We start from the raw sequence: 57,318 nt of genomic DNA on the forward strand, positions 1-57,318 counted from the left end.
GTTGCCGCCGTTCGCCGCGGCCAGCGCGACGACGAGCAGGAGGACGAGCACGGTGGTGAAAGACATGGCGGTGTCTCCATCGCAGACGAGGACGGACCACTGAGCAGCGGGGCCGCGGGAAGCGGGGCGCTCACCGGCACGGCCCCGGGCGTGCTGTACGGGTCAGCAGCAGGAGCGGCCTCCCGTGCCCGGCAGGGGGAGGTCCGTCCGACTGCCGGCCGGCTTGCGGGCGCGGATGATGGCTGCGTGCAGTCCGTCCGCGGCCTCCTGGGTGAAGTCCACTTCGGCGTCCTCCAGCCCGACGGCGCTCAGCAGCTCCACGTACTCCGAGACGGAGAGGGCACCGGCGATGCACTCGCTGTGGCTGCCCCGTTCGGCGCGCTCTTCGGGGCTGAGCCGGTCCTCGGCGACGACGTCGCTGATGCCGAGGCGTCCGCCGGGTGCCAGCACCCTGGCCATCTCGGCGAAGACGGCGGGCTTGTCGACCGACAGATTGATGACGCAGTTCGAGATGATCACGTCGACGGTTCCGGCCGGCAGGGGGACGGCCTCGATGGTGCCCTTGAGGAGCACCACGTTGTCCGCCTCGGCGTCCGCGATGTTGGCGGCGGCCAGGGCGAGCATCTCCTCGAGGAAGTCCAGGCCGAAGACCCGCCCGTCGGGGCCCACGCGGCGGGAGCTGAGGATGACGTCCAGTCCCGCCCCGGACCCCAGGTCCAGTACGGTCTCGCCTTCGCGCAGTTCGGCGACGGCGGTGGGGTTGCCGCAGCCGAGGCTGGCCAGGAGGGCCGCGTCGGATGCGGCGCCCGGGCCGACGTCCTGGTAGGCGGCGGGTCCGAAGGTCTCCGGGTCGGGCGAGCAGCAGGCACCGGTGGTGCCGGCCTCGTCCGCCTTGGAGCGGTAGTAGGCGCGTACCTCTTCCTGGAGCTTCGCTGCGGTGCCGGTGGTGGTGTCGGTCATGGGGGTCCTTCGGTCAGGCGCCGGCCGGGGTGAGGCGGTGCACCGGGCGGGGGTACGAGGGCTTGAACGACACCGGTGAGGTGGCTGAGGAGCGCGTACCGGTGACCTGGTCGGCCGCCGAGACGGCGTCGGCGACGGCGCGGTCCAGTTCTTGCGGTTCACAGGCGACGCGGGCGTTGATCACGGCTCGCGCGCCGGCCGACGCCGCAGTGAGGACACGGTCCTCGGTCGCCGGTGCACCGGCCTCGGTGAGGCTCAGCTTGGCGAACTCGCCCTCGCCGGCGTCCACGGTGAGTTTCGCGTGGCCGATCACCGCTCCGTTCTCGGCGGCCCAGGCGGAGAGGCGGTCGAGGACGGTACGCCCCCAGGCCGTCGCGTCGAACTCCTGGCCGACAGCGGTCAGTTCGATCTCCTGGTTCATCCAGGCCAGCTGGGCCTCGGCCGCCGCGTACCGGTCGTAGTCGACGTCCAGGTCCACCGCGTGGTTTCCGGCGGGTGCCTCCCACGCGTCGAGGAGGAGGTCCACCCCGTCGCCGGTGGCCGCCGAGTAGCCGACGACGGTGGCGTCGCCGTACTGCTCGCGCAGACCCTGGAGCAGCTCATCGGTGTGGCCGGCGGGGATCGTGTCGAGCTTGTTCACCGCGATCACGTCGGCCTCGGTGAGCTGCTGCCGGAAGAGGTAGGACAGGTCCGACTCCGGCTCTCCGCGTCGTGCCGCTCGCTCGAAGGCCTTGTGGCGCAACGGGTCGACGACCGTCGTCAGCGGTGCGACGACCATGTCCTCGCCGTAGTACCGGCGCAACGGGCGCACGACTGTGGCCTGGAGGTCGGTGCAGCTGCCGACCGCCTCGGCGATGACGGTGTCGACGCCGTCGGAGTCCGTGAGTGCGACCACGGCCTGCACGAGGTCTTCGAACTTGCAGCAGAAGCAGCCGCCGGTGACCTCGGCGACGCTGTCGAGTTTGCTGCGTACGAGGTGGGTGTCCACGAGTTCCACACCCTGGTCGTTGGTGATGACAGCGACCCTGTGCCCCTTCTCCTGCAGCGCCAGTGCGGTGGTGGTCATGGTCGTGGTCTTGCCCGCGCCCAGAAAACCGGTCAGAGGAATGAACGTGATCATGTCGTCCCCGTTTCGTCGGTCGGAGGTCGGCTCAGCTGGTGGAGCAGCAGTCACCGCCGGACGGTTCGCTCAGCAGCGGCAGTTGTCCAGGGGCGGCGGGTCGGGTCGGCACGGTGTCGCCGAACGCGCTGCGTCTGCCGAGGCCGAAGGCGTCGAGCCAGGCGGCGGCCTGGGGACGCAGCGCAGGATCGGAGAGCAGCAGCGAGGTGGTCATGGCGCGGGGTGTGCAGCCGCGCAGCACTTTCGCCTGGTGGGCGCCGGCGCCGAACTCGACTGTCCGCAAGCCTTCCGCGTAGGCGTCGCGGACGGGGGCGTCGAGGACCAGGGCGAAGTAGATGCCGCTGCGCTCACCGATGGCCGCGTAGTCGAAGCCCGCCCACTTGGGGAAGAGCCGGTGGTGCTTGCGAACGGTGACGCAGGTGGCCACCAGCTCACCGTTCTTGCGTCCGAGGTAGGCCCGTACGTCCGCTCCCTCGTCGATGAGCGCGGAGAGGATGCCGGCGATGTGTGCGGGCTCCTCGCCTGCGCCGTTCTTCTCCCGGTTGAGGCAGGTGAGGTCCGCGATCCGCTCCACGTAGGGGCGGATGCCGGTGCCGTCGGTCCGTTCGATCGTGACGCCGGCGGCTGCGGCCTTGCGGACGTCCGCCTTGATGCGCTGACGCTTCTTCAGGGGGAGGGCGGCCAGGTGGCCTTCCCAGTCCGGAGCGTCCAGCCGCAGGAAGTCCTCGTAGCCCCAGAAGGAGTGGTGTCCGCCTGCGGCGTCGAGCGCGGTCACCAGGTCCCGGCCGACGCGGCGGTCGGGAATCCAGGGCGCGAGGATGCAGCGGATGCCGGCGTCGAACGCGGCGGGCACCAGCTTCTCCACGACGGTCCCCACCAGGGCGGGCGTCCAGAAGTTGTACGCGATCTCGGTGCGGTAGCCGAGCGGGGAGCCCAGGAGCAGCGCCGGGAAGAAGGGTTCGGTGCCCAGTGCGTCGATCTCGGCGCTGCGTGCGGAGTCGGTCTCCGCTCCGCAGCAGACCTCCTCGCCGGAGGGAGCCCGCCGGCCCAGATAGGTGCGGGGTTCGTGGTCGACCGCGGGGGGCCCGGCGAGGACGTAACCGGGCAGCAGGGCGAGTTCGCCGCGGGCGCGGGTGGCGACGGTGTGCCACGGCTGGGCTTCGGGGAGGACCTTCTCGGTGGCCGCCAGCCAGGTGGGGCCCAAGTACGGCCAGGCATCCGTGAGGTCGGTGAGCTCATCGGACCAGGCCATCTCCGGAAGAGCCTGTCCGGTGGAGACGACGACGCGGGGTGATCCGCCCATCTCGGGCTCCTTCGGGTGAGAGAGGACCGGTCAGCACTTCACGCAGCAACGGACCCTGCCCGCGTCCTCGGCGTCGGATCTTCGTTGCTGCCACAGCTCTTCGACGCGCCTGTCCGGGTGCGTCCACTCCGTCCAGAAGCCGCGGTCGACGGTGGCGATGTCTTCCATCCACGGTGACGACAGCAGCGGCGAGCCCTTGAACAGCAGCAGCCGGGTCTGGAGTGCCGTGGGGTCGGTGACGTGGGCGAGATCCGCCTCGACCAGCCAGTCCTCGAAGCCGAGCAGCTCTTCGTACTCGACCCAGGGGGTGAACGGAATGAACGTCGGATACAGCTCGAAGCCGATGCGCCTGGCCTCGGCGACCGCCTGGCGCATGTGGTCGACGTCTATGTGCTTGTCGAAGATGCGCAGGATGCGGTCGGAGGGGAACTCCAGGGCGCAGGTGACGCGGCGCAGCCCGAGGGAGACCAGCTTCTCCAGCTCACGGGGGTAGCTCAGGACGTGGTCGACCCGGGTGGTGAACTCGAACGTGACGGGCCCGACGGCGTCCACGAGCCGTTCGACGATTCCGGCTCCGATCGTGCGGGAGTTGAAGAACTCCGCGTCGATGAAGCAGAAGTGGCGTACGCCCTCCTCCGCGAGCTGGAGAGCGTCGGCCAGGACGCTGTCCGCCTCGTAGACGGCGACCCCGCCGTCGTAGGCGCCGTACACGGAGCAGTACGTGCACTTGTGGTGGCAGCCACGGGACGCCTCGATGTTGCCCATCAGCCCGAACGGCGAGTGGTGGGCGGGGTAGTGGACGAGGGAGGGGAAGAGGCCACGGGCCGGCGTGGAGACGGAGATCCGCCGGCGGGGCGGCCTGGGGCGCATCCCCCGGGAGGTCATCAGGGCCGGGACCGCTTCCAGTGCGAGCGTCCCGCGCGCCAGCTGGGCCAGTTCGTCGCTGATGAGCTCGGGTTCCTCCATGACGACGGCGTCTGCCGCGCCGAGGAATTCGCGGTGGTTCATCTGCGCGTACTGGCCGAACGCCACGACCGTGGTGCGGAAGCGTTCGCGCAGCTCGCCGGCGAGCGCCAGGCCCCGTTCCAGCCCCTCGAACTGCTGGACCGACACCAGGACCAGGTCGAACGGTCCCTCAGGGGCGGCATCAGGCTGGAAATGCGCGTCCCAGCCGACGGCCTCAACGCCCTGAGCCTGCATGGATGCGGCTGCATATGCGCAGGTCAGAGGCTGCATCTCCGCTTCGAAAGCGGAGGCGACGAGCACACGTGGCTGAGTCACACTTCCCCCCGGGAGTGAATCAATCCAAGAAAGCGAACCGTGCTGTGCCCTGATCGGTGAGCGAAGGCTCGAGACGGCCGGAACACTGCCCCCTCTAACGATGTATGTCAATAGACCGATACGGAACCGACCTCGCGGGGCGGGGCCGACGGCGGTGGCCGGCGGGCACGCGAAAGTTCTCGGAGCTCGGGACATGCGTCGCACCCCCTGCCCATGACCCGACTTCAGAAGTCGAATTGAGCGGTCATGCCCTACGGTGCGCCGGGCGTGGAGCCGGAGCGGGAGTGCCTGACGTCCGCAGGTGGTTCGTGTGTTGCCCTTGAGGCTCCATCGGCAATCTTCGATGAGTGATCCCGTGCCGGAGGCTTCCCACGCGACGGAGGCGTCCATACACTCCTGACGGACTCTCCAAGCCAGACCCAGTTCGAACCACGGCTCCACTCGGCGAGACCCGCACCACTCGTGCGCGGCGCCGACAAGGACAGACCCGGACATAGGAGGACTGGCATGCCGCCGAAGATGCTCCCCCTGGTGCAGGGATCGCCCCGGTCGCAGCAGGCACCCGCCGTACCGGCGCGGCGCCTCCGGGTCGCCCTCGTCAACATGCCGTGGGCACGCGCCGATACGCCGTCGATCCAGTGCGGGCTCCTCGCGTCCGTCGTGCGGGAGGCCGGCCACGACTGCGCTGTGCACTACCTCAACGTCGAACTGGCGGCCGTCGTGGGACCGGCGACGTACACCGGCATCGCGGAGGCGGGCGGTGAGCGTCTCCACCAGTTCGGCGAGTGGCTCTTCTCGTACGCCGCTCACGGGGATGTCCGGCCCGAGGAGGATTACCACGCCGAGTTCCCCGAGGTGGAGAACATCTGGCGGGACGCCACCGGAGGGGGCCGCGAAGAGATCAGCGCCCTCCGCCGTGAAGTCCTGCCCCAGTGGCTGGCCCGCTGTGCCGAGGAGGTCGACTGGGCGTCCTACGACGTCGTCGGGTTCTCCTCGACCTTCCTGCAGAACACGGCGTCGCTCGCCATGGGCCGCATCCTGAAGGAACGCTTCCCCGAGCTGACCGTCGTCTACGGCGGGGCCAACTTCGACGGCGAGATGGGCGAGGAGTACCTCAGGGGGCTGCCCTGGATCGACCACGTCGTGACAGGGGAAGGGGACATCGCCTTCCCCACCCTGCTCCACCGCATCGCCGCCGGAGACACCACCGGTGTGCCCGGCGTGCGTTCCAGGGGCGTGACCGGGCCGACCGGCGAATCACCGCGCACCCAGGACCTCGACGACCTTCCCGTCCCCGACTACGCGGACTACTTCGCGAGCCTGCGCCGGCACGGCGAACCGGCGGTCCTGGGAGACGCGCAGGTCAAGCTGCTCGTCGAGTTCTCCCGCGGGTGCTGGTGGGGTCAGAAGCACCACTGCACCTTCTGCGGCCTCAACGCGCTCGGCATGGGTTTCCGCCCCAAGTCGGGTGCGCGGGCGATGGAGGAGCTCGAAAGCCTGCTGAGTGAGCATCCGGTCGCCCACGTCGAGGCCGTGGACAACATCCTCGACATGAAGCACCTGACGACGCTGTGCGCGGATCTCGCCACACGGCACTGGGACGTCAGCATCTTCTACGAGGTCAAGGCGAATCTGACGCGCGCCCAGCTCGGCGTCCTCGAACGCGCGGGAATCGACCGCATCCAGCCCGGTATCGAGAGCCTGAGCAGCCATGTCCTCGACCTGATGCGCAAGGGCTCCACCAAGCTGATCAACATCCGGCTGCTGAAGTGGGCGCAGTACTACGGCATCACCGTCGACTGGAACATCCTCAGCGGCTTCCCCGGCGAGACCGACGCCGACTACGAGGAGCAGGCCCGGCTGATGCCGCTTCTGCACCACCTGCGCCCCCCGGCCTGCGGGGGTGTGATCTGGCTGGAACGCTTCAGCCCGTACTTCACCGACAGCTCCCTCGGCCTGTCGAACGTGCGGCCGCGCTCCTGCTACGGGTACATCTACCCGGACACGCTCGATCACTCCAAGATCGCGTACTACTTCGACTACGACGCGGCCGACGTGGCATCCCAGGGCGCCCGTGACGGGCTGTACTCCGCGGTGGGTGACTGGCGCGCGAAGTGGCGCGAGAAGCACCCGACCCTCGTCTACCGCCGCCTCCCCACCCGTCTCGAAGTCGTCGACAGGCGCACCGACCAGGAGCAGCGCACAGTGATCGAGGGCTGGCGGGCCGAGGCGTACGAGGCGTGCAGCGACACCGCGCACAGCGCCAAGCGGCTCCACCAGGACCTGCTCGACTCCGGCGTCGACGCCGCGCTGGACGGGGTGACGTCGTTCCTCGACGAGTGCTGCGGCAGCGGTCTGATGGTCTCCGAGGACGGCAAGTACCTCGCACTGGCGCTCCCTGACAACCGGCACCTGTAGCGGTGCCGGACGACGTCGTGCTGAGCGGGCGCCGCGGCCGCCGCCACCGGTTCAGGACCGCCAGGGGCTCCTGGGGGGCATGACGTCCGCGTCGTGGAGCCGCCTGGACAGCGCTCGCAGCGGCGCGTGCCAGTAGGGGCGAAGTGCTGTCAGGATCAAGTAGCGGGAGTGACTGTCCAGTGTGCGGGCGGCGGCAGTGGCTGCTCGGAGGCCGCCCCCGTGGAGCACTTCGACCAAGTGATGGAGCGTTCCGCCACAAGTGGCCGTCACCGCGGGGGTGTCGGTGAGACGGGCGAGACTGCCTCCGGTCTGGCGAGCGGCTGATTCGATCGCCGCGACGAGGCGCACGAGGTGGACCGGACCGTCGTGTTCGTCCTCGGCCAGCAGCCTTGCCCGCTCGTCGGCGACCGGTGAGCCGTCACCGGTGCTGGACCAGGAGGCGAGGAGGTGTGCCAGAGGCGCGGGGTCTATCCGCCGGGCGTCGGTGTCCTCGTAGTCGGTCGATGGCACCCGCGGCAGCGGAAGGGACGTGCCGCTGCGCGAACTCACTCTCTCGTGACGTGCCAATGTGTATCGCTTCTACTGGGTCGGGCTCTGCGGCCGGCTTGGTTTCTGCCGCCATGTACTGGTCTGTCTCGAAACGCATCCTTGCCGTCCCGTGGCGGAGGCTGCATGTCCGGTTCCCGGCAATCTTCCGACCTCGCTGATTGCTGACTTCCGCCTCACCGGCCGTCCCGGGGCACGGGTACCGAACCACGAGGACTCGCCGACGGTCCCTCCCGATAGGGTGTGCGGGACGCGCCGGAGTGCGCGGGGTGTGCCGGGAAGTCTGGTCGGCGACTGGGGACCGTTGTGTCCGACCGTCGACGACTTGGAGCCTGCTGATGTGCCCCGCTTCCCGTGGTGAACGGCCCACGTTCCTGAGCGTGTTGTCCTGGCCCGAACGCACGGCGGTCGCCAAGGCCCTGCGGACCGAGACGATCGGTGGGCTCGCCCTGCTGGCCGCCGCCGTCGTCGCGCTGGTGTGGGCGAACTCCCCCTGGAGCGACGGCTACGAAGCCGCCCGGAACTTCCATTTCGGCATCCCCGCCCTCGGGCTGGACCTGTCCGTCGGCCACTGGACCTCCGACGGTCTCCTCACCTTGTTCTTCCTCGTGGCCGGCATCGAACTCAAGCGTGAGCTGGTGGTGGGCCAGCTGCGCAGCCCTGCGGCAGCGGCACTGCCGGTGGTCGCTGCCGCATGCGGCATGGCGGTGCCCGCTGCGGTCTACGTGGCCACGGTCGCAGCCGGAGACGGCTCCTCGGAAGGGTGGGCGGTGCCGATGGCCACCGACATCGCTTTCGCACTGGCGGTACTGGCCGTCCTCAGCACTCACCTCCCCTCCGCCCTGAGGGCCTTCCTGCTCACTCTCGCGGTCGTCGACGACCTGGGCGCCATCCTGGTCATCGCCCTCTTCTTCACCAGTGACCTGAACCTGCCCGCACTGGCCGGCGCCGTGGCGGGACTCGTCGTCTTCTACCTGTTGCAGCGGTTCCGGGTACGCGGCTGGTGGTGGTACGTACCGCTCGGCATCGCGATCTGGGCGCTGACGTACAACGGCGGCATCCACGCCACGGTTGCCGGCGTCGCCATGGGACTCGTACTGCGCACCACCCGCGACAGGGAGGCGCCTGGCCGGAAGGCGGAGACGGCTTCACCGGGAGAGCGGTCCGAGCACCTGCTGCGCCCCCTCTCCGCAGGCATCGCGGTGCCGCTGTTCGCTCTCTTCGCCGCCGGGGTCGGCATCTCGCTGAGCGGACTGGGCGAGGTCTTCACCCGTCCCGAACCGCTGGGCGTCGTACTGGGACTGGTCGTGGGCAAGACCGTGGGCATCTTCGTCGGCACCTACCTCACCGCCCGCTTCACCCGCGCGCGGCTCAACCCGGACCTGACCTGGGCCGACGTCCTGGCCCTCGCGATGCTGGCGGGCATCGGCTTCACCGTGTCCCTTCTCATCGGCGAACTCGCGTTCCCCGACCCGGCCGACGCGCAGCACATCAAGACAGCCGTCCTCGTGGGTTCGCTGCTCGCGGCCGCGCTGGCCGCGGTGCTGCTCAAGCGCCGCGACCGGATCTACCGCCGGCTGTGGGAGGCCGAGAACGTGGACGCGAACGCCGACGACATCCCCGACATCTACCAGCGGGACGTGACCGGGGACGCGGACGGGAACGTGACCGGGGACGCGGACGGGCGGGACGGCGGAGCCTGAAACGGGGACGCCGACCGACAGCAGGCCCGGCCGGACCGAGGGCTGCTGGAGACCGCAGACCTTCCGGACGCGTACGCGGTCTCTTCAGGCTGCCTCCGCGTCGGCGCCCGAGCCGTGTCCAAGAAGGTGGCCGCGCTCGTGCGGGACCACGACGACAGGGCAGTGAGCATGGTGCAGCGCCGCCTGGCTGACCGAGCCGAGAAGCATTCCCGTGAATCCGCCGCGCCCCCGTGCGCCGACGACCAGCATCCGCGCGTTCCTGCTCGCGGCAAGGAGTTCCTCCCGTGTGCGCCCGCGCACGGAGTGGAGCTTCACGCGCACGTCGGGATACTGCTCGCAGCACCCTGAGAGCGCTTCGGCAAGCAGCGCTTCCTCCTCCTCGCGGAGCTCGCCGGGCTTCTTGGCGTATGCCATCGCCTTGTCCGGCGGCGGCGAGGGCGGAACCGTCCATTCGGACCACACGTGCATCGCGACGAGATCCACTTCCCGGAGCGACGCCTCGGCGAACGCGAAATCGATCGCCCGTCGGTTGGCGGGGGAACCGTCCACGCCCACGATGATCGGACTCGACGGGTCCGCCGTGCCGCGAAGAATCAGGACCGGACAGTGCGCGTGAGAGGCAAGGTGCACCGCGACGGACCCCAGAAGCAGCCCCGAAAAGCCGCCCAGACCTCTGCTGCCGACGGCGATCAGCGACGCCGACCGGGACAGCTCGACGAGCGTCGGCAGCACCTCACCGGGAATCACGGTGCCGGTGACCTCGACGCCGGGTGCGACGGCACGAGCCCGCGTCACTGCTTCGGCGAGATAGCTCTCCGCCTCCCTCTCCAGCGCCTCCTCCAGAGGTTCGTAGACTTTCGTACCCGGGCCGGGAGGGGCCGACAGCCAGGTCTGCACGTGCACGAGATGCAGACCGACGCCATGCAGGGACGCTTCCACGGCGGCTTGCTCCGCGGCGGTCAGGCTTGAGGGGGAACCGTCGACTCCGACGACCACGTCGTTGCTCATCTCCACCGCCGAGTCCTCTCCGCTGCCAGGTGCGAGCCGGTGTCAGGTGTGCGGGACGGGGGAGTCCTGCGACGCCGCCCTTCCCGGAAGGATGGTCATGGAGTGGTGGGGCCGTCCGCGCCGGACCGGGCGCCGAAAGCTGCTCGCAGTGCCCTCCCCGTCGTGGAAGGAAGCAGAAAGAGCGGTCTCGTCCCACGATGTGGCGGGCTGCCACTGAGCGCAACCGCGCTGTCCTGCACCTCCGGGAGCGAGGGCCGGGCCGCCGCGCCGCACGGCGTGCCCGGACCGCCCGTCAGCCGACGCGATCCACGGTCACTCGCAGGAAGTGGGTCGCGCAGGAAATGCAGGGGTCGTGGTTGCGGACCGCGCGTTCGCCGAGACCGGCCAGCTCTTCGTCCGCGGCGGACCCGGAGTCCAGACCTTGCTGGATCAGACGGCGGACGTCCTCCTCGATGGCTGCCTGATTCTGGGACGTGGGTGGCACGAGGACGGCATCGGTGACGGTGCCGTCGGCATCCAGGGTGTAGCGGTGGTAGAGCAGGCCGCGTGGTGCCTCCGTGGCACCGTGGCCGGTTCCCGCCCGGACGGGAACCGCTGTCGACGGTCTCGGCGGCCGCTCGTAGGCCGCGAGGATGCGCAGCGCTTCATGCACGGCGTAGAGCACTTCGAGGGCGCGTACGACGATGCTGCGGAACGGGTTGCGGCACACCGCTCCCACCCCGGGGTCGCCGAGTCCGGCCTCACGCGCCAGCTCACGGATCTCAGGGGGCAGCCAGCGGCCGCTGACGGCGAACCGGGCGAGCGGGCCGGTCAGGTGGCGCCGCCCGTCGAGCAGGGAGTGCAAGGCCGTGGAGTACGGGACTTGATGTTCCCTCACATGCTCGCCGAAGGCACTGAGCGGGAAACTGCGTACGGTTCGCGCGGGCCCGTCCACCGCCCCGTCGGACGGGAGCACGGTGGGTGTGCCGGACTCGACGGCGTACGTGCCGGGCTCGGCGAGAGCCAGAAGATCATGGTCGCTCGTGGCGTCGGGGAAGTCGAACCCGGCCACCCAGCGCACTGTGGCCTCCGCGTCGTCCCGTGCCCGCAGCAGCTTCTCCCGCAACGGGCGGATCTCGGCGGGAGCGGGGACGCGATGGAAGCCGCCCAGGCGCGCGTTGATCGGATGGATGGAGCGGCCGCCCAGTTGCTCGACGATGGCGTTGCCGGCCTCCTTGAGGCGAAGGCCGCGCTCCACCTCCCCCCTCCCGAGCCGGGCGAGGTCCACGATGTCGGTGCAGCCGAGGAAGTCCGGCGCGTGCAGCATGTAGATGTGCAGCGTGTGGCTCTCGATCCACTCGCCGCAGTACTGAAGTCTGCGCAGCGCCGCCACCCGCCTGTCGACGGTGACGCCGCATGCGTCTTCCAACGCCCGGCATGCGCTCATCTGGTAGGCGACCGGACAGATGCCGCAGACGCGGGAAGTGAGGTCCGGAGGCTCGGTGTAGGAGCGGCCGCGCAGGAACGCCTCGAAGAACCTCGGCGGCTCGTAGATGCTCAACTGCGCTGCCGCCACTTGGTTGCCGTGGAGTCGCAGACGCAGCGTGCCCTGGCCTTCGACACGGGTGAGGGCGCCGAGCCGAAGCTCCTTCGACCGGGGGGCCGTCACCCGAGTTCCTCATGCCGTGCGGCCCGGTCGAACTCCGGTGCACCGGTGTTGAAAGTCCGCAGGAGACGGACGATGTCGAGGGTCGCCATGCCGTCACGGCGCAGCAGGGGAACGAAGGCCGGGAACTTCGTCGAGTCCGACGGGCCGAAGCAGCCGTAACAGCCCCTCCCGTACGCCGGGCAGAGAGCCCCGCATCCGGCGTGGGTGACCGGCCCCATGCAGGGGACACCACCGGTGACGGTCACGCACGGGGTGCCGCGCCTCTTGCACTCGAAGCAGACGCTGTGGGCGGGCACGTTCGGTGTGCGGTCCGCGAGGTACGCGGTGACGACTTCCAGGAGTTGTCCGCGGTCGATCGGGCAGCCGCGCAGTTCGAAATCGACAGGGACATGTGCGCTGATGGGGGTGGAGGTGGCGAGAGTGTCGATGTATTCGGTGCGGGCGTACACGACGGCGCGGAACTCGGCCACGTCGGCGTAGTTGCGGAGCGCCTGGATGCCGCCCGAGGTGGCGCACGCGCCGAGGGTCACGAGACGGTGCGATACCGCTCGCACATGCTGCACCCGCTCCGCGTCCTCGGGGGTGGTGATCGAACCGTCGACCAGCGAGAGGTCGTACAGCCCCTCGTCAGGAGCGCTCACCGCCTCCTGGAAGTACGAGATTTCGACCCGGTCGGCCAGGGGGAGGAGATCGTCCTCGCAGTTCAGCAGGGTCAGCTGGCAGCCGTCGCACGAGGCGAACTTCCAGACTGCCAGCCGCGGCCGGCGCTGCTTCTCGCCCGGCTCGCCCGTCGCGCCCGGCTCGCCAGTCACGTCGCCCGTCACGTCGCCCGTCACCTCCTCGGCACCTCGTTCCCTCACAGCTCTCGTACGTTCAGCAGAGGTTCGGCGGCTGTCCAGTCGATCACCGGGCCGTCCCGGCACAGCAGCAGCGGACCGAGCTGGCAGTGACCGCAGTGCCCGGTGCCGCAGTGCATCGTGCGTTCGAGGGAGAGCTGGATCCGCTCCGGCGCGGCTCCACGTCTGACGAGTTCGCGGGCAGTGGCGCGCATCATCACCTCGGGGCCGCACAGGAACGCCGCGGCCTGGCCGGGGTCGAAGGCGGCCCGGTTGAGCAGCCCGGTCACCACTCCGACATCGCCGCGCCAGGTGTCGTCAGGGCGGTCCACGGTGGTCAGAACGCCGGCACCGGCAGCCCGCCACCGTTCCCGCTCCGCCCCATAGCAGAGGTCCCCCGGGGAGCGGGCGCCGATCAGGACGTTCAGCCGTCCGTACAGTCGCGGATCTGCGAGTGCGGCCGTGATCAGGGGACGTAGCGGCGCCAGACCGAGGCCGCCGGCGACGACGAGTAGATCCCGGCCCACTGCGGCGGACAAGTCCCAGCCGACGCCGAAGGGCCCCCGTACGCCCACCGTTGCACCGGTCTCCAGCCTGTGGATCCGGCCGGAGACCGCTCCGACGGTACGGACCGTGTGGGCGAACCGCGTCTCTTCGATCCGGGAGACCGACAGCGGGATGTCTCCGACCCCGAAGGCGTACACCATGGCGAACTGTCCGGGCGAGAAGGGCGGCAAAGCGGCGCGCAGTGGTTCCAGCACGATCGTCGACGTGTCCGGGGTCTCGCGCGTCCGTTCTGCTACGCGGTACGGAACCGGCGGCCTCGCGGGGACGGCCTCGGGGGCCAGGACGGTCACTGGACCGTTCCCTGCCTGCCGGAGCCCTGCCCGGCGCCGGCGGGGCTGTTTCCGTACAGGTCCAGCAGCCGGGTGCGTGCCGCGCGCAGTCGCTCGCCGATGACCTGGTCGGCGATGGTGCGGAACAGTGCGAGCCCGGCCGCCGGGGAGTCGTCCATGGCGGCACGCACGCGGGGAGCGTCGAACTCCCAGGCGTCCGTCGTGCTGCGGGTGCGTGCCCCGAGGTGCCAGCGGTACGGCTCGAAGAGCCAGGACCAGCCGAGCAGTTCGCCGTCCCCGAGGGTCTCCACGACGACCGGTCCGCGGCCGGGCACGTGCACGTCGAGCGCCACGAGCCCGCTGCGCAGGATCCAGAACCGGTCGGCCACGCCGTCCTCGTCGAAGACGCGGATTCCCGCCGGGAGGGTGACCTCGTGTGCGAAGCCGAGCAGCCAGCCACGGTGCACCGGCGGAAGTGCGTCGAGGAGACCGCGCCGCCCGGGGGTCATCCCTGTACCTCGCCGACGGCTCCCGCGGCCCGCTCGGCGTGCAGCGCGTGGGCCTCCTCGGTGATGTCGATGCCGACGGGGCACCACACGATGCACCGTCCGCAGCCCACGCATCCCGAGCTTCCGAACTGGTCGTGCCACGTGCCGACCTTGTGCGTCAGCCACTGCCGGTAGCGGCTGAGCGGCGAGGCGCGAACCGGCCCCGCCGGCAGATGCGTGAACTCCACGTCGAAGCAGGACTCCCAGTGCCGCCACCGCTCCGCGTGCTCCCCGGTCAGATCGGTGACGTCCTCGACACTGGTACAGAAGCAGGTGGGGCAGGCCATGGTGCAGTTTCCGCAGGTCAGGCAACGTGCCGTGACGTCCTCCCAGCGTTCGGCGTCCAGCGTCTCCCCCATCAGGGCGCGCAGGTCCACCTCCGGCATGGTCCGGCCCATCCGGCCGGCGGCCTCGTCGACCAGCGTCCGGGCGGCGCCGGCTGTCGCCTCGTCGGCCGGGGCGTGCGGCAGCCGGGCCAGGACGCTCTCGCCCTCCTCGCTGCCCGCACGGACGAGGAAACGGTGGTGGCGGCCGTCGATCACCTCGGTGAGCGCCAGGTCGTAGCCGGGTCCGGCAGCCGGTCCCGTCCCCATGGAGACGCAGAAGCACGTGGCGCCCGGTTCGGTGCATTCCACCGCTACGAGGAAGGCCCGCCTGCGGCGCGCCGCGTACCGGGTATCGGCGTGCGGGCCGCCGCCGAGCACGCGGTCCTGGATGGCGATCGCCCGCAGGTCGCAGGGCCGTACCCCCAGGAACGCGTACGACGGCGGTGCGCTCGTCTCCTCCGTCACCACCAGGTCGCCGTCCGCCGTGACGTCGGCGGTCCACTGCCGCTCGCGCTGCGGGTGCAGGTACGTCTTCCACGACTGGGGCCCCGCGCTGTGCGCGAACGCGGCTCCGTCCGCGCGAGGGCGCAGCCGGTAGTGCCCGGCCTCCAGTTCCACGCCCCACCCGTACGGCAGGTCGGCTCCGCTCCCGACTTCGTCCAGCACGATCGCCTGGTCCCGCAGCGTCGGCCCGATCACGGTGCGCCCGTCTCCGGCCAGCAGGGCGATGAGTGCGTCCAGCCCGTCCTTGTCGATCACCGCGCTCGCCTCGGTGTCGTCCACCGTGACTCACCTCCCGCATCTCCAGCCGGCCGCGGTCAGTATGGGAGTGCGGCCCTCCGCGGAAGGCTCCCGACCATGGCGGTGGGCCCAGTCGGGCTCCTGCCGTCACCCCTGACGGTGGCGGCGACGGGGGAGACAGCCCGGACCTGCGTGGGCGGGCGGTACGAGTGGAGTGGTGAGCCCACGAGAAGTCCCCTCGCGGACCGTCGTCCTCGGAGTGGGCAACAGTCACCGCCGCGATGACGGCGTCGGCCCGGCCGTAGTGGCACGGCTCGTGCGAGAAGCCGGTCACGGGCTGTTGCCGCACTCCCTCGGGCTCCATGTGAGCGACGGGGAGCCCGCCCGCCTGATCACGCTCTGGCAGGGTGCCGGCCTTGCCGTGATCGTGGACGCCGCCCGTACGAGGAGGCCGGCTCCCGGACGGGTGCACCGACTGGAGGACGTCGACGACGCTGTGCGGCCGGCCTTCGCGGCCAGCTCTCACGGCCTGGGGATCAGTGAAGCGGTCCGGCTGGCCCGCGTCCTCGACCGCCTGCCGCCGCGGCTCGTCATCTACGGCGTCGAGATCGCCGACACCGGGTTCGGCACCGGGCTGTCGGCCGGCGTGGCAGGCGCGGTGCCGGGTGTGGCTGCACGCGTCAGGCAGGACATCGTCCAGCACGGCGGCAACCTGCACGGCGGCAACCTGCACGGCGGCAGCCTGCACGGCGGCAACCTGCACGGCGGCAAGAGACGTGGATGAGGCTCACGGCAGACCGGCAAGGGCCGTCTCCTCCAGAATGATCTGCCACACGGCTTCATGGAGGACCAGCCCGTCGTGGGTGACCACCATCGCGGCTTGAACGGGGTCGGAGAGGTCGATGACCGGTGAACCGTCCCGTCGCATGCGGGCCAGTAGCGCCACGATGTTCCGTGACCAGGCGACCGAAGCCGCGGCCGGGATCTGCGCGGGACGCGCGCGGGGGTCGGCGTCGAAGGACTGGACGACCGCGTCGGGCTGTCGTGTCGGCCGTCGTGCCCGGGAGGCGACGGCGTCCGTCGGAAGCGCGAAGTCCCGTCCGCTCGGCACGAGATCCATGCTGACCGTGCTCACGCCGTCGTCTGCCCAGCGGCGCATCTGGAAAGGGATCACCGACGGCTCCAGGAGAGCGATGAGCACCTGTCCGCGGTGAAGGTGCTGCCCCACGCCGAGATTGGGTGCCCGGACACTCACCAGCACATCCGAGTCACCGAGAAGCGCATCCCTGCTCACGGTCCGAGCCCCGGCGTCCTGGTATGCGCGGTCCGGGAAACCGGCCGAGTTCCCAGCACCTGTTTCGACGAGCGTGCGCAGGCCCGTGGCGGTGAGTGCTCTCACGTCGCCGGGCACCAGAGCGACTCGGTGCTCGCCCGTCACGGTCTCCTTGCAGACCCCCACCGTCGTGGGTGTCATGGGCACCTCCCGTCTGAGAGGGTGTCCCTTTCTTCAGTATCTGCCCTTTTTATGAGGTGCTGCAGTCCGGGTGGACCCCGTCCGGCAGGACATTGCCGTCCCGGCCGTTACCCGCCGGACGTACGGAATGGAGCGGAAGTGACGAACGGTGCTGGTGCACGGTGGCAGTTCTGGGTCGACCGAGGCGGAACCTTCACCGACATCGTGGCTCGGCGCCCTGACGGCGCACTGCTGACCCACAAGCTTCTGTCGGAGAATCCAGCCCGCTACGACGACGCCGCAGTGGCGGGAATCCGCGCGCTTCTCGGCCTGCGGGAAAGCCAGGACGTCCCGAGCGGCGAGGTCGAGGCAGTGCGAATGGGCACCACTGTGGCGACCAACGCTCTGCTGGAACGCAAGGGCGAGCGGACCGTACTGGTGATCACACGTGGCTTCCGTGACGCGCTGCGTATCGGCTACCAGAACCGGCCTCGGATCTTCGACCGGGCGATCACGCTGCCTCACGCTCTGTACGAGCGAGTCGTCGAGGTGGAGGAGCGCATCACCGCGGACGGGACGGTACTCCTCCCCCTCGACCTCGACCCCCTGGCCGCGGACCTGAGGCGTGCCTACGACGACGGCGTCCGCGCTGTGGCGGTGGTGTGCCTGCACAGTCACCTGCACCCGGCCCACGAGGACGCCGTCGGAGAGCTCGCCGAACAGATCGGCTTCCCTCAGGTGTCGTTGTCGAGTGAGGTCAGTCCGCTCATGAAGGTGGTGCCGCGCGGCGACACCGCTGTCGTCGACGCGTATCTGTCGCCGGTCCTCCGCAGGTACGTCCAGCAGGTCGCGGAACAGATGCAGGGCGTGCGGCTGATGTTCATGCAGTCCAATGGCGGCCTTGCGGAAGCGGGGCACTTCCGCGGGAAGGACGCGATCCTCTCCGGCCCGGCCGGCGGCATCGTCGGAATGGCGCGCATGTCCCGACTGGCGGGCTTCGACAAGGTGATCGGCTTCGACATGGGCGGCACGTCCACCGACGTGTCCCATTTCGCAGGCGACTACGAGCGCGTGTTCGCCACGCAGGTGGCGGGCGTCCGTCTGCAGGCTCCGATGCTGGACATCGACACGGTCGCCGCGGGCGGCGGGTCGGTTCTGCACTTCGACGGCAGCCGTTACCGGGTCGGTCCGGACTCGGCCGGTGCCCACCCGGGCCCCGCCTCCTACCGGGCCGGCGGCCCGCTGACCGTGACCGACGCCAATGTGATGCTGGGCCGCATCCAGCCCGCCCACTTCCCCCACGTCTTCGGCCCGGAGGGCGACCAGTCGCTCGACCGCGGGACCGTCCGGCGACGGTTCGCCGCCCTGGCCGAGGACATCCAGGCACGTACAGGCGACAGTCGCTCTCCCGAGCAGGTGGCCGAGGGATACCTGCAGATCGCGGTGGCGAACATCGGCAGCGCCGTCAAGCGCATCTCCGTCCAGAAGGGCCACGACGTCACGCGGTACGTGCTGACCACTTTCGGAGGAGCCGGTGCCCAGCATGCGTGCGCAGTGGCCGACTCCCTGGGTATCAGCACCGTCCTCGTGCCGCCGATGGCCGGTGTGCTGTCCGCTCTCGGTATGGGCCTGGCGGACACGACAGCGATGCGTGAGCAGTCCGTGGAGCTCTCACTCGAGGAGAAGCACATGGAGCGGATCCACGCGGTTGCCGGTGACCTGGAATCGGCATCACGCGCCGAACTCCGCGACGAGGACATCAGCGCCGAGCACATCCGGGTGACGCGCCGCGCCCATCTGCGTTACGACGGGACCGACACCACAGTGCCGGTCGAACTCAGCGGACCGGACGCGATGACCGAGGAATTCGAGGCGAGCCATCGCGCCACCTATTCATTCCTCATGGACCGTCCGGTCATCGTCGAGTCCCTCTCGGTCGAGGCGGTCGGCCTTTCGCAGCAGCCCGACCTGAGCGATCTGGGTGAGGCGACGGCGACCGCGGAGCCCGACCGCACCGCGCCCCTCTACACGGGCCAGGCATGGCGTGACGTGCCGCTCCGCCGTCGTCGGTCCCTTCGCCCCGGTGACTCGGTGACGGGCCCAGCGATCATCACCGAGGACAACGCGACCACGCTCGTCGACTCGGGATGGCGCGCGACCGTGACGTCCATGGGGCACCTGCTCGTCGAACGCGTCGCCGCTCGCAAGGAGGCTGACGTCGGAACGGAGGCCGATCCCGTTCTTCTGGAGATCTTCAACAACCTGTTCATGTCCATCGCCGAGCAGATGGGTGCCCGTCTGGAATCGACCGCGCAATCCGTCAACATCAAAGAGCGACTCGACTTCTCGTGTGCCCTCTTCGACCCGAACGGCGACCTCGTCGCCAACGCACCGCACATCCCCGTGCACCTCGGCTCGATGGGCACGACGGTCAAGGAAGTGATCCGGCGCCGGGCCGGAACGATGAAGCCGGGGGACGCCTACGCGGTCAACGACCCGTACAACGGCGGCACACACCTGCCGGACGTCACCGTTGTGACCCCGGCCTTCGAGGAGAGCGACAGCCATGCGGATCCCGCCGACGCGCGGATCCTGTTCTTCGTCGCTTCACGCGGACACCATGCCGAGATCGGCGGTCTGACCCCCGGATCCATGCCGGCGACCAGCCGGGAGATCCACGAAGAGGGCGTGCTCTTCGACAATTGGCTGCTCGTCGAGAACGGCAGACTCCGTGAGGAAGAGACACTGCGGCTCCTCACCGAGGCGCCGTACCCCTCCCGCAACCCGACGACCAATCTCGCCGACCTCCGTGCACAGATCGCCGCCAACCACAAAGGTGTCGAGGAGGTCGGGAAGATGATCCGTCACTTCGGGCTGGACGTCGTGCAGGCGTATATGCGTCACGTCCAGGACAACGCCGAGGAATCGGTGCGCAAGGTCATCGACGCTCTCGAGGACGGCGAATACCACTACGAGACGGATTCGGGCGCAGTCATCTCCGTGCGGGTCTCGGTGGACCGCGAACACCGTTCAGCGACAGTGGACTTCACCGGCACCTCGGCACAGCTCGATGCGAATCTGAACGCGCCGAGTTCAGTGGTGACCGCTGCCGTCCTCTATGTCTTCCGGACTCTTGTCGCTGACGAAATCCCCCTGAACGACGGCTGTCTCAGACCGTTGCGGATCATCGTCCCGCCGGGCTCGATGCTGGCGCCTGTCCGTCCGGCTGCCGTCGTCGCGGGCAACGTCGAGACGTCCCAGGCGATCACCGGCGCGCTCTACGCGGCCATGGGCATCCAGGCCGAAGGCTCCGGAACCATGAACAACGTCACCTTCGGAAACGAGCAGCATCAGTACTACGAGACCATCGCCTCCGGCTCCGGTGCCGGCGACGGGTTCGCCGGAGCACCAGTGGTGCAGACCCACATGACCAACTCCCGGCTCACCGACCCGGAGGTCCTCGAATGGCAGTTGCCCGTCCTGGTCGAAGAGTTCGCCATCCGGGCCGGCAGCGGTGGAGCCGGGCGGTGGCGCGGCGGCGACGGCGCGGTACGCAGGCTCCGTTTCCGCGCACCCATGACCGTGAGCACCCTCTCGGGCCACCGGCGCGTGCCGCCTTACGGTATGGCGGGCGGCAACCCGGGTTCACTCGGCTCGAACCGCGTGGAACGCGCTGACGGCAGCACTTCTGTCATGTCGGGCTGCGACTCCGCCGAGGTGGCTCCGGACGATGTGCTGGTGGTGGAAACCCCGGGCGGTGGCGGATACGGCCCGCCGGACGACACGGCCGGCTGACCGCCGGCAGGTTCTGGAGCTCCCGGAAGAGCAGGACGATGGTCCTTGATCTTCCGGCCACCGGGCTCAAGCCGCCCGGCCGATCGTGAGGGACCCTGACAGTGACGGCACACGCCTGGGCGTGTGAGGAGGTGTGGCATGTTCGCATCCGTCACCGTCGGCCTCGACGGAACCCGTGAGAGCGTCGCCGCAGCCGAATGGGCGGCCCACGAGGCGCTGACCCGTGACGTGCCGCTGCAACTCGTCCTGGTCCGCGACACGGGTCCGTACCCGTGTCCGCCGGTGGTCGTCGCGGACCAGACAGAACGGGAATGGTCGCAGAGGGTCACATGCGAAGTCGCTGAGGACCTCGGCAACCGCTTCCCGGAACTGAGCCTCACCGTCATGATGCTCTCGGGCCGCCCGTCCTACGTGCTCAGCGACATCTCTGCCAGGACCGGTCTCCTCGTTCTCGGCTCACGGGGACTGGGCAGCGTTCTCGGATATCTCGTGGGCTCCACCGCCCTGGCCACGGTGGCACACGCCACGTGTCCGGTCGTCCTGGTCCGCCCCGCGGCCGAGCCGGAGACACCGCGCACGTCCCAAACCGGTGCCGCAGCACGGACGGCCGCGAACGGGCAGGGCCACGTCGTCCTCGGCCTGGACCTCGGCCGCCCCTGCGAGGAACTCCTCGACTTCGCGTTCCGGACCGCCTCCCGGCACTCCGCGCCGCTGCGCGTCCTGCATGCCTGGCAGCTCCCTCCTGCCTTCGGCGCCACACCCTCGTACCCGGTCGGCGTGGAGATCACGGAAGATCTTCAGCGCGAAACGAACCAGAGGCTCACCGAGACCGTGCGCCCCTGGCACGAGAAATTCCCGGACGTACCTCTGAGCCACCTCGCTGTCCTGGGACAGCCCTCCAGCCTGCTGATCGAGGCCGCTGCCGGGGCGTCCATGCTGGTGGTCGGCCGACGAGCCCGGCACTCGCGCACGGGAACACACGTGGGTCCCGTCGACCACGCGGTCATGCACCATGTGCGCACGCCGATCGCGGTCGTGGCCCACGAGTAGGCGCCTTTCCGTGTTTCCGTGCATGCGCCGAGACGCATCGCCGGCGGACGAGTGGCCGGTCCTCTACGCCCGAGCCGCTGTGGCAGGTTCGCTCCCGCCGATGGATCGTGGGAGGGGGAATGAGCAGCACCGCCGGGCGATGCGAGGGAGACGGCCGATGCAGCACCGTACCGTCCACGATCTGATGACCCGCGCCGTTGTGCGCGTGCACCGCGACACCGGGTTCAAGAAGATCGCCGAGATCCTGGCCGAGTACAACATCACCGCCCTCCCCGTGGTCGACGACGACGAACACCCTGTCGGCGTCGTCTCCGAGGCCGACCTGCTGGGCAAGCAGGCAGGGCAACCCGACCCCGCGGGGCTGCTGTCCTCGCGGGAACCCCGGCCGGGCAGCCGCGCCCCCGGCGAGGCAGGCACTGCGGACGAACTGATGACGAGTCCTCCCGTCGTGGCCCGCCCCGAGTGGAACGTCGTGGAGGCGGCCCGCGTGATGGCGGACAAGCAGGTCAAGAGACTGCCCGTGGTGAACGAGGCCGACCGGCTCGTCGGGATCCTCAGCCGTTCCGACCTGGTGCGCGTCTTCCTCCGCCGGGACGACGCCATCCACGAGGAGATCACCCGTGACGTTCTGGAACGGACCCTTGGTCTCGCGGCCAGCCAGCTCACCGTCGAGGTGGAGGACGGCTGCGTGACCCTGCGCGGGGAGGTCACTCCCGTTCATCTCATCGCGGTGGTGGAACGCCTGTGCCAGGGCGTGGACGGGGTGGTGAAGGTCCGTAGCCATCTGACCGGCCGGGCCGAGACCGCGCTCGGTACGGCGGCTCTGCCGTGAGCCGCGCAGACAACGGGACGGGACTGCGGCCGTCCGTGATCAACTCCTGAGGACGGCCCCGCAGCCGCCACCCCGCGGTCCCGGACCGGCCGCCCCCGTGTACTTGCCGGGTATGCGGCCGCCCCCGGACTACGTTGATCGGGATCAGCCGGTGCGCCGCCCCTCCGACCAGTGACCGGGCTGCCATCGGCGCCCGGCCGGAACGATCTGGCCGTTACTCCCCGCAGAGCCCGTGAAGGTACGCCATGGAGCGAGCGACGAACGAGGACGTTCCCACCCTCACGGTGGATCCGCGCGAGCCGCTGTCACTGCTGCGCAAGGAACTGGAAACGGGAGAAGCCGGCCTCTCCGGCAGGGAGGCGGCGCGGCGCCTGGCCGTGTACGGCGCCAACGAGGTGCGACGTGAGCGCCACGGCTGGTTCTGGCGGGAACTCCTGCGGCAGGTCGTGCATCCTCTGGCACTGCTGCTGTGGGGAGCGGGAGCGCTGGCGCTCGTCGCCGGAACGCCGGTCCTGGCGATGGCGATCGTGGCGGTCATCGTGCTGAACGCCGGGTTCGCCATGCTTCAGGAGCGTCAGGCCGAGCGGGCGGTGGAAGCCCTGACCGGGTACCTGCCCGACCAGGCGCACGTCGTACGCGACGGCAAGCCGCATGCCGTCGATGCGGCCGGGCTGGTCCCGGGCGACCTCATCGTGCTGGAGGAAGGCGTCAAGGTACCTGCGGACGCGCGGCTGACCGACGGAGCGCTCGAGGTCGACCTGTCGATGCTGACGGGCGAGTCGGAGCCTGTGGAACGAGTGGCGGGTCAGTCACAGCCTGGTGTTCCGCCGCTGCGGGAGTCCAATCTGATCTTCAGCGGCACCACCTGTGTGGGTGGGGCCGCGAAGGCTGTCGTCTTCGCCACCGGTGTGCACACCGAACTCGGACGCATCGCCGCGCTCAGTCAGCGAACCCGCCGAGAGGAGAGCCCGCTGGAGGCGCAGGTCAAGCGCGTCGCCTGGTTCATCGCGGCCGTCGCCGTCGGCCTGGGAACGGCCTTCCTCGGGGTGGGAGCGGCTGCCGGCCTTCCGCTGACCGATGCGCTGACGTTCGCCGTCGGGCTGCTGGTGGCCAACGTTCCCGAAGGGCTCCTGCCCACGATCACCCTCGCGCTCGCGCTGGGCGTGCGGCTTCTCGCCCGCAACGGCGCGGTGGTGAAGCGTCTCAGTGCGGTGGAGACGCTCGGATCGACCAACGTCATCTGCACCGACAAGACCGGGACGCTGACCCGCAACCGGATGAGTCTGAGCACCACGTGGACGCCCGAAGGGGGCGTATCCGGCTCCCGGACCGAGTCCCTCGCCGACGCGATGGCGGAATGCACCACGGTCACCGCCGGAGAGGACGGGGCCCTCCAGGGAGACCCGACCGAGATCGCGCTCGTCGAAGGTGCGGCTCAGCCGGGCCGGGCACCCGACCTCGGAGCGCGTGACGCCCGCAGAGAAGCGCTCTTCCGCTTCGACCCCCGCCTGCGGCTGATGTCCGTCGTCAGCCGAAGCGGCGACCGCCTCGTCATCTACGTGAAAGGGGCACCGGAAGCGGTCTTCCCCCGCCTCGAGGAACAGCAGGACCGTCAGACGCACATGGCGGCCGTCACCCGCATGACGGAACAGGGCTTTCGCGTCCTTGCTGTCGCCACCCGCAGGCTTCCTGCGGGGAGCCCTGTCCCACGGGTACGCGAAGAGGCCGAGACGCGCCTGCAGTTGGTCGGGCTGGTCGGACTGTACGACCCGCCACGTCCTGAGGCCGCCGACGCGGTCCGGCGCTGCCACGAAGCGGGGCTGCGCGTGCACATCGTGACCGGTGACAACGGAGGCACCGCATCGGCAGTGGCTCGCGAAGTGGGGATCGGGTCACCGCAGTTGCACGTCGTCGAGGACGCGGGGGCCGTGACCGACAGCGATCTGGACGAGTTGCTCACCGGCGGGACCGAGGTCGTCTTCGCGCGTTCCTCCCCCGAGACCAAACTCCGGGTGGCCGACGCGTTGCGCGCCCACGGGCAGATCGTCGCGATGACGGGGGACGGTGTGAACGACGCCCCCGCCCTGCACCGGGCTCACATCGGCGTGGCGATGGGGAAGTCGGGCACGGACGTGGCCCGCGAGGCCTCCACCATGGTGCTGACCGACGACAACTTCGCCACCATTGTCACCGCCGTCGAGTCCGGCCGCCAAGTCTACGAAAACGTACGCAAGTTCATCCTTTACATCTTCGCCCACGCAGTACCTGAAGTCGTTCCCTTCCTGCTGTTCGCACTGTCGGGCGGGGCCATTCCTCTGCCGCTGACCGTGCTGCAGATCCTCGCCATCGACCTCGGCACGGAGACCCTGCCCGCTCTGGCCCTCGGCCGGGAGCCCGCCGAACCGGGGCTGATGGCCGGGCCGCCGAGACGGAGCGGTCACGGCGTCATCACCAAGGACCTGCTCGTACGCGCGTGGGCCTGTCTGGGCCTGGTGTCCGCGGCACTGGTGACGGGCGCCTTCTTCTACGTCCTGTGGCGGGCCGGATGGGGACCGGGAGATCCGACAGGGCCCGGGAGCGACCTGCACCACGCATATCTCACGGCCACCACCACCACGTTCGCCGGCATCGTCATGTGCCAGGTCGGGACCGCCCTCGCCGCGCGCACCGACCACGCCTCCCTGCGACAGGTCGGTTTGTTCACCAACCCTCTGCTGCTTGCGGGTATCGGCTTCGAGCTCGTGTTCACCGCCGTGGTGGTGTGGGTGCCCCCTGTCCAGCGCATCTTCGGGACCACGTCCCTGCCCGTCGAGGTCGTGGCACTCATCGCCACGTTTCCTGTGATCGTCTGGGGCACGGACGAACTGCGTCGCCGCCACCGGCGTCGCAGCGCGGGTGCCCGCCCTGCCGCCTGACGGCCTGCCTCGCGCCGGCCCGTCATTGCGCCGACCCGTCATTGCGTCGGCCGGTCATGCGTCGGCGGGTGCCCTGTCCCGAGGGGCCCTCCCGGCGCGGTCCTGCCGTTCAAATGGGTTCTCGCTCAGAGACCAGCCGGGACGCGATGTCCCCGCTCCAGGCGCGTACCTCCTGCTGGTTCCTGAAGTCGCCGCCCATCTTCTCCCTGAGCATCTGACCTGCGAGGAATCCGCCGGCTCCGTCCGTCAGCCGGCCACCGAAAGTGCGGTGCTCCTCCGCCCCGAGCCGCTTCGCGAGGCGAGCGACCCCGGGAGTCGGCGGAAGCTCACCCTCCGTGGCGGACGGGTCCAACGGGCCACTGCTGAAGAGCCACACCGGAACCCGGAGGAGTCGATGATGGTGGCGACGGGCGAAACTGGTCGCGCTCCGGCGCCAGCGCCCGACGTAGACGGCGGACCCCAGCACCACGGCGTCGTAGTGCGAAAGGTCCGTCACGTCCTCGGTGGCAGCGACGTCTGCTCGCAGTCCTTGCTCGCGCAGGCCCGCACCGATCCACGAGGCGATCTCGGCCGTGGACTGGTTCTTGCTGCTGTATGCGACGAGTACGCGGAGTGAAGCCATTCGGACGCTCCTTCGCTGCTGTCCGCCCCACGTCCAGCATCGGTCGGTCCCGGCCCGCGGGCCAGCTCCGAAAGGGTGCGATCGCGAGGGCCGACGGTCCCGGATCCGAGGGCTCCCGCCAGGCCCACGTGTCTGCCCCGGCGAGGCCCATGTGCGTCGCGATCCACTCGCACTGCGCGTCGGACGCTCGTCCGCAGCAGACTGCCGGGCTCACATCGGTGGCAGGTTCAGCCACCGCGCCCGGCCCGGCGGCACGGCATGGGTGCGTCCGCCCACGACCACGTGCAGAGGGTCGGCGGCCGACGCCGGTACGGAGACGTGCACGCGGTCCTTGCGCACCCTGATCTCGATTCCCCAGTGACCGAGACAGTGAACGGTGCAGCCGGACTTCGACAGTTGCGGCAGGGGCGCCGGAGCCAGGTGCAGGGCGCCGTGGCGGACCGTCAGACCCGTCAGACCGCGCTGCACCAGATCGAGGGTGCCCGCCATGGCGCCCAGGTGGATGCCCTCACCGGTAGTGCCTCCCTGCAGGTCCGCGACATCGGCGAGGAGCGCCTCCCGGCAGTGCTGCCAGGCCTCGGGACGGTGTCCCCGGGCCAGCACCCAGGCGTGGACGAGACTGCTGAGGGTCGACCCGTGGCTGGTGCGGCGCAGGTAGTGATCGCAGGTCTGCTGCCAGATCTCGTCGTCGAGGGGGTGGCCGAGGCGGTCGAACAGCGCCCTCAGTTCGGCCGGCGGGAAGAGATAGCCGAGCATGAGGACGTCGGCCTGTTTGGACGCCCGGTAGCGGTTGACGCTGTCCCCTTCGGCCTCCAGCACCCGGTCCAGGCGCCGCATCCCGTTGCCGTACCTGGCTCGGTAGCCTTCCCAGTCGAGCTCGGCGAGTTCCCCGTAGCCGTCGAACTGACTGATCACACCCGAGTGGTACGGGACGCGCAGCTTCCGCGAGACGTCCGCCCAGCGCTCCAGTTCCTCCGGCCTCAGCTCCATCTGCTCGGAGAGCTCCCCCCGGCGGCGCGACGGCAGCATGGCCACCAGCTCCAGGGCACGGGTGAGCACCCACGCGGCGCCGACGTTGGTGTACGCGTTGTCGGCGAGTCCCGGCTCGGCGGCCTCCGGGTAGGCGTCGTGGTACTCGTCGGGGCCCATGACTCCCGTGATCCGGTAGCGCTCCGCCGCTCCGTCCCATCGGGCAGCGCCGGCCCAGAAGCGGGCGATGTGCAGCATCATCTCGGCGCCCCTTCCGTAGAGGTAGCCGCGGTCGCCGGTGGCCTGCGCGTGATGCCAGACGTTGTAGGCGACGGCAGAGCCGACGTGATGCTGAAGGCGGGAGTGGTCCGGGATCCACCGGCCGGAGTGCGGGTTGAGGTGCCGGGTCTGGGCCTCCTCGCGGCCGTCGCTGCCGCTCTGCCACGGGTACATCGCACCCTGGTGCCCTGCGGCGCGGGCGGCGCGGCAGGCTTGCGGCAGCCGGCGGTGCCGGTAGTCGAGCAGGGCCCGGCAGACCTCTGGAAGGTGCAGGTCCAGGTAGGGCATGACGAACAGCTCGTCCCAGAACACGTGTCCTCTGTAGGCCTCGCCGTGAAGGCCGCGGGCCGGTACCCCCGTGTCCAGGGAGGCGGTGTGCGGGGAGAGGGTCTGCAGCAGGTGGAACTGGTGCAGGCGGAGGATGCGTCCGGTTTCCCCTGCCACGTCGAGCCGGCTGCCGTTCCACAGCCTGCGCCAGGCCGCGCGGTGCTGGGCACGCAGGTGCCGGAATGTGGGGGCGTGGCCGGCGGCCTGGACAGAGGCGTGCAGTGGTTCGCTGATCGCGCGGTCGTGCGAGGTGTGCAGCGCGACGGCCTTCTCGACCGCCACCCGGGATTCCTCACCGATCGGCACACTCAGTCTGTCGGCAGCACTGCGGGGGCTCAGCACGGGCGTTCCGCTGTCCACGTGTCCGGCGTGCGGGCTGACGGTCGTACGTGCGGCGAGGGCGACGCCGACAGCGGAGCTGGTCGTGCGGCAGCGCAGCCAGAGCGTGCCTGACTCGCTCTTCCCGGTCTCCCAGTCGCCCAGGTGCCGGCCGGCGAGATCGCGGTAGCGCTCGACACCGGCGTTGCGCACGTCCCCGTCCAGGGCCGACTCGATGTCGAGATGCCCGGACCAGCCGTGCGCGGTGAAGACGGTACGCGTGGCCGCCAGCCACGGATCAGCCATGCTGACGATGCGGGTCTCCTCGACTTCCAGCTCACGGCCGGCAGGGTCGCGGTAGGCGGTGCAGCGGGTCAGTTCTCCGTGTCGCAGGTCCAGCCGGCTGTGGTGCGCCACCATCTCGGGCGAACGGGGAGAGAGCCACGCGCCGCGCTCGCCGCCCGCCGGACCGAGGCGGTAGCGCAGCGGGAGCCAGTTGGGGAGGTTGACCATGTCCTCGTTCTCCACCTGTTCGCCGGAGACCTCGGAGACGAGGCGGTTGAAGCCGCCGGCGGCGTATGTGGCGGGGTAGTGCGCGCCTCCGGCCGGCAGCTCTGCCGCGGCCCCCCGGGTGGCGAAGCGCCCGTTGCCCAGCGTGCACAGCGCCTCACGCAGCCGCTCCTGGTCCGGCTCGTAGCCCTCGTACATCCACGTCCAGGCGTCCATAGAGGTCCTCCGGGCGGGCGGGCGGTCGGTCAGGGCTCCGGGCGCCCGGCCGGAAGCGGCCGGAAGCGGCCGGGCGCCTGCCGGGTGTCCCGGTGGCCGCCGCGTATGTCCTGACTGTGCGCGGGGACAGGCCGGGGACCATCGGCCCTGGCCGGGCGGCGGTCTGCCGGTCACGGTGGAAGCGTGGCCAACGGGAGGAGGCGGCCGCCCAACCGTCCCGGCCTCGGTGCCGGGCCCCGGTCGACCACTTCCGGACCTCGAACCGAGAGAGCGGAGCACCGTATGTCCCAGCGCGCGACCGGGCGTTCCCGGCCGGTCACGCCGTCGGCAGAACCGGCGGCAGGCGGGAACGAGACGACGCGAGCCCCGCGTACCGTCGGTGACGTGATGACCCACGCCGTCGTCGCGGTGAGTCAGGACACGTCGTTCAAGGAGATCGTCCACAAGCTCCAGGAACGGCACGTCAGCGCCCTCCCCGTACTCGAAGGCGACGGCCGCGTGGTCGGAGTGGTCTCCGAGGCCGATCTGCTGCCGAAGGAGGCCCGCCGCAGCGACCCGCCGCACCTGTACGAGACGCCGGAGCGTCTGGAGGAGGTGCGCAAGTCCGCCGGTGTCACCGCCGCCGATCTGATGTCGAGCCCCGCTGTGTCCGTGCGGGCGGACGTTCCGCTCGCCGCCGCTGCCCGGGCCATGGCGCGGCGCCGGCTCAAACGGCTGCCGGTCGTCGACGGCCAGGGGTGCCTGGTGGGCATCGTCAGCCGGATGGACCTGCTGAAGACCTTCCTCCGTCCGGATGACCGGATCGCCGAGGAGATCAGGGGCGAGGTGTTCGGCCTCGTGCCCGGCGCGGGCGCGGACCTGAGGGTGGAGGTCGAGGACGGAGTCGCCACCGTCGGCGGTGAACTCCCCGACAGCCGCGATGTCGCTGTTCTCGCCCGCCTGGTGCGGTCCGTCGAGGGCGTGGTGGACGTCCGCTTCGACCTGGCCTGACGTCGCCGCGTCCGGCTCGGAGCGGCCGCTGCTTCGCGTGGCAGGAGCCGACAGGAGGTGGTGTCCTGGGGACGGCGGACCCGGCCGCTCCTTCTGCCGGGGACTTGGGGCGCCACTCACGGTTCGGCGGACGCATGAGGGAGGCGGAGTCATGGCGCAGCCTGTCGTCGTCGGTGTCGACGGATCCGACCCCAGCCTGGAGGCCGTGGACTGGGCCGCCGACGAAGCGGCGCTCCGCGGTCTCCCGTTGCGCATCGTGCACGCCTCCCGTTGGGACCGGTACGAACGGATCGCTCCAGCCCGCGCGGGCGGCCGGCCGGCGACCCGCGTCATGGCGGAGAACACCGTGGCGACCGCGGAGCGCCGGGCCGTGGAGCGCAGGCCGGGCCTCAAGGTCACCTCGGTCGTGGCGGGGCGCGATCCCGTGGCCGCCCTGGTGGAGGAGAGTGCGTCGGCCTTCGCCGTCGTGGTGGGCAGCCGCGGCGTCGGCGCGGTCAGCGGAATGCTGCTGGGCTCCGTCGGACTCGGTGTGGCGGGACGTGCCTCCTGCCCCACCGTCGTCGTGCGGGGCACGGGCACGGAACAAGCACGGCGGGGTGGGTCCCGGCAGGTGGTCGTCGGTGTGGGCAAGGGAGAAGAGGAGGCCGCGGCGGTTCGCTTCGCGCTGCGCGAGGCGGAGGTGCGGCAATGTGACGTGCAGGCCCTGCACGCCTGGCGCAGACCGAGCGACGACGGCGCGACCACGGGCGGGGACGGCCCCGGACTCCGGGCCGAGAGACTCCTGGAATCCTCTCTGCGTGCAGCGGACGGGTCCCGGTCCGGGGTGACCACACATCCGGAGACGGTCGAGGGTTCCGCTCGTGACGCGTTGGTACGTGCCGGGGAAGACGCCGACCTGCTGGTGGTGGGCGCCCGGAAGCGTCATGGCACGCACGGCCTGCAACTCGGGCTCGTGAGCCACGCCGTGCTGCATCGCGCGCCGTGCCCGGTCGCGGTCGTCCCCTATGGCTGAGAAGCCGTCATAGCTGATCCGTCGACAGCGGAGAACCGGCGACGTCACGTCGGTCGTCTGCGTGGCCCCTCGGCCGTCGGACGAGGGTGCGTGGGGCCTGTGCGAACGCCCACGAGCCCGCCGGCGTCGGCCGGTGGGCTCGGTGGTCGGGTTCGGGCTGTCAGACGGCTGCGGCGAACCGGGCCGCGAGGTTCTTGGCGTGCGTCTCGGCGGCCTCGTGGGCCTTGGTCCGTGAGGTCTCCGCCAGGTCGACGAGGGACTCCATGCCGGGAGTGACGGGCGCGAGGGTGAGCTCGGGCACCACGAACTCCACGTCCAGGCCCATGATTTCGCCCAGGACCTTGCCCAGATAGTTCTGCACGAACTCGAAGCTCTCGCGCGGGGTGCCGGGTCCGTAGCCGCCGCCGCGGCTGGCCACGACGACGGCGGGGGTGCCCGCGCCGGAAGGCGTGTCGGTGCCGGCGGTGCGGCCCTGGAGGATCACGTGGTCGACCCATGCCTTCAGCGTCGAGGGGATCGTGTAGTTGTACATCGGCGCCCCGATCAGGACGGCGTCGGCCTCCTCCAGCTCCCGGGCCAGTTCGTCGCGCAGCGCGTAGGCCTCGGCCTGCTCGGGAGTGTGACTGTCCGGTGCGGCGAAGCCGGCGGACGCGGCGGTCCCGTCGAGGTGCGGCAGGGGATCCGCTGCGAGGTCCCGGTGGATGACGGTGCCCTCCGGGTGCTGCTCCTCCCATGCCTTGCGGAAGGACGCCGCGACGGCGCGTGAGACGGAACCCTCCTGCGGAAAGAGCGAGGAGTCGAGGTGAAGCAGGGTGGCCATAAGGGAAGCTCCTTGGAATGCGTAAGCAGGTGTGCTTTAACGTCGTAACTATTGATAACACAGGAGCTTACTTTTTTTCATCCCCTTGTCTTGGCGCAGTACCCTGAAGGCATGGCAGAGCCCGGGAACCAGACGCAGGAGGAGGCGGCGCCTTCCGCTGTCGAGCAGTGCACGGCGCCCGAGAGCAGCATCACGCGGGTCTTCCAGATGCTGGGCAAGCGCTGGACCGGACTGGTCCTGGCCGCACTCATGAACGGGCCGGGCCACTTCGCGCAGCTGCGCCGGGCCGTACCGGGCATCAGCGAGCGGATGCTCTCGGACCGGCTGACCGAACTGGGCTCGCTGGGCCTGGTCGTACGGACGGTGGAAGAGGGCCCACCGCTGCGGGTCAGCTACCGGCTCAGTGCGGCGGGTCTGGCGTTGCGGCCGGCGATGGCGGAGCTCACCCGCTGGGCGGACGCCCACCTGCCGGAGGAAGCGGCGGGCTGCCCGCGGGAGTTCCGTCCGTGATCCTCACAGGCGCGCTGGGAAGGCGGGGCGCCCTTCCGTAGGGTGGGCCCGATGAGAGCGAACCCGGAAGCGCAAGCCGAAGAGCCGGAGCAGCCGGACGAGCCGGGCCGGCCGGACGGGTCGCCGCCGGAGCAGCCCGGAGCTGAGAAGGCCGGTCCCGAGCAGCCCGGTCCTGAGGAGGCCGGTCCTGAGGAGCACGGGCGTGCCCAGGAACCGGGCACGGAGCGTCTGGAGCGGGCGGTGCGGGCCGCCGAGACCGCCCTGATCGAGTACGAGATCGCGGTGGAGACGTTCCGCATCGAGATCGAGAACTTCTCCCGCCTGCACCATCAGCGCCTCGGCCCCATGTACGCGCGCCTGGACGAGCTGGACGCGAGCATCGCCGAGGTGACCGCGGCGATCAGCGGCGACCCGGAGGATCTGCGCAAGGCGCAGGAACTGCGGGCGGCGGTGCTGCCGATGCCCCAGGTCGAGGAGCTCTTCCACGGCTGGATCGACTCCGACGGACTCTCGCCCGAGGCGTCCGCCATGCTCACCGAGCGGAACGTGCGGCCCCCGAGCCGCGTGCGCCCGAGCGAGGAGGCGCGCAAGGCCTACCGCGAGCTGGTGCGCAAGGCCCACCCCGACCTGGCTCAGGAGGACGGGGAACGCAAGCGGCGCGAAGCCTTCCTGGTCCGCGTCAACAAGGCCTACGGGGACGGGGATACGGACGCTCTGCGCGAACTGCTCGAGGAGTGGGAGGCGGGGCCGCGCGAGGAGGAACCGGAAGTTCAGCTGCCGCAGAGCGAGCTGCTCTACGCCCGGCTGGAATGGCTGGCGGAGCGCAAGGAAGCGCTCACCGCGATGGTGGCGGAGATGGAGCAGAGCGCGATCGGCGCGATGCTGAAGATGGCCCCGGACGATCCCGACAGGCTGCTGGAGGAGATCGCCGAGCAGCTGCTGGAGCAAGTGGCCGCGCGGGAGGCGGAGTTGGAGCGCCTGACGCAGGTCATGGGGGCTGATGCGACCGGTCGGTCCGGTGACGCGGCGGCGTACGGAGCGCCCGGCGGACCGGAGGCTGCGGAGAGCGCAGGCGCCGGGACGTCGGCCGAGGGAGCCACCGCCGCCGAGGGAGCCACCGGTGGTACCGCCGCGGATCCCGGAACGGGTCGCCGTACAGGCGACTCCGGTACCGCCACCGAAGAGAACTGAGAGAGAGCCGAGCATGCAGAACGGTCAGTTGCCGCAGGTCGACGTCGCCGCGGTGCCCGCGGACGCCCTGTTGCTGGACGTCCGCGAGGACGACGAGTGGGCCGCAGGGCGCGCGGAGGGCGCACTGCACATCCCCATGAGTGAATTCGTGGGCAGGATCGGTGAGTTGACCGAGCGCGCGGGCGAGGACGAGCGGGTCTACGTGGTCTGCCGCGTCGGCGGGCGGTCGGCCCAGGTCACGCAGTACCTGCGTCAGCAGGGCATCGACGCGGTGAACGTCGACGGCGGCATGCTCGCCTGGGAGGCAGCCGGACGCCCGCTCACCGGTGACACGGAGCCGGCGCACGTCGCATGAAACCCGTCGGCCGGTGACGCGGACGGCTGAGGAGGGCCGCCCCGCAGGGCCGGGACCGGAGCGTCCCGGTGCCTCTCAGCCGTCGAAGTCCACCTCCACCGCCTCCGTGAGAGGACGCGACTGGCAGGCGAGCACATAGCCCGCTTCCAGTTCGTCCTCCTCCAGGGCGTAATTGCGCTCCATGTGCACCTCGCCCGAGACGAGGCGTACCCGGCAGGTGCCGCACACCCCGCCCTTGCACGCGAAAGGCGCGTCGGCGCGGTGGCGCAGAACCGTCTCCAGGACGGACTCGCCGTCGTCCATCGGCCAGGAGCCCGAGCGTCCGTCGAGAGTGGCCGTCACGGCTGCTGTACGGGCAGCAGCGGCGCCGTCGGAACCGGCGGCCGACGCACCCGCCGGCCGGGAGCCGGTGCCGGAACCTTCCGCGGCCGGACCGGCGCCCGCCGCGGGCGCATCGGTGACGTGGAAGATCTCCTGATGGATGCGGCCCCGCGGCACTCCCAGCGCGCGCATCGCACGCGACGCTCCCTCGACCAGGCCGAGCGGACCGCACAGATACCAGCCCTCGATGTCCCCGACGGGCAGCAGGGCGGGCAGAAGCTGCTTCAGCCGCTCCGTGTCGAGGCGGCCGGAGGGCAGGCCGCTCTGCTGCTCCTCGCGGGAGAGCACGGTGACGAGCTGGAAGCGGTGAGGATAGCGGTCCTTGAGGTCGGCGACCTCCTCCAGAAACATCGTGGACGCGGTCGACCTGTCGCTGCGGATGAGACAGAAACGGGCTTCCGGTTCGCGCTCGAGGAGCGTGGCGGCGATGGAGAGCACCGGGGTGATGCCGCTGCCGCCCACGACGGCGGCGAAGTGGCCGTGCCGTGGTGCGAGGACGAACCGGCCTGTGGGCGGCAGAACGTCGACGGTGTCGCCCGGGGCGAGTTCCTTGACGGCGTAGGTGGAGAAGTCGCCGCCCTCGATTCCGCGTATGCCGACGCGCAGCGTCGCGGGTGCGTCCGACGCGGGGGCGCAGAGCGAGTACGTCCGCCGGATCTCGGCACCTGTGTACCCGGCCGTTCCCGTGCCGCTGCCCGTGCCGGCGTCCTCGCCGCGGTGCCGGCGCAGCGCGATGTGCTGGCCGGGGGCGTAACCGTAGAGGGAGCGGAGCTCCGGCGGCACGGCGATGGTCAGCGCGACCGAGTCGTCCGTGAGCCGGTCGACTGATGCGACCCGGAGCGGGTGGAAGGTGCTCACGGCGCTCCTCACACCTCCTTGAAGTGGTCGAACGGCTCCCGGCACGCCTCGCAGCGCCGCAGGGCCTTGCAGGCGGTGGAGGAGAACCGGCTGATCAGGCTCGTCTCGGTCGATCCGCAGTTGGGGCAGTGGATGGCGAGCGTCAGCGGTACCGGCCCTGAGCCGGGGGCGGCGCCGCCGCGCGGGGGGGCGATGCCCGCGTCGGCGAGCTTGCGGCGCCCCTCGGAGGTGATGTCGTCGGTGCTCCAGGGCGGAGCGAGGACGGTGCGTACGGAGACCTCCGTGACGCCGTGCTCCAGCAGCGCTCGCTCGATGTCCGCGGCCATGGCCTCGATCGCCGGACAGCCGGTGTACGTCGGGGTGAGTTCGACCTCGACGGGGCCGCCGGGCGTCGGCTCCCGCACACTCCGCAGCACACCCAGCTCGGCCAGAGTCACCACGGGGAGTTCGGGGTCCGGGACGGAGCCCGCCACCGCGGTCAGGTCATGCAGCCGCTGCTCGGCGGAGGCGGACGCGGATGCGGTGGCTTCTCGCGCACCGCGCGCCGTGCCGGTCACCACGTCGCCCTTCACCACCTTGCCGGTCACCACGTAGCCGGTCACCACGAGGCCCCCGGGTGGCTGCGGTGGAGGTGCTGCATCTCGGCGAGCATCCGCCCGAAGGGCTCGGTGTGCAGACCCTGCCGGCCCGCGCCCGCCGTCCAGGCTCCGCTCTGGGGACTCTCCGGCACCGTGAGGGTGGCGGCCCGCAGCACGCGCGTGATCCGCTCCGTCCAGCCCGCGCGCAGCGCTCCCCAGTCGACCGCGCCTACGGGGGCGGGCCCGGGCAGCGGTTCGAACAGCTCGCCCGTGTATCTCCACAGGGCGTCCGTGGCCCGCTGGGCGCGAGTGTGGCTCTCCTCGGTGCCGTCACCGAGCCTGAGCGTCCAGTGCTCCGCGTGGTCCCGGTGGTATTCGGTTTCCTTGACGGCCTTCGCCGCGAGCGGATTGCCGAGCTCCGCGAGCTGGCCGAAGAGCAGCTCCTGGTAGGCGGAGAAGTAGAGCTGACGGATCATCGTGCAGGCGAAGTCGCCGTTCGGCTGCTCCACCAACTGGCAGTTGCGGAAAGCCCGTTCCTCACGCAGATAGGCCAGTTCGTCCTCGTCGCCGAGCTCCGAGTAGAGCACCCGCGCCTGCCCGAGCAGGTCGAGGGCGATGTTGGCAAGGGCCAGTTCTTCCTCCAGCACCGGTGCGTGCCCTGCCCACTCCCCCAGCCGGTGGGAGAGGACGAGGGCGTCGTCGGCGAGGGGAAGCAGCGGACTGTCCAGCTCGGCGGCATCCGTGTGCGAGCCGGCTCCGCCGAGGGGGCGTGCCTCCTGGGAGTGCGTCACAGGTTCCGCACCCCTTCCGGCACCTCGTAGAACGTGGGGTGGCGGTACGGCTTGTCCGCGGCCGGCGCGAAGAACGGGTCCTTCTCGTCGGGGGAGGAGGCGGTGACCGCCTCGGACGGGACCACCCACACGGAGACGCCCTCCGAGCGGCGCGTGTAGAGATCGCGCGCGTTGCGCAGTGCAAGCTCGGCATCGGGCGCGTGCAGACTGCCCGCGTGGGTGTGCGACAGGCCGCGCCTGCTGCGTACGAATACCTCCCACAGAGGCCAGTCACTGCTGCTCATCGTGGGCTCACCGCCGTCTCCGCGTCGTGCTGTCCCTGACCCTGTCCCTGTCCCTGACCCTGTTCCTGGCCCTGACCCTGTTCCTGACCCTGACCCTGACCCTGTTCCTGACTCTGTCCCTGACCCTGACCCTGACCTTGCCCTTGGCCCGGTTCCCGGCCGCCCGCGCGCTTCGCCGCGTACGCCGCCGCGGCCTCACGCACCCAGGCCCCCTCCTCGTGCGCCCGCCTGCGGCGGCTTATCCGCTCTTCGTTGCACGGGCCGTTGCCCTGCAGCACCTGACGGAACTCCTCCCAGTCGATCGGGCCGAAGTCCCAGTGCCCCCGCTCCTCGTTCCAGCTCAGGTCGGGGTCGGGGAGGGTGAGGCCGAGCGCCTCCGCCTGCGGCACGCAGATGTCGACGAAGCGCTGGCGCAGCTCGTCGTTGGAATGACGCTTGATCTTCCACGCCATGGAGCGGGCGCTGTGCGAGGACTCGTCGTCGGGCGGGCCGAACATCATCAGCGACGGCCACCACCAGCGGTCCACCGCGTCCTGCGCCATCGCGTGCTGGGTCTCGGTGCCCCGGCTCAGGGCCAGCAGCAGCTCGAATCCCTGCCTCTGGTGGAAGGACTCCTCCTTGCAGATGCGGATCATCGCCCGGGCGTACGGCCCGTACGAGCAGCGGCACAGCGGCACCTGGTTCGTGATCGCCGCGCCGTCGACGAGCCAGCCGATCGCACCCACGTCGGCCCAGGTCAGAGTCGGGTAGTTGAAGATCGAGGAGTACTTCTGACGGCCGGAGTGCAGCTTGTCCAGCAACTCCTCCCGGCCGGTGCCTAGCGTCTCCGCCGCGCTGTAGAGATACAGGCCGTGACCCGCCTCGTCCTGCACCTTGGCCATCAGGATGGCCTTGCGCCGCAGCGAGGGGGCCCGCGTGATCCAGTTGGCCTCCGGCTGCATGCCGATGATCTCGGAGTGGGCGTGCTGCGCCATCTGCCGGACCAGCGTCCTGCGATAGTCCTCCGGCATCCAGTCCCGCGGCTCGATCCGCTCGTCGGCCGCGATCGCGCTCTCGAAGTCCGCAAGCGGTTCCGCCGGACCCTCGGCGCTCTGTGCGCCTTCGCCGAGCAGCACCGATGTCATCGCGACCCCCTTGCCGACGGCCGAAGCCGCATCACCTACCGACCGATCGTTCGGTTCAATGGTGAGGTGCGGCCCCATAGGGTGTCAAGGCTCGAATAATCTCTGAGGCCGTACCTCGGGACATGGACGTGGGGAGCAGGGGAGGGCATGGAGCCAGCAGAGCAGCAGGCACCGCCGCCGGATCGCGGCGGGCGGCCTGGGGAAGTGCGCGGCGGAGGCAATGCGGCCATGTCGCTGCCCGCGCGCGTGATCATGGCTGTCTCCGTGGCGGCGGTGGCCGTCGCCGTGGCCGTCCACCTGGCGATGGTCTTCCTGCACGTCGCGCCCGCGAACACCCTCACCAAGAAGCACGGCCAGGGCGTCGACGACTACATCTACCCGGAGTTCGAACAGAACTGGAAGCTGTTCGCTCCCAACCCCCTGCAGCAGAACATAGCCGTGCACGCCCGGGCGAAGGTCGCCAAGGACGACGGCGGTACGGAGACGACGGGCTGGGTCAACCTCTCCGCCATGGACGGCGAGGACATCGACCACAACATCGCGCCCAGCCACATCCAGCAGAACGAGCTCCGCAGGGCGTGGGAGTTCTACAACGGCTCGCACGACGACAAGGGCAAGCCCGTCGGACTGCGCGGTGAACTGTCCGAGAGCTACATCAAGCGAATAGTGATGCTCCGCTTCGGCCCCGAGCTCAACGGCGGCACAGTGGAGCGCATCCAGGTCCGCTCGGCGACCACGCCCGTGGCACCTCCGCCCTGGAGCGACGAGAAGTCGGACACCAAGACCGATTACCGGGTGCAGCCCTGGTGGCAGGTCGGCAGCGCGGACATTCCGGGGGGCTGGGACAAGTGAGCGAGCAGTACGGGCCCCAGGGCGAGCGCGGCGCACGGCCGGCCTGGGCCGCGGACCCCGGCGGGCGGCGGACGTCCCCTGAACCCCACGGAGCCGAGGGACGGCAGCACTCGGACGCGGCCCCCGCGTCCTACGTGAACGCCGGGCCCGCCGACTACGCAGAAGCCCCGCACGGCGGGAATGTCCCGCACGGTGAGACCGTCCCGTCCGGCGAGACCGTCCCGCCCCGCGAAGCACACGGCGCACCGCCGCCCGACAGCGCGTTCGCTCGCGGCGTCGCCCGGATCACGGGGGGCGCCCTCGCCCCGTACCAGACAGCAGTCGTACGGATCGGCTTCGCCGCCACCTGGCTCTTCTTCCTCCTGCGTGAGTTGCCGCACCGTCACGAGCTGTACGGACCCGACGGCCCCTGGGGCTGGAACCTGGCCGACAAGCTCATCGAGTCGAACCACGCCTTCACCGTCCTGCTCTGGACGGACAGCACCGCGTGGTTCGAGTTCGTCTACGTCCTGGCGGTGCTCTCCAGCGTCGCGCTGCTGGTCGGCTGGCGCTCCCGCACCGCCTCCGTGCTGTTCATGGTCGGTGTGCTGTCGCTGCAGAACCGCAGCGTCTTCATGGGCGACGGCGGCGACAACGTCATCCACCTGATGGCGATGTACCTGGTCCTCACCCGGTGCGGCCAGGTCTGGTCCCTGGACGCGCGCAGGCTGAGGCGGCGCGGCGGCGGCCACGACGGAGCAGCGGGGCCGGACGGCCCGGCCGAACAGTCGGACGCTGTCGGCGTCGCACTGTGGGCCGTGTTCGGCGCGGTGATGGTCGCTGCGACGGCTCTCGGCGGGCTGAGCATCGGCTGGGGCCTGTTCTTCTGGGCGCTGTGGGCGTCGCAGGCGGTCTGGCGCGTGGTCGGCCGGTACTCCCCGCACAGCGAGGCCCGCGCCGTCTGCGACATGCTCGCCAACCTCGTGCACAATGCCGCGCTGCTGGTCATCGTCATCGAGGTCTGCCTGATCTACTCGACGGCCGGCTGGTACAAGATCCAGGGGTCGCGCTGGCAGGACGGCACGGCCGTCTACTACCCGATGAACCTGGACTACTTCTCGCCCTGGCCCGAGCTGAACTCCGTCCTGGCGGGCAGCGGCCTCCTCATGCTGCTCATCACCTACGGCACGGTCGCGGTCCAGGTGGCCTTCCCCTTCGCGCTCTTCAACCGTCGTGTGAAGAACGTGCTGCTCGCCGCCATGATCACCGAGCACATCAGCATCGCGGTGCTGCTGGGGCTGCCGTTCTTCTCCATGGCGATGGTCGCCGCGGACGCCGTCTTCCTGCCGACCGTCGCACTGCTGTGGCTGGGTGCGCGGTCCTCGGCGGGCTGGCAGCGGGTGCGGTCGCGCCTGGGCAGTGGCGGCAGTGGGACGGACGGGAGCGGCGCAGCGGACGACGGCGGACCCTCCTCCGTCCCTCGTCAGCGAACGGGCCGGAACATGTCCGTACGCTGACCGCATGACAGGACGACCAGCCGCGTGAACGACGTGCACGACGGGCAGGGGGGCACTCTGCCCCCTGCCGAGACGGCGCTGCTGCTGCGGCAGTGGCGTGGGCTGGCAGCCGGAAGCGTGCTGCTGGACGGCTTCCATGCGCTCAAGCACGCGCTGCGCTTCGGGGCGACGGTTCCGATCGCACTGGCTGCGGACCGTTGCGCGGTGCTCGAACTCGCACGGGAGCTCGCCCCCGATCTGACCGGCACACTCTCGGAACTGCTGCGGGAGGTCCCCGCGGAGGCGCTGCACGGACTCGTGCCCCGTCCGCATCCCACCGGGGTCGCGGCACTGGCCGTCCGGGGCAGCGGTCGTTCCGGCGGCTCGCTGACCGGTGCACCGGCTGACGGAGGAGACAGCCGCCCGGTCCTCGGCGGCACGGGCCCGCGTTCGGCCGGAGCGGCCCGTGCTTTCCGTGCGGCTCCGGTGGTAGTGCTCGACAACCCCCGCCACCTGGGAAACGTCGGGGCAGTGATCCGGCTCGCTGCCGGGGCGGGGGCAGCGGGAGTGCTCACCACCGGCACGGTCGACCCGTGGCATCCCCACGTGGTGCGGGCGAGCGCCGGACTGCACTTCGCGACGGTGGTCGAGCAGTGCGAGCCGAGTGCGCTGCCGCCCGGTCCGCTCTTCGCACTGGATCCGGACGGAGAGGACATCCGCACCCTCGCACTGCCGGACGACGCACTGATCGCTTTCGGCTCCGAACGGCACGGGCTCTCCGCCGCACTACGTGAGCGTGCGGATCAGCTCGTGGCTCTGCCCATGCAGCCGCAGGTCTCCAGCTACAACCTGGCCACCAGCGTCGCGATGACGCTCTACCACTGGATGGCCGGACGACGTCCGACGGGCGTGGACTGAACCTGCGCATTCCGCGTGACGCTGTACGCAAGCGCTGCCGGCGAGCGCTGTAGGCAGGTCGGCAAGCGCAGTCGCAAGCACAGCCCCGTCACCGGGGCACAGCAGACGACACGACGGGCGTGCCGCTCAGAGGTATGGCCCACCGGAGCGGGGCGAGCGGCCGGGCTCGTGGTCACCGAGCAGGCCCTCCTCGGGGATGCTTCCCGGCGGCAGAGCCCTGCGCATCTGCTCCAGCTGCGCGCGGGCGGCCATCTGCTGTGCGAAGAGGGCGGTCTGGATGCCGTGGAAGAGCCCCTCGAGCCATCCCACCAGCTGCGCCTGCGCGATGCGCAGTTCGGCCTCGGTCGGCACGGAGTCGTCCGTGAAGGGGAGCGAGAGCCTCTCCAGCTCCTCGATCAGCTCGGGTGCGAGGCCGTCCTCCAGCTCCTTGATGGAGCTGGTGTGGATCTCCTTCAGCCGTACGCGGCTCGCCTCGTCGAGCGGAGCGGACTTCACCTCTTCGAGCAGCTGCTTGATCATGCTGCCGATCCGCATGACCTTCGCAGGCTGCTCGACCATCTCCGTGACGGGAACCTCGGCCTGCTCGTCGTCCTCCCCGCCACCGCCCTTGGGATCGGCGCTGCCGAGAGCCATGCCGTCCGGGCCGACGACCAGGACCTGCTGGTTCTCCCGCTGCCGTTCGTTGCTCGGCTGTGTCATGCCCCCATTCTGCATGCCCGGCCGGAGCGCCTGACGTCCGAGGTCCGAACACAGGTACGTCCCGTCAGCCGCGGCGCAACCTCAGGGCGAGAAGGCCCAGCCCGAGCCCGATCGAGGTCAGTCCGGCGCCCAGCGGGAGCACCGGGGAGACCCTGTGCGTGGCCGGCGACCGTGCCTCCTGCTCCGCGCCTCCCGCGGCGTCCCCTCCCGTCCCGTGGCCCGGCTCGTGGAGGTCGTCGTCGAGGACGCCGCCCTCGACGCCCTCGACTCCGCGGTCGCTCTCGCTCTGCCGACCGCTTCGGTCCCCGGGACCGTCCCCCTCCGCCGCCGGGCGATGCTCCGTCTCCTCCGAGCGCCCCGCGCGGCCGGGGCCGTGCGCCCCGGGAGCACCTTCGGGCGCACGGCTCGCGGGGTTCTCCGAGGACCGGCCGCGGGAGTCGCGCCGGTCCTGGTCACTGCCCGCAGGGCTTCGGCGGTGGTCCGGGCGTACGGACGCGGGTGACCGTTCCGTACCGGACGGGCCGGCGGAGCCGGAGGACCCGGGCGGACCGGAGGGACGGTGCGTCCGGCGGGGGTCCTCCGGGCGGTCTTCGTCCGCGGAGCGGCCCGGTGCGAGGCGGCCGTCCTCACGTCCGCCCTGGGGGGACGGGGCCGAAGTGCCCTCGCCGCCCGGGGACTTCTCCGTCCGGCGGGGCTCGGGGGCGGCGGGAACACTGCCGGGGGCGGAACGAACCGAGAGGACGGGCGTCCGTACCAGGGTCTCCACCCCGTTCACCGGCTCACGGACTTCGACGATGCGGTGTCCGTCACGCGCGGCGCCGATGCTCACGCGCGCGGGACCGGCGGCTGCGGCGACGGTTCCGCGGAGGTCTGCGGGCCGCGGCGGCTCTCCGGCCTGCCTGAGCGGGGCGGACGCCGCGCTGGTGAGAGGCGTGACCAGCAGTACGGCTGCACACGGCAGCAGCGCGGTCGCGCGGAGTGTGTGGCGTCCGTGCCTCACGGCGGAGACCCTCCCGGAGCCGGTTGTCCAATAATGCAATCAGCGTTACATAGTTGGACAAAACCGGCATCCGGGAGGGAGGGTTCGCCGCGTCTGTGTCTGTGGCTGTGTCTGTGGCGTGTCTGTCGGACAGTGCCTAGGAAGCCGGCTGCACCGTCAGCAGGATCTTGCCGACGTGGCCGCTCTCCTCCAACGCCCGGTGTGCGTCGGCGGCCCGGCTCATCGGCAGTGTGCTGTCGACCACCGGCTTCACGCGCCCGTCGGCCAGCAGCGGCCAGACGTGTTCCTTCACGGCCGCGACGATGGCCGCCTTCTCCGCCGCCGGACGGGCGCGCAGTGAAGTCGCGGTCACGGCCGCCCGCTTGGACAGCAGAGCGCCCAGGTTCAGTTCGCCCTTGACGCCGCCCTGGAGACCGATGACGGCGAGGCGCCCGTTGAAGGCGAGGGCCTTGACGTTCTTCTCGAGGTACTTGGCGCCGATGATGTCGAGGATGACGTCGGCGCCCTGCCCGTCGGTGGCGGCGCGGAGTTCCTCGACGAAGTCCTGCTCCCGGTAGTTGATCAGGATGTCGGCGCCGAGCTCCGCGCACCGGTCCAGCTTCTCCTTGCTGCCGGCGGTGACGGCGACCCTCGCACCGACGGCTTTCGCCAGCTGGATCGCCATGGTGCCGATGCCGCTGCCGCCCCCGTGCACGAGGAGGGTCTCGCCGGGACGCAGGTGGGCGACCATGAAGACGTTCGACCAGATCGTGCTGGTCACCTCGGGCAGGGACGCAGCCGTCGTCAGGTCGATACCGTCCGGCACGGGCAGCAGCTGACCGGTCGGGACTGCGACTTGCTCGGCGTAACCGCCACCGGCGAGCAGCGCGCAGACCTCGTCGCCGACCTCCCACGTACTGACCCCCGGCCCGAGCGCCGTGATGCGCCCGGAGCATTCGAGGCCGGGATACGGCGAGGCGCCGGGCGGCGGGTCGTAGAAGCCCTGCCGCTGAAGCAGATCGGCGCGGTTCACGGCGCTCGCCGCGACCTCGACGAGCACCTCGCCCTCGGCCGGTTCGGGAACGGGGACCTCTGCCCATACCAGGGCGTCGGGCCCGCCGGGTTCGGGGACGGTGACCGCGTGCATCGTGGAGTTGGAGGTACCCATGAGGCCGACGCTACTCCCCGGCCGCCCCGGAACGGCACCGCCCCGCGCTGCTCTCCCGCGCTCGCCCGTCCGCCGGAGGTCTCAACTGCCGCTCCACACCTGCCGCGAGAGCTCCCCCAGGCCGCTCGCACGCCGTCGTACGGCCACGGGTCCGTGGCCGTACGCGCTCAGCGGGGCCGGACCGCGCTCCTCATCTGCCGCCTCCGCGTTCGTTCCGCCAGAAGCCGACGCCGCCGGTACCGCCCGCACCGCCCGTGCTGTCCGGGCCCCCGGGGCGGGCCGCCCCGCCCGTACCGGTGTGCGTCGGATCGGTGCCGGCCGCGGGCCCTCCCGCATGCGGGGTCGAGGAGCGGTGGATCACCACGACCCGGTCGGTGGACTGCAGCGGGTCGGCCTCGGGGTTGTCGTAGCCGAGGAGGCGGTGTCCCCTGACGACCGTCACCACGAGGTCCTTGCACTCCCTCGGCGAACAACCCACCTCTGCCTTGGTGACCGGACGTTCGTTGAGGCTGAGCCCCGAGCCCTGCTGGATGAGGTCCTCCATGACGGAACTCGCGTGCGGGCTGAGCACGGAGAGACCGAGAAGACGGCCCGCGGCGCTCGCGCTGGTGATCACGGAGTCGGCGCCGGACTGACGGAGGAGCGGTACGTTCTCCTCCTCCCGCACCGCGGCGACGATCTTCAGGCGCGGGTTGAGCTGACGCGCGGTCAGCGTGACGAGCACAGCGGTGTCGTCGCGCTGTGTCGCGATGACGATCTGCTTGGCCCGCCGCACCTCCGCGCGGGCGAGCACGTCGCTGCGGGTGGCGTCGCCCGCGACGCTCACGTACCCCTCGTCGTTCGCGGCCTTCGCCACATGGTGGCTGGGATCGATGACCACTATCCGGTCCCGGCCGACCCCCGTGGAGAGCAGTGTCTGAGCCGCCGAACGGCCCTTCGTACCGAAGCCGACGACGACTGTGTGGTCGCGCAACTGGGACCTCCAGCGGGACAGGCGCCACTGCTCGCGGGTGCGGTCCGTGAGCGCCTCGAGCGTGGTGCCGATGAGGATGATCAGGAAGAGGACGCGGAGCGGGGTGACGAGCAGGATGTTCGCGATGCGTGCCCCGTCGCTGACAGGGGCGATGTCGCCGTAACCCGTCGTGGAGAGCGTGACGGTCGTGTAGTAGACGCAGTCCAGGAAGGAGACGCCGCCGTCGTCGGCGTTGTCGCGGTATCCCCCGCGGTCGAAGTAGACGATCAGAACGGTCGACGTCAGGACCAGGAGCGCGGCCAGCAGCCGCCTCCCGACCTGGAGTTGGGGGCTGACCTTGGAGCGGGGCAGCAGAACGCGGTACTGATCGGTCACGTGAGTACGTTACTCACCAGCCGTGCCAGGGGAGCGGCAGCACCGGAACCCCGGTCCCGGCGGTGGCCCCACCGGGCGGTACGACGGCGAGGGCGGTCGCGGTGGCGATGCCGCGCAGCATGGCGGGCCCGTTGTAGAGGAGAGGACGGGCATGCGACTGCTCCGGCGAGCAGGTGACCGGTACGAGCCTGGTGTCGCGGGGATGCCCCTGCACGTCGTCGCTGAGAGAGGCGGACGGCGGCTTCTCGGCGGGGCGGTCCGCGAGCGTACGGATCAGAGGTGCGGCGAGCGTCATCAGACCGGAGAGCGCGGCCAGGGGGTTTCCGGGCAGGCCGACGAGGTACGGCCCTGAGCCGTCGGGTTGCCGGCTGCCGCGCCCCGCCGGAAGCCGCGCGAGAAGCATGGGGTGGCCGGGCCGGACGCGTACGCCCTCGACGAGGAGGCGCGCACTCGCGCGGGTGAGCGTGGGACGCAGATGGTCGACCGGGCCCCGCGCGGTACCGCCCGTGGTGACGACGACGTCCGCCGTGGTCGTGGCCACCGCCTCGTGGAGTGCTTCGGCGTCGTCCCCGAGTCGCCTGGTGACCAGGACGTCCGCACCGAGCGCGGTGAGCCAGGGCTCGACCATCGGCCCGAGCGCGTCCCGGATGCGGCCCTCACGGGGGACGCCCTGGTGCAGCAACTCGTCACCCAGTACGAGGACTTCGGCCCGGGGGCGCCTTGTGACGGTGAGCCGGTCGTACCCCGCGGCGGCCGCGAGGCCCAGCACGGCGGGCGTGACGTGAGTGCCCGTGGGCAGCAGGCGGTCCCCGGAGCGGCACTCCTGGCCGCGGGGGCGGATGTCCGCGCCTGGCTGCGGCCTGTTCGTGGCGCGCAGACGGCTGCCGTCGAGTTCGCCGTACTCGTACCGCAGCACCGCGCTCGCGCCCGGAGGTACGCGGGCTCCCGTCGCGATGCGGACGGCGCGGCCGTCGGGCAGGGTGCGCGGCCGGCGCCGGTCTCCGGCGAGGAGGCCGTGGCTGTCGGGGCGTTCCCCGTCCGCGAGTTCCCACGGGCCGGGCCCGGAGACGGCCCAGCCGTCCATGGCGGAGGTGTCGAACGAGGGCAGATCGGTGAGGGCGTCGAGAGGCGCGTCGAGAGTGTGGTTCAGCGCCTGGCTCAGGGGGAGGGTGCAGGACGGCACCGGGCCGGCGGCGCGGGCGGCGTACGTACGGGCGTCGGCCCAGGGGAGGTCGTGGGAGTGGGGCTCGCGCCCGCCCGCGGGCGCCTGAGGACGTCCTTGCCCCGTCCGGGGGGCGGGGCCCCGGCCGCCGGTCGAGGGGGAGGCGGGCGTGAGCCACTCCGGAGCGTCGAGCTCGTCGCCGTCGCTGTCGCTGTCCCCGCGGCCGTGCGCCGCGGCGCACGCCCCCGTCGCGGTGCGCGCACGGGCGGCGGGGTCGCGCCGGCGGACGGAGTCGTTGGCCAGCGCGAGCGCCTCGTCGAGCTCGTCCGGGCCGCTCATCGCTCGCCGTCGGCTTCCCCGGCCTGTCCGGCTTCCTCCGCTTCCGCCGCCCAACGCGCCGCCAGCTGTACCGCTTTGCGGGACGCCTCCGCGACGTCCTGCGGCGAGCCGCCCTGCGCGGCGGCCGCGTAGCCCACCAGGAATGTCGTCAGGGGCGCGGCGGGGCGCGCCACACCGTGCGCGGCGTCGCGGGCCAGGTCCAGGAGCATGGCGGTGTCGACGTCCAGCTCCACGCCGAGTTCGGCCTTCGCGGCGGTCATCCACTCGTCCAGCACAGCGTCACGCTCCCTGATACGGGCCCTCGCGGCGGCGACGTCGTCCCAGGTGTCGCAGTCGAGGGCGTCGGATGTGTCGGACGACGCGCGTACGCGACGAAGTCTCAGCTCAGGAAGGAGAAGCCGCAAGGGGAGACCGTGGAGACTTCCGTACTCGGTGTGCAGCAGCGCCAGTTCACGACGGAGTGACTCGGTGCGGTAGGCGGCGAGAAGGGGCTGGTCGCGGCCGTCGTCGACGAGGGCGCCCTCGAAGCCTCCGGGCTCGCCCGCCGCGGCGTTCCCGTCCGCCGCGGCGTCCCCTTCCGGCGCGGAGCCTCCTTCCGGTGCGGCGTCCACGCCGGACAGCAGCGTCCGGACGGTCTCTTCCCGCAGGAACGGCAGATCGGCGGAGAGGACGAGCACCGTCGGCTCGGTGGTGTGCCGCAGCCCCGCGTCGAGCGCTGCGAGGGGACCGCCGCCCGGCGGCTGCTCGCGCACCCACGTCACCGGTCGCTGCGTGGCTCTGCGCGGACCGACGACGACCGTGGTCGTCGCGTCCGCGCAGGCCGACAGCACGCGGTCGAGGAGCGGGCGGGCGCCGACGGTCACGGCGGGCTTGTCGGCGCCGCCGAGACGTCTGGCCCCGCCGCCCGCGAGCACGACGGCATCGTGTCTGCGGACGGCGTGGCCGTCCGCAGAACACCGCCCGTCCGCGGGGCGACGGCTGTCCGGGAAGCGCTGGCTGTCCGTGGGGACGTCGGGTGTCACGCCCTAGAGCGTACGGAGCAGCACCGCCGGCTGTTCCACGCAGTCCGCGACATGGCGCAGGAACCCGCCCGCAGTGCCTCCGTCGCACACCCTGTGGTCGAACGTGAGCGACAACTGCACCACGTGCCGCACCGCCAGTCGGCTGTCGACCACCCACGGCTTCTCCGTGATGCGCCCGACGCCGAGCATCGCGGACTCGGGGTGGTTGATGATCGGCGTCGAGCCGTCCACGCCGAAGACGCCGTAGTTGTTCAGGGTGAAGGTGCCTCCCGTCATCTCCCTGGGCGTGAGCGTGCCTTGACGGGCGGACTCCGTGAGCCGGGACATCTCCGCCGTCAGCCCGCCGGCGTCCAGGGCGTGCGCGTTCCGCACGACGGGGACGACGAGCCCGCGCGGCGTCTGCGCGGCGAAGCCGACGTGCACGTCCGCGTGCCGGAGAACCTCACGGGCGTCGGTGTCGACGGTGGAGTTCAGCTCGGGGAAGCGGGAGAGAGCGGCCGTGCAGATGCGGGCGAGGAGCGCCAGCAGCGAGATCTTCCCGCTGCCGTGGGCCGCTCCGTGTGCGTTCATGGCGCGGCGTGCGGCGAGCAGCTCTGTCGCGTCGGCGTCCACCCAGCAGGTCGCGTCGGGGATCTCACGGCGGCTGCGCGACAGCTTGTCGGCGACAGTGCCGCGGAAGCCCGTCAGCGGGATGCGGGTGGGCGCCCGGCCAGTGCCCTGCTGGGACTGCTGTACGGCGGCGGGGACGGCGTCCGTCCGCGCGGTGCCGGCCGCCGGGGCGGCCTCCGTGCGGGAACGGGCGGCACGCTCGACGTCCGCGCGCAGGATCAGGCCCTCCGGGCCGGAGCCGGTGACCCGCCGCAGGTCGAGGCCGTGTTCCCGGGCGAGACGCCGCACGAGCGGCGAGATGACGGGGACCGGGCCCTGCCGGGGCGTCCGGGGGGAAGGCCCGGCCGGCGGCGACTGTGCGGGCGGCGCAGGCGGGGGCGCGGTGCTCACGCTGCCGGCCGGCTGCCCGTCCGCCGGGAGGAATCCGTCGACGGCACGGGTACGGCGGCGGCGACCGGTGGAACCTGCCGTGCCGTAGCCGACCAGCACGTTCCCGGAGGAGTCCGCGGCGTCGGCGGTGGACGTGGCTGCTGTGGACGTGGCTGCTGTGGAGGTGGCGGCCCCGGGCGCGTGGGTCTCGCCCTCGGCGGTCTCCCCCTCGCCTGTGCGCCCGTTCCCGGATGCTCCGCCGCGCTGCCCGGGCTCCTCGGACGCTCCGACGGCGACCGTCAGCAGGGGCGCCCCCACGGGGAGTTCGGCGCCCTCGTCGCCGTAGCGGGCGGTGACGACGCCGCCGTACGGGCAGGGCACGTCCACCAGCGCCTTGGCCGTCTCGACCTCGACGACCGGCTGGTCGACCGCCACCACGTCCCCGACGGCGACCATCCACCGCACGACCGTGGCCTCCGTCAGCCCTTCGCCCAGATCCGGAAGGTTGAACTCGCGTACCGACGGCATCAGCGCACCCCTCCCTCGGGCCGTCCGCCGGCCCGCCAATCGCTCTCCCACTGGAGACGGGACACCGCGTCCAGCACCCGGTCCACGTCGGGAAGATGATGCTTCTCCAGCATCGGCGGCGGATAGGGGATGTCGAAACCCGATACGCGCAGCACGGGTGCCTCCAGGTAGTGGAAGCAGCGTTCGCTGATCCGCGCCGCCAGTTCCCCGCCGGGGCCGGCGAAGCCCGCCGACTCGTGGACGACCACGGCGCGGCCGGTGCGGCGGACCGACTCCACGACCGTCTCCTCGTCGAAGGGCACGAGCGACCGCAGGTCGACGACCTCCAGGTCCCAGCCCTCGTCGCGGGCTGCGGCCTCCGCCGCCTCCATGCAGACGGGCAGCGACGGCCCGTACGTGATGAGCGTCGCCGACGTGCCCGCCCGCCGGACGCACGCGCGGCCGATCTCCGGGACGCTCTCCGGCTGCTCCTGCGACCAGTCGGCCTTGCTCCAGTACAGCCGCTTGGGCTCCAGGAAGATCACCGGGTCGTCACTCGCGATGGAGCGGCGCAGCAGCCCGTAGGCGTCCGCGACCGTCGCCGGTGTGACGACGTGCAGTCCGGGCGTCGCCATGTAGTACGCCTCGGAGGAGTCGCTGTGGTGTTCGACGCCGCCGATGCCGCCGCCGTAGGGGACGCGCACCGTTATCGGCATGGGGAGCCGGCCCCGTGTGCGGTTGCGCATGCGGGAGACGTGCGAGAGCAGCTGCTCGAAGCCCGGGTAGGCGAACGCGTCGAACTGCATCTCGACGACCGGCCGCAGCCCGTACATCGCCATGCCCACCGCGGTGCCCAGGATTCCGGCCTCCGCGAGGGGGGTGTCCGTGCAGCGGTCCTCGCCGAACTCCTTCGTGAGGCCGTCCGTCACGCGGAAGACGCCGCCCAGAGCGCCCACGTCCTCGCCGAGCACGTGCACGGCGGGGTCCTCGGCGAGCGCGTCCCGCAGGGCGCGGTTGAGGGCCTGCGCCATGGTCGCGGGCTTGCGGGCGGCGGCAGGCCGCTGCGCCCCGGCCGCGGGTACCGCGTCGCCGTTCGTGCCGGCGTTCACCGATGCGCCCGTCGCCGTACTCATCAGGCGTCCTCCCTCGTGCTGCCCGTGTGCCTCGCCGTGCCGTCAGCCGTGCCGTCCGTCGCTGTCGCGTCGAGTTCGGCGCGGAGCTGCCGGGCCTGCTGCTCCAGCTGTGCCGTGCGGCGCTCGAAGACGTGCTCGAAAAGGTCCATCGGCTGCAACTCGGGGTCCTGGTTCATGCGTTCGCGCAGGTCCCGGGCCATCGCCTCCGCCGCCTCGGCGGCCTGCCGCACACCCGCGTCGTCCAGCAGCTCCCGGGAGCGCAGTTCACGCTCCATCAGCGCCACCGGGTCGTGCTCACGCCAGGCTTCGACCTCTGCGGCGTCGCGGTACCGGGTGGCGTCGTCGGCGTTGGTGTGGGCGTCCACCCGGTACGTCACCGCCTCGACCAGCGACGGGCCCTCGCCACGGCGGGCGCGCTCGACCGCCTCGCCGAGCACCTGGTGGACGGCTGCCGCGTCGTTGCCGTCGACGAGCCGGCCCGGCATGCCGTAACCCACACCCTTGTGGGCGAGGCTCGGCGCCGCGGTCTGCTTCGCCAGCGGCACGGAGATCGCGAAGCCGTTGTTCTGCACGAGGAAGACGACGGGGGCCTGCCAGACCGCGGCGAAGTTGAGCGCCTCGTGGAAGTCCCCCTCGCTGGTACCGCCGTCGCCGACCATGGCGAGCGCGACCACGTCGTCGCCCTTGAGACGGGCCGCGTGTGCCAGGCCGACCGCGTGCGGCAGCTGGGTCGCGAGCGGGGTGCTCAGGGGGGCGACGCGGGTGGCACGCGGGTCGTAGCCGCTGTGCCAGTCGCCCCGGAGCAGTGACAGCACCGCCACGGGGTCGAGGCCGCGGGCGACGGCGGCCAGGGTGTCCCGGTAGCTCGGGAAGAGCCAGTCCTGCTCGCGCAGTGCGAGGGCCGCGGCGACCTCCGCCGCCTCCTGGCCGGTGGAGGAGGGGTAGACGGCGAGCCGGCCCTGCTTGGTGAGCGCCGTCGCCTGCTCGTTGTAGCGGCGTCCGCGCACCACGTGGCCGTACAGCTCCAGCAGGAGGTCGCCGTCGAGCTGCGCTCCGGTGCCCAGCAGCCGGTAGGGCTCCTGGTCGGGCAGGAGCGGGGCGGGGTCACGGCGAGGGCGCCAGGCCGGGGGCGGGGCGAGGTGGTAGGACCCGGACTGCTCGAGGACCGTCAAGACGAGCACCTCCTCGTGGGAGTGGCTGGTGGACACGGAAGCGGTTCGCTTCCCTACCGATTGTTCGGTCGCTGGGGCGTTTTGGCCACAGGCGGCCCCAGCCTGTGGACAACTTGAGCGTCTGTGCGTTCGATGGGAGCAGGACGTCCAACGAGGGGAGGCCACCGGGCATGCCGGACGGACAGATTGCCAACACGGCCGACACGTCCGGCGGCGACGGCGGCACGGGTCCGGGCAGCGGGCCGGAAGGCACGGAGCCGTTCCCGGCGCCGGCGGAACTGTCCCAGGCGCAGACGGAGCCTCCCCTCGCCCCGGCGGAGCAGTCCCTGCAGCCGTTCCTGGACACGAGACCTCCGGCGCGCCCGCTCGATCCCGTCGACAGGAACATCCTGCGCCTTCTGCGGGCGGACGGCCGGATGTCCGTACGGGCGCTCGCCGACCAGGTGCACGTCTCCCGCGCCAACGCGTACGCCCGCATCAACCGGCTGCTGGACGACGGCGTCATCCGTGGCTTCAGCGCCAGGATCGACGAGGAACGCGCAGGTCAGGGTGCTTCTGCCTACATCACGCTGAAGATCGTGCAGGACTCCTGGCGCAGCGTCCGGGAGCAGTTGCTGCGGCTGCCGGGCGCAGCGCACATGGCGCTGGTCAGCGGGGACTTCGACGTGCTTCTCCTGGTGCACACCGCCGACAACAGGTCGCTCCGGGACCTGGTGCTGACCCGCATCCAGTCGATTCCCGAGGTGATCAGCACCCGGACGCTGCTGGTCTTCGAGGAGACCGACCTCGAACCCGAGATCTGAACGGTGGAGGCAGCGCTGCGAGAAGGCCCCTCGAAGGCCCCTCCCCACGCGGGCGACCGTCCAGTAACTTGGCGAGCCCAGCGCCGCGAAAGGGTCCTCAATGGCGACGACGACCGTCCCGTCCGGAGCAGCCAGATCCTGGTGGGGCTGGGGACGTACGGACAGAGCGCTCCCCGACAGTGAGTGCGCCGAGCTCGCGGCTCTCGTTCCCGGGCTGCCCTCCCGGCCGCTGCCCGTGCCGGACGTCGGCGGCCTCACGCTCGCGCCGCCGCGTGCCCGGCCCCCTGCTTCGCTCGCCCACCGGGTGTCCGCCGACCCGGACGTACGCGCCGGCCACACCTACGGCAAGGCCTACCGCGACGTCGTCCGCGCGCTCCACGGGGACCTCTCCGCCGCACCCGATCTCGTCGCCTTCCCGCAGACAGAGGCGGAACTCGTGGATCTGCTGGACTGGGCAGGTTCGCGGAACGTCGCCGCGATCCCCTACGGGGGCGGCAGTTCGGTGGTCGGCGGCGTCGAGTACCGCGGGGATTCCCACGACGCGGTGCTCACCCTCGACCTGTCCGCGATGGACCGCGTCCTGGAGGTCGACACCGTCAGCCGGGCAGCGCGTATCCAGGCGGGTGTGTTCGGCCCGGCCCTGGAGGCACAGCTCCGCGAACACACCGGCGGTGACGGGCCGGGGCTGACGCTGCGGCACTTCCCGCAGAGCTTCGAGTTCTCCACGCTCGGCGGCTGGCTGGCCACCCGGGCGGGCGGGCACTACGCGACGCAGTACCAGCACATCGACGACCTGGTCGAGTCGATGCGGGTGGTCACCCCGGCGGGCGTCTCGGAGTCCTGGCGGCTGCCGGGCTCCGGAGCCGGCCCCTCGCCGGACCGGTTCTTCCTCGGCTCCGAGGGCGCCCTCGGAGTGATCACCGAGGCGTGGATGCGGCTGCAGGACCGTCCCGTGCACAAGCGGTCGGCGTCGGTCTCCTTCACCGATTTCGACGCTGCCGCCGAAGCCGTGCGCGCCATCGCGCAGTCCGGTCTCCAGCCCGCCAACTGCCGGTTGCTCGACCCGGGCGAGGCGGCTGTGTCCGGTGTCGCCGAGGACGGCACGAGCGTGCTGGTCCTCGGTGTGGAGTCGGCGCACCGTCCGGTGGACGGGCGGCTGGCGGAGCTGACCGCGCTCGCAGCCGATCACGGCGGGCTCGTCCGTACGTCCAGGGACGCGGCTGCCGGCCGAGACGGCGGGGGCGACGGCATCGGCGACGGCGGGGGCGACGGGAGCGGCGACGGCGGGCCGGACGGGCCGTCGGCGGCTGTCGGCGCCTGGCGCTCCGCGTTCCTGCGGATGCCCTACGTACGGGACGGGCTGGCCCGGATGAGCGCGATCACCGAGACCTTCGAGACCGCCTGTACCTGGGACCGGGCGCCCGGTCTCATCCGGGAGGTACGTGCCGGGATCGGCGCCGCCGTCGAGGAGGTCACGGGACGGCCCGGCCTGGTCAACTGCCGCTTCACACACGTCTATCCGGACGGCCCGGCCCCGTATTTCACGGTGATCGCCGCCGGACGCCGCGGCAGCGAACTCGCCATGTGGGACGAGATCAAGGCCGCGGCCATGGAGACGCTCGCCCGGCACGGCGCCACCGTCACCCACCACCACGCCGTCGGCAGGGACCACCGTCCGGGCTACGACGGGCAGCGGCCGGAGCCTTACGCACTGGCCCTGAAGGCAGCGAAGGCGGCCCTCGACCCGCACGGAGTCCTCAACCCCGGCGTACTCCTGGACGCTCCCGCTCCGGCTCCCGCCCCATCTCTCGCACCGTCTCCGGCTCCCGCTCCCCCGGAACCGGGCGGGCACGGGCACGGCTGAACTCCGAGCGCGGGGCCCCGGACGGCGCACCCTCCGTGCGGCGCCCGGGCCTCCGCCCGAGCAGGCCTAGGGTGCGACGTGCCCTAACTGCGCAGACCGGCGAACGCCGTGAGCACCACGGCCTCGGCGACCTCGTCGCTCGTGGCCGAGCCTCCGCGTCCCGCACGCCCGGGCCTGTACCACTCGACGATGGAGTTGATCATTCCGAAGAGCAGCCGCGTAGCCAGCCGCACGTCGACGTCCGAGCGCAGATCGCCGTCCGCCACGGCCTGCTTCAGCAGTTCCGAGACCCGCTGGTCGAACTCGCGGCGCCGAGCCATGGCCCAGCGCTCGGTGTCCGTGTTGCCGCGCACCCGCAGCAGCAGCGTCACGTAGGGCAGCTCGGTCATCAGCACCTCGACGGTGCGGCGCGTGACGTGTTCGAGCCGGTCCACGGCGCGGCCCTCGCGGGCGCGCGGTTCGTCCAGGACGCCGAAGAGCCCGTTCAGCGCGCGGCTTATCGCACGGCGCAGCAGTTCTTCCTTGCCGCGTACGTGGTGGTAGATCGAGGATTTGGAGATCCCCGCGGCCTGGGAGAGATGCTCCATGGACGTGCCGTCGTAGCCGCGCTCGATGAACACCTCCACGGCGACCTTCAGGAGCGAATCGGGTGTGTAGGTGTCGCGCTTGGCCGGCATGCCGCCGATGCTATCCAGGTTATCCACAGGCTCTCCGGCCCCCCTTGCCCCGACCGATCGTTCGGTAGCAGTATCTACCTGTTGCCGTAAGACAGACAGCCCCAGCCACCCAGTCCGACGAGGAGTTGGTCGTTCGTGACCGCACCCGTGACCACACCTGTCACCACGTCCAGTGACACTGCGCTCTCCGCGGTCGAGCTGACCGAGAGGCACCGTCCCACACTCGACCGTGCGCTGGAGGCGATCCGCACCCGGGAGTACTGGTCGCCGCATCCCGAGCACCCGAAGGCGTACGGCGAGGGCGTGGAGGGGGCCCCGGAGGGCTCGCTGAGCGCCGGGCAGGGGCAGGCCGCCTTCGACGCGCTGCGCGGCAGCCGCTTCGAGATCGACGGGCAGCCGGGCGTCACGGGCCCGGAAGGGGGCTGGACGGCGACGGAGGTCTCGCCGTACGGCCTGGAGATGGGCATCGAATACCCCCGCCCCGAACTGGACGTGCTGCTCCCCGCGATGCGTGAGGCGATGCCCGCCTGGCGTGAGGCGGGCCCGGAGGTGCGGGCGGCGGTGTGCCTGGAGATCCTGGCCAGGATCAGCGCCCGCACGCACGAGTTCGCGCACGCCGTGATGCACACCAGCGGACAGGCGTTCATGATGGCCCTCCAGGCGGGCGGGCCGCACGCGCAGGACCGCGGCATGGAGGCCGTGGCCTACGCCTACGCGGAGCAGGTCCGCACTCCCGGCGTTGCGGACTGGTCCAAGCCCCAGGGCAAGCGTGACCCCTTGAACCTCAGCAAGCACTTCACGCCGGTGGGCCGGGGCATTTCCCTGCTCATCGGGTGCAACACCTTCCCCACCTGGAACGGCTATCCGGGATTCTTCGCCTCCCTGGCCACGGGGAATCCCGTCCTCGTCAAACCGCATCCGCGGGCGGTGCTTCCCCTGGCGCTGACCGTGCGCATCGCACGCGATGTCCTCAGGGAAGCCGGTTTCGACGCGAACCTGGTGGCGCTGGCCGCCGAGCGCGAGGGGGAGGGCATCGCCAAGGAGCTGGCGCTGCGGCCCGAGATCCGCATCATCGACTACACCGGCTCCACCGAGTTCGGCGACTGGCTGGAGAACAACGCCCGCCAGGCCCGGGTCTTCACCGAGAAGGCCGGCGTCAACACTGTCGTCATCGACTCCACCGACGACTACAAGGGCATGCTCGGCAACCTCGCCTTCTCCCTCTCGCTCTACAGCGGCCAGATGTGCACCACGCCGCAGAACCTGCTCATCCCCCGCGGCGGCATCTCCACGGACGCAGGTGAGAAGACCTACGACGAGGTCGTCTCCGATCTGGCCACCGCGGTGGGCAAGTTGCTCGGCGACGATGCCCGGGCGAACGCTCTGCTGGGAGCGATCGTCAACCAACAGGTCCGAGAGCGGGTCGAGTCGGCTCCTTCGCTGGGCGAAGTCGCTCTCGAATCCCGGCCGGTGGAGCACCCCGACTTCCCGGGGGCGACGGTGCGCACGCCCGTCATCGTCAAACTGGAGTCCGCGAAGCCCGGGTCGGAGGCCGTCTGCTTCTCGGAGTTCTTCGGGCCGGTCTCCTTCGCCGTCGCCGTCGACTCCACAGCCGACGCCGTCGCGCTGCTGCGGCGTACGGTCCGCGAGAAGGGCGCGATGACGGTCGGGGCGTACACGACGTCGCCGGACGTCGAGCGGCTGATCGAGGACGCCTGCCTGGACGAGTGCGCGCAGCTCTCGCTCAATCTCACGGGCGGGGTGTACGTCAACCAGACCGCGGCCTTCTCCGACTTCCACGGCTCCGGCGGCAACCCCGCGGCGAACGTGGCTCTGTGCGACGGGGCGTTCGTCTCCGACCGCTTCCGGACGGTGGAGGTGCGGCGACCTGCCGACGCACCCTAGGCGCGGCTGACGGAATCCCGTCCATGTCTGACGGAACTACGTCCGCCTCGTGGCCTCCGGCCGGTGCCCCGGATCGCCCCTCCGGACCCGTGCCCCGGCACGCGGGGCGGGCCCCGTCCGAGCGGCAAGAAGGCGCCCGTACGCACGAGTTGATGCGTACGGGCGCCCGATCGTCTCGCAGGCCGAAGCGCCGCCGGTCTCAGCCGGCGGCGAGTCCGGTCAGTCCGAGGGCTTGCCGGTGGAGACCGTCAGCTCGATCTTGTCCTTCTTCGGGTCGAAGGCGTCGATGCCGTCGGGCGACTGCTGCAGGACGGTGTTCTTGCCCCAGAGGTTCTCGTCCTCGTACTCGATGTCGTCGAGCTTCCAGCCGGCACTGCTGATGCACTTCTTCACCGACGCGAGGTTCTTGTAGGTGAAGTCCGGAAGGATCTTCTTGCCCTTCTCGGTGTAGCTGTCCGACGCCTGCGTGCACCGGGTTGTGTCGATCGTCTTGGACTTGTCCTCGGGCTTGAACCCGTCGCCCCCGCTGTCGCCGCCGCTGCTGCCCGAATCCTCGGACGGCGTCTCGGACGGCGCTTCGAGGGACGGCGACGCCGTGATGGTGTCGCCCCCGGTGGTCTTCGGGTCCTCGTCGTCCTGGGGGATCAGCACGGCGAAGCCCACCGCGATGACCGCCACGAGCACCGCGACCAGCGACCCCACGATCACGCCGGCGTTGCTCTTGCGCCCCCCGTTCCCGCCTGCCGCGGTGGGAGTGAGCGTGTACGGCGGCGGGGTGTGCGACGCGCCGCCCTGCTGCCCGTAGGGCGCGACGGGCTGGTACTGGCCCATCGGCGTCTGGCCGGGCGGCGGAGGTGTGGACG

49 protein-coding genes and 1 pseudogene (2 of these 50 cut by a window edge) are annotated in these 57,318 nt (G+C 71.1%); 18 read left to right on the plus strand and 32 right to left on the minus strand.

Translation table 11 applies throughout. The features are described 5' to 3' along the window. From ACFPA8_RS16120 to arsL, 5 genes are all read right to left on the minus strand, one after another. A protein-coding gene (locus ACFPA8_RS16120; protein WP_386448813.1) for an inorganic phosphate transporter crosses the window boundary here: on the minus strand, positions 1-66 show its start. Its footprint begins 1,026 nt before the window's first position; the window shows 66 of its 1,092 coding nt (coding positions 1-66); the start codon lies at positions 64-66; the stop codon falls past the left edge of the window. 96 nt (positions 67-162) lie between these two features. Further along, a complete protein-coding gene (locus ACFPA8_RS16125; RefSeq protein ID WP_386448816.1) occupies positions 163-960 on the minus strand; it encodes a methyltransferase domain-containing protein in 798 nt (265 codons plus the stop codon). Between the two features lie 13 nt (positions 961-973). Then, positions 974-2,080 (minus strand): GTP-binding protein, encoded by a 1,107-nt coding sequence (locus tag ACFPA8_RS16130; protein WP_386448819.1) that lies wholly within the window; start codon positions 2,078-2,080, stop codon positions 974-976. Between the two features lie 31 nt (positions 2,081-2,111). Further along, positions 2,112-3,383, minus strand: a complete 1,272-nt coding sequence (locus ACFPA8_RS16135; protein ID WP_386448822.1) for a GNAT family N-acetyltransferase — start codon at positions 3,381-3,383, stop codon at positions 2,112-2,114. Positions 3,384-3,413: 30 nt separating this feature from the next. Continuing rightward, complete coding sequence (gene arsL / locus ACFPA8_RS16140) at positions 3,414-4,664, minus strand: arsinothricin biosynthesis radical SAM protein ArsL (RefSeq protein WP_386448825.1); 1,251 nt, start codon at positions 4,662-4,664, stop codon at positions 3,414-3,416. Between the two features lie 507 nt (positions 4,665-5,171). Between arsL and ACFPA8_RS16145 the strand changes: the two genes are divergently transcribed. Next, entirely contained in the window at positions 5,172-7,082 is a 1,911-nt protein-coding gene (locus ACFPA8_RS16145; RefSeq protein WP_386448828.1) for a RiPP maturation radical SAM C-methyltransferase, read from the plus strand. A gap of 51 nt (positions 7,083-7,133) precedes the next feature. On the opposite strand, the gene ACFPA8_RS16150 is transcribed toward ACFPA8_RS16145, so the two are convergent. Continuing rightward, positions 7,134-7,592 (minus strand): hypothetical protein, encoded by a 459-nt coding sequence (locus ACFPA8_RS16150; protein WP_386448831.1) that lies wholly within the window; start codon positions 7,590-7,592, stop codon positions 7,134-7,136. Positions 7,593-7,966: 374 nt separating this feature from the next. Here ACFPA8_RS16150 and nhaA point away from each other — a divergent pair, with 374 nt between their 5' ends. Then, on the plus strand, positions 7,967-9,331 hold the full coding sequence (gene nhaA, locus ACFPA8_RS16155) for a Na+/H+ antiporter NhaA (protein WP_386448834.1): 1,365 nt from the start codon (positions 7,967-7,969) through the stop codon (positions 9,329-9,331). A gap of 84 nt (positions 9,332-9,415) precedes the next feature. On the opposite strand, the gene ACFPA8_RS16160 is transcribed toward nhaA, so the two are convergent. From ACFPA8_RS16160 to ACFPA8_RS16185, 6 genes are all read right to left on the minus strand, one after another. Further along, positions 9,416-10,339 (minus strand): universal stress protein, encoded by a 924-nt coding sequence (locus tag ACFPA8_RS16160; RefSeq protein ID WP_386449483.1) that lies wholly within the window; start codon positions 10,337-10,339, stop codon positions 9,416-9,418. A 292-nt stretch (positions 10,340-10,631) separates the two neighbouring features. Beyond that, positions 10,632-11,987 (minus strand): Ni/Fe hydrogenase subunit alpha, encoded by a 1,356-nt coding sequence (locus ACFPA8_RS16165; protein WP_386448837.1) that lies wholly within the window; start codon positions 11,985-11,987, stop codon positions 10,632-10,634. Then, positions 11,984-12,742 (minus strand): NADH-quinone oxidoreductase subunit B family protein, encoded by a 759-nt coding sequence (locus ACFPA8_RS16170; RefSeq protein ID WP_386449485.1) that lies wholly within the window; start codon positions 12,740-12,742, stop codon positions 11,984-11,986. Before ACFPA8_RS16170 ends, ACFPA8_RS16165 begins: the two co-directional genes overlap by 4 nt. A gap of 101 nt (positions 12,743-12,843) precedes the next feature. After that, positions 12,844-13,680, minus strand: a complete 837-nt coding sequence (locus tag ACFPA8_RS16175) for an FAD/NAD(P)-binding protein (RefSeq protein WP_386448840.1) — start codon at positions 13,678-13,680, stop codon at positions 12,844-12,846. Continuing rightward, positions 13,677-14,168 carry a cyclic nucleotide-binding domain-containing protein gene (locus tag ACFPA8_RS16180; protein WP_386448843.1) on the minus strand — a complete coding sequence of 164 codons (492 nt, stop codon included), beginning with the start codon at positions 14,166-14,168 and terminating at the stop codon, positions 13,677-13,679. Before ACFPA8_RS16180 ends, ACFPA8_RS16175 begins: the two co-directional genes overlap by 4 nt. Beyond that, the gene (locus ACFPA8_RS16185) at positions 14,165-15,316 is read right to left on the minus strand and encodes a 4Fe-4S dicluster domain-containing protein (protein WP_386448846.1); all 1,152 of its coding nucleotides are present in this window, start codon (positions 15,314-15,316) and stop codon (positions 14,165-14,167) included. Before ACFPA8_RS16185 ends, ACFPA8_RS16180 begins: the two co-directional genes overlap by 4 nt. A gap of 175 nt (positions 15,317-15,491) precedes the next feature. On the opposite strand from ACFPA8_RS16185, the gene ACFPA8_RS16190 reads away from it, so the two are divergent. Next, the gene (locus ACFPA8_RS16190) at positions 15,492-16,058 is read left to right on the plus strand and encodes a hydrogenase maturation protease (protein ID WP_386448849.1); all 567 of its coding nucleotides are present in this window, start codon (positions 15,492-15,494) and stop codon (positions 16,056-16,058) included. 3 nt (positions 16,059-16,061) lie between these two features. On the opposite strand, the gene ACFPA8_RS16195 is transcribed toward ACFPA8_RS16190, so the two are convergent. Then, positions 16,062-16,748 carry a Rossmann-fold NAD(P)-binding domain-containing protein gene (locus ACFPA8_RS16195; protein WP_386448852.1) on the minus strand — a complete coding sequence of 229 codons (687 nt, stop codon included), beginning with the start codon at positions 16,746-16,748 and terminating at the stop codon, positions 16,062-16,064. Positions 16,749-16,886: 138 nt separating this feature from the next. Between ACFPA8_RS16195 and ACFPA8_RS16200 the strand changes: the two genes are divergently transcribed. From ACFPA8_RS16200 to ACFPA8_RS16215, 4 genes are all read left to right on the plus strand, one after another. Then, positions 16,887-20,522, plus strand: a complete 3,636-nt coding sequence (locus ACFPA8_RS16200; protein WP_386448855.1) for a hydantoinase B/oxoprolinase family protein — start codon at positions 16,887-16,889, stop codon at positions 20,520-20,522. Positions 20,523-20,660: 138 nt separating this feature from the next. Further along, complete coding sequence (locus ACFPA8_RS16205) at positions 20,661-21,572, plus strand: universal stress protein (protein ID WP_386448858.1); 912 nt, start codon at positions 20,661-20,663, stop codon at positions 21,570-21,572. A 157-nt stretch (positions 21,573-21,729) separates the two neighbouring features. Then, on the plus strand, positions 21,730-22,404 hold the full coding sequence (locus tag ACFPA8_RS16210; RefSeq protein ID WP_386448861.1) for a CBS domain-containing protein: 675 nt from the start codon (positions 21,730-21,732) through the stop codon (positions 22,402-22,404). A gap of 245 nt (positions 22,405-22,649) precedes the next feature. Next, the gene (locus tag ACFPA8_RS16215) at positions 22,650-25,319 is read left to right on the plus strand and encodes a cation-translocating P-type ATPase (RefSeq protein ID WP_386448864.1); all 2,670 of its coding nucleotides are present in this window, start codon (positions 22,650-22,652) and stop codon (positions 25,317-25,319) included. A 109-nt stretch (positions 25,320-25,428) separates the two neighbouring features. On the opposite strand, the gene ACFPA8_RS16220 is transcribed toward ACFPA8_RS16215, so the two are convergent. After that, entirely contained in the window at positions 25,429-25,941 is a 513-nt protein-coding gene (locus tag ACFPA8_RS16220; protein ID WP_386448867.1) for a flavodoxin domain-containing protein, read from the minus strand. A gap of 210 nt (positions 25,942-26,151) precedes the next feature. Beyond that, positions 26,152-28,560 carry a glycoside hydrolase family 65 protein gene (locus ACFPA8_RS16225; protein WP_386448870.1) on the minus strand — a complete coding sequence of 803 codons (2,409 nt, stop codon included), beginning with the start codon at positions 28,558-28,560 and terminating at the stop codon, positions 26,152-26,154. Between the two features lie 387 nt (positions 28,561-28,947). Here ACFPA8_RS16225 and ACFPA8_RS16230 point away from each other — a divergent pair, with 387 nt between their 5' ends. After that, positions 28,948-29,550: a CBS domain-containing protein gene (locus tag ACFPA8_RS16230; RefSeq protein WP_386449487.1), complete on the plus strand. Its 603-nt coding sequence runs from the start codon at positions 28,948-28,950 to the stop codon at positions 29,548-29,550. Positions 29,551-29,701: 151 nt separating this feature from the next. Continuing rightward, positions 29,702-30,562 carry a universal stress protein gene (locus ACFPA8_RS16235; protein ID WP_386448873.1) on the plus strand — a complete coding sequence of 287 codons (861 nt, stop codon included), beginning with the start codon at positions 29,702-29,704 and terminating at the stop codon, positions 30,560-30,562. Positions 30,563-30,722: 160 nt separating this feature from the next. Here the strand turns inward: ACFPA8_RS16235 and ACFPA8_RS16240 are convergent, their stop codons facing one another. Then, positions 30,723-31,382 carry an FMN-dependent NADH-azoreductase gene (locus ACFPA8_RS16240; protein WP_386448876.1) on the minus strand — a complete coding sequence of 220 codons (660 nt, stop codon included), beginning with the start codon at positions 31,380-31,382 and terminating at the stop codon, positions 30,723-30,725. A 111-nt stretch (positions 31,383-31,493) separates the two neighbouring features. Here ACFPA8_RS16240 and ACFPA8_RS16245 point away from each other — a divergent pair, with 111 nt between their 5' ends. From ACFPA8_RS16245 to ACFPA8_RS16255, 3 genes and pseudogenes are all read left to right on the plus strand, one after another. Then, positions 31,494-31,892: a winged helix-turn-helix transcriptional regulator gene (locus tag ACFPA8_RS16245; RefSeq protein WP_386448879.1), complete on the plus strand. Its 399-nt coding sequence runs from the start codon at positions 31,494-31,496 to the stop codon at positions 31,890-31,892. A gap of 51 nt (positions 31,893-31,943) precedes the next feature. Then, positions 31,944-32,876 (plus strand): annotated as a pseudogene (locus tag ACFPA8_RS16250) (J domain-containing protein); the annotation flags it as partial. Positions 32,877-33,096: 220 nt separating this feature from the next. After that, entirely contained in the window at positions 33,097-33,438 is a 342-nt protein-coding gene (locus ACFPA8_RS16255; RefSeq protein ID WP_386448882.1) for a rhodanese-like domain-containing protein, read from the plus strand. Between the two features lie 75 nt (positions 33,439-33,513). Here ACFPA8_RS16255 and ACFPA8_RS16260 read toward each other — a convergent pair whose 3' ends face one another. The 5 genes from ACFPA8_RS16260 to paaA form a co-directional block, all read right to left on the minus strand. Continuing rightward, complete coding sequence (locus ACFPA8_RS16260) at positions 33,514-34,677, minus strand: 2Fe-2S iron-sulfur cluster-binding protein (RefSeq protein WP_386448885.1); 1,164 nt, start codon at positions 34,675-34,677, stop codon at positions 33,514-33,516. Between the two features lie 8 nt (positions 34,678-34,685). After that, complete coding sequence (gene paaD, locus ACFPA8_RS16265; RefSeq protein WP_386449489.1) at positions 34,686-35,168, minus strand: 1,2-phenylacetyl-CoA epoxidase subunit PaaD; 483 nt, start codon at positions 35,166-35,168, stop codon at positions 34,686-34,688. A 107-nt stretch (positions 35,169-35,275) separates the two neighbouring features. Beyond that, positions 35,276-36,046: a 1,2-phenylacetyl-CoA epoxidase subunit PaaC gene (gene paaC, locus ACFPA8_RS16270; RefSeq protein ID WP_386448888.1), complete on the minus strand. Its 771-nt coding sequence runs from the start codon at positions 36,044-36,046 to the stop codon at positions 35,276-35,278. Then, complete coding sequence (gene paaB / locus ACFPA8_RS16275; RefSeq protein WP_386448891.1) at positions 36,043-36,330, minus strand: 1,2-phenylacetyl-CoA epoxidase subunit PaaB; 288 nt, start codon at positions 36,328-36,330, stop codon at positions 36,043-36,045. Before paaB ends, paaC begins: the two co-directional genes overlap by 4 nt. Then, complete coding sequence (paaA, locus tag ACFPA8_RS16280) at positions 36,327-37,454, minus strand: 1,2-phenylacetyl-CoA epoxidase subunit PaaA (RefSeq protein WP_386448894.1); 1,128 nt, start codon at positions 37,452-37,454, stop codon at positions 36,327-36,329. Before paaA ends, paaB begins: the two co-directional genes overlap by 4 nt. 228 nt (positions 37,455-37,682) lie before the next feature. Here paaA and ACFPA8_RS16285 point away from each other — a divergent pair, with 228 nt between their 5' ends. From ACFPA8_RS16285 to ACFPA8_RS16295, 3 genes are read left to right on the plus strand one after another with little or no spacing between them, the layout of a single operon-like run. Beyond that, on the plus strand, positions 37,683-38,306 hold the full coding sequence (locus ACFPA8_RS16285) for a DUF5819 family protein (protein WP_386448896.1): 624 nt from the start codon (positions 37,683-37,685) through the stop codon (positions 38,304-38,306). Further along, the gene (locus ACFPA8_RS16290) at positions 38,303-39,802 is read left to right on the plus strand and encodes an HTTM domain-containing protein (protein ID WP_386448899.1); all 1,500 of its coding nucleotides are present in this window, start codon (positions 38,303-38,305) and stop codon (positions 39,800-39,802) included. Before ACFPA8_RS16285 ends, ACFPA8_RS16290 begins: the two co-directional genes overlap by 4 nt. 33 nt (positions 39,803-39,835) lie before the next feature. Continuing rightward, entirely contained in the window at positions 39,836-40,699 is an 864-nt protein-coding gene (locus ACFPA8_RS16295; protein ID WP_386449491.1) for a TrmH family RNA methyltransferase, read from the plus strand. 126 nt (positions 40,700-40,825) lie between these two features. Here the strand turns inward: ACFPA8_RS16295 and ACFPA8_RS16300 are convergent, their stop codons facing one another. The 9 genes from ACFPA8_RS16300 to pdhA all read right to left on the minus strand — a co-directional run bounded on the left by ACFPA8_RS16300 (position 40,826) and on the right by pdhA (position 51,206). Further along, positions 40,826-41,398, minus strand: a complete 573-nt coding sequence (locus ACFPA8_RS16300) for a bacterial proteasome activator family protein (RefSeq protein ID WP_386448902.1) — start codon at positions 41,396-41,398, stop codon at positions 40,826-40,828. A 64-nt stretch (positions 41,399-41,462) separates the two neighbouring features. Beyond that, a complete protein-coding gene (locus tag ACFPA8_RS16305; RefSeq protein ID WP_386448905.1) occupies positions 41,463-42,398 on the minus strand; it encodes a hypothetical protein in 936 nt (311 codons plus the stop codon). Positions 42,399-42,534: 136 nt separating this feature from the next. Then, complete coding sequence (locus ACFPA8_RS16310; protein ID WP_386449493.1) at positions 42,535-43,524, minus strand: NAD(P)H-quinone oxidoreductase; 990 nt, start codon at positions 43,522-43,524, stop codon at positions 42,535-42,537. A gap of 211 nt (positions 43,525-43,735) precedes the next feature. Next, complete coding sequence (locus tag ACFPA8_RS16315) at positions 43,736-44,893, minus strand: potassium channel family protein (protein WP_386448908.1); 1,158 nt, start codon at positions 44,891-44,893, stop codon at positions 43,736-43,738. 13 nt (positions 44,894-44,906) lie between these two features. After that, positions 44,907-46,394, minus strand: coding sequence for a molybdopterin molybdotransferase MoeA (locus ACFPA8_RS16320; RefSeq protein WP_386448910.1), 1,488 nt, complete (start codon positions 46,392-46,394; stop codon positions 44,907-44,909). Then, positions 46,391-47,308: a DUF6457 domain-containing protein gene (locus ACFPA8_RS16325; protein WP_386449495.1), complete on the minus strand. Its 918-nt coding sequence runs from the start codon at positions 47,306-47,308 to the stop codon at positions 46,391-46,393. The genes ACFPA8_RS16320 and ACFPA8_RS16325 overlap by 4 nt, the downstream gene beginning before the upstream one ends. Before the next feature lie 111 nt (positions 47,309-47,419). Next, positions 47,420-48,922 (minus strand): dihydrolipoamide acetyltransferase family protein, encoded by a 1,503-nt coding sequence (locus ACFPA8_RS16330; RefSeq protein WP_386448913.1) that lies wholly within the window; start codon positions 48,920-48,922, stop codon positions 47,420-47,422. Beyond that, a complete protein-coding gene (locus ACFPA8_RS16335) occupies positions 48,922-49,932 on the minus strand; it encodes an alpha-ketoacid dehydrogenase subunit beta (RefSeq protein ID WP_386449497.1) in 1,011 nt (336 codons plus the stop codon). The genes ACFPA8_RS16330 and ACFPA8_RS16335 overlap by 1 nt, the downstream gene beginning before the upstream one ends. 101 nt (positions 49,933-50,033) lie before the next feature. Next, positions 50,034-51,206 (minus strand): pyruvate dehydrogenase (acetyl-transferring) E1 component subunit alpha, encoded by a 1,173-nt coding sequence (gene pdhA, locus ACFPA8_RS16340; protein ID WP_386449499.1) that lies wholly within the window; start codon positions 51,204-51,206, stop codon positions 50,034-50,036. A 170-nt stretch (positions 51,207-51,376) separates the two neighbouring features. Here pdhA and ACFPA8_RS16345 point away from each other — a divergent pair, with 170 nt between their 5' ends. Next, positions 51,377-52,009, plus strand: coding sequence for an Lrp/AsnC family transcriptional regulator (locus ACFPA8_RS16345; protein ID WP_386448916.1), 633 nt, complete (start codon positions 51,377-51,379; stop codon positions 52,007-52,009). Positions 52,010-52,109: 100 nt separating this feature from the next. Further along, complete coding sequence (locus ACFPA8_RS16350) at positions 52,110-53,873, plus strand: FAD-binding oxidoreductase (RefSeq protein WP_386448919.1); 1,764 nt, start codon at positions 52,110-52,112, stop codon at positions 53,871-53,873. Positions 53,874-53,956: 83 nt separating this feature from the next. Here ACFPA8_RS16350 and ACFPA8_RS16355 read toward each other — a convergent pair whose 3' ends face one another. Then, a complete protein-coding gene (locus tag ACFPA8_RS16355) occupies positions 53,957-54,550 on the minus strand; it encodes a TetR/AcrR family transcriptional regulator (RefSeq protein WP_386448922.1) in 594 nt (197 codons plus the stop codon). Positions 54,551-54,697: 147 nt separating this feature from the next. On the opposite strand from ACFPA8_RS16355, the gene paaN reads away from it, so the two are divergent. Continuing rightward, entirely contained in the window at positions 54,698-56,455 is a 1,758-nt protein-coding gene (paaN, locus tag ACFPA8_RS16360) for a phenylacetic acid degradation protein PaaN (RefSeq protein ID WP_386449501.1), read from the plus strand. Positions 56,456-56,674: 219 nt separating this feature from the next. Here the strand turns inward: paaN and ACFPA8_RS16365 are convergent, their stop codons facing one another. After that, a protein-coding gene (locus ACFPA8_RS16365; protein ID WP_386448925.1) for a protein kinase domain-containing protein crosses the window boundary here: on the minus strand, positions 56,675-57,318 show its end. 1,039 nt of this gene lie beyond the right edge of the window; only the last 644 of its 1,683 coding nucleotides appear in the window; its start codon lies beyond the right edge, outside the window; the stop codon is at positions 56,675-56,677.

The sequence above is a fragment of the Streptomyces ovatisporus genome, from assembly GCF_042653885.1.
GTDB classification, from domain to species: domain Bacteria; phylum Actinomycetota; class Actinomycetes; order Streptomycetales; family Streptomycetaceae; genus Streptomyces; species Streptomyces ovatisporus.

What these genes read in the sequence shown, in the direction of transcription:
- ACFPA8_RS16125 (WP_386448816.1), bottom strand. Translation starts at nt 960, where the DNA reads ATGACCGACACCACCACCGGCACCGCAGCGAAGCTCCAGGAAGAGGTA.
- ACFPA8_RS16130 (WP_386448819.1), bottom strand. Translation starts at nt 2,080, where the DNA reads ATGATCACGTTCATTCCTCTGACCGGTTTTCTGGGCGCGGGCAAGACC.
- ACFPA8_RS16135 (WP_386448822.1), bottom strand. Translation starts at nt 3,383, where the DNA reads ATGGGCGGATCACCCCGCGTCGTCGTCTCCACCGGACAGGCTCTTCCG.
- ACFPA8_RS16145 (WP_386448828.1), top strand. Translation starts at nt 5,172, where the DNA reads ATGCCGCCGAAGATGCTCCCCCTGGTGCAGGGATCGCCCCGGTCGCAG.
- nhaA (WP_386448834.1), top strand. Translation starts at nt 7,967, where the DNA reads ATGTGCCCCGCTTCCCGTGGTGAACGGCCCACGTTCCTGAGCGTGTTG.
- ACFPA8_RS16160 (WP_386449483.1), bottom strand. Translation starts at nt 10,339, where the DNA reads ATGAGCAACGACGTGGTCGTCGGAGTCGACGGTTCCCCCTCAAGCCTG.
- ACFPA8_RS16180 (WP_386448843.1), bottom strand. Translation starts at nt 14,168, where the DNA reads ATGACCCCCGGGCGGCGCGGTCTCCTCGACGCACTTCCGCCGGTGCAC.
- ACFPA8_RS16195 (WP_386448852.1), bottom strand. Translation starts at nt 16,748, where the DNA reads ATGACACCCACGACGGTGGGGGTCTGCAAGGAGACCGTGACGGGCGAG.
- ACFPA8_RS16205 (WP_386448858.1), top strand. Translation starts at nt 20,661, where the DNA reads ATGTTCGCATCCGTCACCGTCGGCCTCGACGGAACCCGTGAGAGCGTC.
- ACFPA8_RS16210 (WP_386448861.1), top strand. Translation starts at nt 21,730, where the DNA reads ATGCAGCACCGTACCGTCCACGATCTGATGACCCGCGCCGTTGTGCGC.
- ACFPA8_RS16215 (WP_386448864.1), top strand. Translation starts at nt 22,650, where the DNA reads ATGGAGCGAGCGACGAACGAGGACGTTCCCACCCTCACGGTGGATCCG.
- ACFPA8_RS16220 (WP_386448867.1), bottom strand. Translation starts at nt 25,941, where the DNA reads ATGGCTTCACTCCGCGTACTCGTCGCATACAGCAGCAAGAACCAGTCC.
- ACFPA8_RS16225 (WP_386448870.1), bottom strand. Translation starts at nt 28,560, where the DNA reads ATGGACGCCTGGACGTGGATGTACGAGGGCTACGAGCCGGACCAGGAG.
- ACFPA8_RS16230 (WP_386449487.1), top strand. Translation starts at nt 28,948, where the DNA reads ATGACCCACGCCGTCGTCGCGGTGAGTCAGGACACGTCGTTCAAGGAG.
- ACFPA8_RS16235 (WP_386448873.1), top strand. Translation starts at nt 29,702, where the DNA reads ATGGCGCAGCCTGTCGTCGTCGGTGTCGACGGATCCGACCCCAGCCTG.
- ACFPA8_RS16240 (WP_386448876.1), bottom strand. Translation starts at nt 31,382, where the DNA reads ATGGCCACCCTGCTTCACCTCGACTCCTCGCTCTTTCCGCAGGAGGGT.
- ACFPA8_RS16245 (WP_386448879.1), top strand. Translation starts at nt 31,494, where the DNA reads ATGGCAGAGCCCGGGAACCAGACGCAGGAGGAGGCGGCGCCTTCCGCT.
- ACFPA8_RS16255 (WP_386448882.1), top strand. Translation starts at nt 33,097, where the DNA reads ATGCAGAACGGTCAGTTGCCGCAGGTCGACGTCGCCGCGGTGCCCGCG.
- paaB (WP_386448891.1), bottom strand. Translation starts at nt 36,330, where the DNA reads ATGAGCAGCAGTGACTGGCCTCTGTGGGAGGTATTCGTACGCAGCAGG.
- paaA (WP_386448894.1), bottom strand. Translation starts at nt 37,454, where the DNA reads ATGACATCGGTGCTGCTCGGCGAAGGCGCACAGAGCGCCGAGGGTCCG.
- ACFPA8_RS16285 (WP_386448896.1), top strand. Translation starts at nt 37,683, where the DNA reads ATGTCGCTGCCCGCGCGCGTGATCATGGCTGTCTCCGTGGCGGCGGTG.
- ACFPA8_RS16300 (WP_386448902.1), bottom strand. Translation starts at nt 41,398, where the DNA reads ATGACACAGCCGAGCAACGAACGGCAGCGGGAGAACCAGCAGGTCCTG.
- ACFPA8_RS16310 (WP_386449493.1), bottom strand. Translation starts at nt 43,524, where the DNA reads ATGCACGCGGTCACCGTCCCCGAACCCGGCGGGCCCGACGCCCTGGTA.
- ACFPA8_RS16320 (WP_386448910.1), bottom strand. Translation starts at nt 46,394, where the DNA reads ATGAGCGGCCCGGACGAGCTCGACGAGGCGCTCGCGCTGGCCAACGAC.
- ACFPA8_RS16330 (WP_386448913.1), bottom strand. Translation starts at nt 48,922, where the DNA reads ATGCCGTCGGTACGCGAGTTCAACCTTCCGGATCTGGGCGAAGGGCTG.
- ACFPA8_RS16335 (WP_386449497.1), bottom strand. Translation starts at nt 49,932, where the DNA reads ATGGCGCAGGCCCTCAACCGCGCCCTGCGGGACGCGCTCGCCGAGGAC.
- ACFPA8_RS16345 (WP_386448916.1), top strand. Translation starts at nt 51,377, where the DNA reads ATGCCGGACGGACAGATTGCCAACACGGCCGACACGTCCGGCGGCGAC.
- ACFPA8_RS16350 (WP_386448919.1), top strand. Translation starts at nt 52,110, where the DNA reads ATGGCGACGACGACCGTCCCGTCCGGAGCAGCCAGATCCTGGTGGGGC.
- ACFPA8_RS16355 (WP_386448922.1), bottom strand. Translation starts at nt 54,550, where the DNA reads ATGCCGGCCAAGCGCGACACCTACACACCCGATTCGCTCCTGAAGGTC.